The organism is Tannerella forsythia 92A2 (assembly GCF_000238215.1).
GTDB lineage: Bacteria > Bacteroidota > Bacteroidia > Bacteroidales > Tannerellaceae > Tannerella > Tannerella forsythia.
Map to the genome: position 1 here is coordinate 1902135 of NC_016610.1, position 57671 is coordinate 1959805.

The 57671-nt window shown below is 49.7% G+C and carries 51 protein-coding genes (2 of these 51 cut by a window edge); 23 read left to right on the forward strand and 28 right to left on the reverse strand.

What is annotated here, in order from left to right:
* Positions 1–391, reverse strand: partial view of a KamA family radical SAM protein gene (locus tag BFO_RS07785; RefSeq protein WP_014225123.1) — the beginning only. It extends 1700 nt beyond the left edge of the window; 391 of the gene's 2091 nt are visible here — the first part of the coding sequence; its start codon is at positions 389–391; its stop codon lies beyond the left edge, outside the window.
* Positions 392–580: 189 nt separating this feature from the next.
* Here BFO_RS07785 and BFO_RS07790 point away from each other — a divergent pair, with 189 nt between their 5' ends.
* Positions 581–1228, forward strand: coding sequence for a Crp/Fnr family transcriptional regulator (locus tag BFO_RS07790; protein ID WP_014225125.1), 648 nt, complete (start codon positions 581–583; stop codon positions 1226–1228).
* Between the two features lie 97 nt (positions 1229–1325).
* Here BFO_RS07790 and BFO_RS15615 read toward each other — a convergent pair whose 3' ends face one another.
* The 4 genes from BFO_RS15615 to BFO_RS07805 all read right to left on the reverse strand — a co-directional run bounded on the left by BFO_RS15615 (position 1326) and on the right by BFO_RS07805 (position 4896).
* Entirely contained in the window at positions 1326–1466 is a 141-nt protein-coding gene (locus BFO_RS15615) for a hypothetical protein (protein WP_014225126.1), read from the reverse strand.
* Between the two features lie 442 nt (positions 1467–1908).
* On the reverse strand, positions 1909–3063 hold the full coding sequence (locus tag BFO_RS07795; protein ID WP_014225127.1) for a cytochrome d ubiquinol oxidase subunit II: 1155 nt from the start codon (positions 3061–3063) through the stop codon (positions 1909–1911).
* Positions 3064–3089: 26 nt separating this feature from the next.
* Positions 3090–4640: a cytochrome ubiquinol oxidase subunit I gene (locus BFO_RS07800; protein WP_014225128.1), complete on the reverse strand. Its 1551-nt coding sequence runs from the start codon at positions 4638–4640 to the stop codon at positions 3090–3092.
* Positions 4641–4662: 22 nt separating this feature from the next.
* Positions 4663–4896, reverse strand: coding sequence for a DUF4492 domain-containing protein (locus BFO_RS07805; protein WP_041590785.1), 234 nt, complete (start codon positions 4894–4896; stop codon positions 4663–4665).
* 224 nt (positions 4897–5120) lie between these two features.
* Between BFO_RS07805 and BFO_RS07810 the strand changes: the two genes are divergently transcribed.
* The 6 genes from BFO_RS07810 to BFO_RS07835 all read left to right on the forward strand — a co-directional run bounded on the left by BFO_RS07810 (position 5121) and on the right by BFO_RS07835 (position 15015).
* Positions 5121–5618, forward strand: coding sequence for an RNA polymerase sigma-70 factor (locus BFO_RS07810; RefSeq protein ID WP_231964439.1), 498 nt, complete (start codon positions 5121–5123; stop codon positions 5616–5618).
* Between the two features lie 169 nt (positions 5619–5787).
* Complete coding sequence (locus BFO_RS07815) at positions 5788–6912, forward strand: FecR family protein (RefSeq protein WP_014225131.1); 1125 nt, start codon at positions 5788–5790, stop codon at positions 6910–6912.
* 24 nt (positions 6913–6936) lie between these two features.
* A complete protein-coding gene (locus tag BFO_RS07820; RefSeq protein WP_014225132.1) occupies positions 6937–10467 on the forward strand; it encodes a TonB-dependent receptor in 3531 nt (1176 codons plus the stop codon).
* Positions 10468–10484: 17 nt separating this feature from the next.
* On the forward strand, positions 10485–12380 hold the full coding sequence (locus tag BFO_RS07825; RefSeq protein WP_041590787.1) for a RagB/SusD family nutrient uptake outer membrane protein: 1896 nt from the start codon (positions 10485–10487) through the stop codon (positions 12378–12380).
* A 171-nt stretch (positions 12381–12551) separates the two neighbouring features.
* Positions 12552–14033, forward strand: a complete 1482-nt coding sequence (locus BFO_RS07830) for a Gfo/Idh/MocA family protein (protein ID WP_014225134.1) — start codon at positions 12552–12554, stop codon at positions 14031–14033.
* Between the two features lie 103 nt (positions 14034–14136).
* Positions 14137–15015, forward strand: a complete 879-nt coding sequence (locus BFO_RS07835; protein WP_014225135.1) for a 3-keto-disaccharide hydrolase — start codon at positions 14137–14139, stop codon at positions 15013–15015.
* A gap of 99 nt (positions 15016–15114) precedes the next feature.
* On the opposite strand, the gene BFO_RS07840 is transcribed toward BFO_RS07835, so the two are convergent.
* Positions 15115–15864: a NigD1/NigD2 family lipoprotein gene (locus BFO_RS07840; RefSeq protein ID WP_014225136.1), complete on the reverse strand. Its 750-nt coding sequence runs from the start codon at positions 15862–15864 to the stop codon at positions 15115–15117.
* A 128-nt stretch (positions 15865–15992) separates the two neighbouring features.
* Between BFO_RS07840 and BFO_RS07845 the strand changes: the two genes are divergently transcribed.
* Positions 15993–17231 carry a M16 family metallopeptidase gene (locus BFO_RS07845; protein WP_041591217.1) on the forward strand — a complete coding sequence of 413 codons (1239 nt, stop codon included), beginning with the start codon at positions 15993–15995 and terminating at the stop codon, positions 17229–17231.
* Positions 17232–17276: 45 nt separating this feature from the next.
* Here BFO_RS07845 and BFO_RS07850 read toward each other — a convergent pair whose 3' ends face one another.
* The 14 genes from BFO_RS07850 to BFO_RS07915 all read right to left on the reverse strand — a co-directional run bounded on the left by BFO_RS07850 (position 17277) and on the right by BFO_RS07915 (position 32882).
* Positions 17277–19061, reverse strand: a complete 1785-nt coding sequence (locus BFO_RS07850; RefSeq protein WP_041591218.1) for a chloride channel protein — start codon at positions 19059–19061, stop codon at positions 17277–17279.
* A 10-nt stretch (positions 19062–19071) separates the two neighbouring features.
* The gene (locus BFO_RS07855; RefSeq protein ID WP_014225139.1) at positions 19072–20472 is read right to left on the reverse strand and encodes a sugar transferase; all 1401 of its coding nucleotides are present in this window, start codon (positions 20470–20472) and stop codon (positions 19072–19074) included.
* Positions 20472–21035 (reverse strand): L-threonylcarbamoyladenylate synthase, encoded by a 564-nt coding sequence (locus BFO_RS07860; protein ID WP_041591219.1) that lies wholly within the window; start codon positions 21033–21035, stop codon positions 20472–20474. The genes BFO_RS07855 and BFO_RS07860 overlap by 1 nt, the downstream gene beginning before the upstream one ends.
* A 187-nt stretch (positions 21036–21222) precedes the next feature.
* Positions 21223–22461 carry a DUF4421 domain-containing protein gene (locus BFO_RS07865; RefSeq protein ID WP_014225142.1) on the reverse strand — a complete coding sequence of 413 codons (1239 nt, stop codon included), beginning with the start codon at positions 22459–22461 and terminating at the stop codon, positions 21223–21225.
* Between the two features lie 70 nt (positions 22462–22531).
* The gene (nagB, locus tag BFO_RS07870) at positions 22532–23344 is read right to left on the reverse strand and encodes a glucosamine-6-phosphate deaminase (protein ID WP_014225143.1); all 813 of its coding nucleotides are present in this window, start codon (positions 23342–23344) and stop codon (positions 22532–22534) included.
* Between the two features lie 21 nt (positions 23345–23365).
* Positions 23366–23830 (reverse strand): hypothetical protein, encoded by a 465-nt coding sequence (locus BFO_RS07875; RefSeq protein WP_143569612.1) that lies wholly within the window; start codon positions 23828–23830, stop codon positions 23366–23368.
* A gap of 94 nt (positions 23831–23924) precedes the next feature.
* Positions 23925–25103, reverse strand: coding sequence for an FprA family A-type flavoprotein (locus BFO_RS07880; RefSeq protein ID WP_014225145.1), 1179 nt, complete (start codon positions 25101–25103; stop codon positions 23925–23927).
* A 29-nt stretch (positions 25104–25132) separates the two neighbouring features.
* Positions 25133–25987: a prolipoprotein diacylglyceryl transferase gene (gene lgt / locus BFO_RS07885; RefSeq protein WP_014225146.1), complete on the reverse strand. Its 855-nt coding sequence runs from the start codon at positions 25985–25987 to the stop codon at positions 25133–25135.
* An 81-nt stretch (positions 25988–26068) separates the two neighbouring features.
* Positions 26069–26965 carry a diaminopimelate dehydrogenase gene (locus tag BFO_RS07890; RefSeq protein WP_014225147.1) on the reverse strand — a complete coding sequence of 299 codons (897 nt, stop codon included), beginning with the start codon at positions 26963–26965 and terminating at the stop codon, positions 26069–26071.
* Positions 26966–28378: 1413 nt separating this feature from the next.
* Positions 28379–29512, reverse strand: coding sequence for an aspartate aminotransferase family protein (locus BFO_RS07895; RefSeq protein ID WP_014225148.1), 1134 nt, complete (start codon positions 29510–29512; stop codon positions 28379–28381).
* A 32-nt stretch (positions 29513–29544) separates the two neighbouring features.
* Entirely contained in the window at positions 29545–30519 is a 975-nt protein-coding gene (argC, locus tag BFO_RS07900) for an N-acetyl-gamma-glutamyl-phosphate reductase (RefSeq protein WP_014225149.1), read from the reverse strand.
* On the reverse strand, positions 30516–31763 hold the full coding sequence (locus BFO_RS07905) for an argininosuccinate synthase (RefSeq protein ID WP_014225150.1): 1248 nt from the start codon (positions 31761–31763) through the stop codon (positions 30516–30518). The genes argC and BFO_RS07905 overlap by 4 nt, the downstream gene beginning before the upstream one ends.
* A gap of 22 nt (positions 31764–31785) precedes the next feature.
* Entirely contained in the window at positions 31786–32436 is a 651-nt protein-coding gene (locus BFO_RS14070) for a GNAT family N-acetyltransferase (protein ID WP_014225151.1), read from the reverse strand.
* Entirely contained in the window at positions 32433–32882 is a 450-nt protein-coding gene (locus BFO_RS07915; RefSeq protein WP_041590788.1) for an arginine repressor, read from the reverse strand. The genes BFO_RS14070 and BFO_RS07915 overlap by 4 nt, the downstream gene beginning before the upstream one ends.
* 299 nt (positions 32883–33181) lie before the next feature.
* Here BFO_RS07915 and BFO_RS07920 point away from each other — a divergent pair, with 299 nt between their 5' ends.
* Entirely contained in the window at positions 33182–34903 is a 1722-nt protein-coding gene (locus tag BFO_RS07920; RefSeq protein ID WP_041590789.1) for a tetratricopeptide repeat protein, read from the forward strand.
* Positions 34904–35340: 437 nt separating this feature from the next.
* Here BFO_RS07920 and BFO_RS07930 read toward each other — a convergent pair whose 3' ends face one another.
* Together BFO_RS07930 and BFO_RS07935 are read right to left on the reverse strand one after the other, a co-directional pair.
* The gene (locus BFO_RS07930; RefSeq protein ID WP_014225155.1) at positions 35341–36645 is read right to left on the reverse strand and encodes an MFS transporter; all 1305 of its coding nucleotides are present in this window, start codon (positions 36643–36645) and stop codon (positions 35341–35343) included.
* A 384-nt stretch (positions 36646–37029) separates the two neighbouring features.
* Positions 37030–38232 (reverse strand): IS110 family RNA-guided transposase, encoded by a 1203-nt coding sequence (locus tag BFO_RS07935; RefSeq protein ID WP_014225157.1) that lies wholly within the window; start codon positions 38230–38232, stop codon positions 37030–37032.
* Between the two features lie 226 nt (positions 38233–38458).
* Here BFO_RS07935 and BFO_RS07940 point away from each other — a divergent pair, with 226 nt between their 5' ends.
* The 6 genes from BFO_RS07940 to BFO_RS07965 all read left to right on the forward strand — a co-directional run bounded on the left by BFO_RS07940 (position 38459) and on the right by BFO_RS07965 (position 44505).
* Positions 38459–39736, forward strand: a complete 1278-nt coding sequence (locus BFO_RS07940) for a B12-binding domain-containing radical SAM protein (protein ID WP_014225159.1) — start codon at positions 38459–38461, stop codon at positions 39734–39736.
* A gap of 73 nt (positions 39737–39809) precedes the next feature.
* Positions 39810–40208, forward strand: coding sequence for a hypothetical protein (locus BFO_RS07945; protein WP_014225160.1), 399 nt, complete (start codon positions 39810–39812; stop codon positions 40206–40208).
* Positions 40205–41227, forward strand: coding sequence for a BtrH N-terminal domain-containing protein (locus BFO_RS07950; RefSeq protein WP_014225161.1), 1023 nt, complete (start codon positions 40205–40207; stop codon positions 41225–41227). Before BFO_RS07945 ends, BFO_RS07950 begins: the two co-directional genes overlap by 4 nt.
* Entirely contained in the window at positions 41224–41985 is a 762-nt protein-coding gene (locus BFO_RS07955) for an ABC transporter ATP-binding protein (RefSeq protein ID WP_014225162.1), read from the forward strand. Before BFO_RS07950 ends, BFO_RS07955 begins: the two co-directional genes overlap by 4 nt.
* Positions 41960–43237 carry an ABC transporter permease gene (locus BFO_RS07960; protein WP_014225163.1) on the forward strand — a complete coding sequence of 426 codons (1278 nt, stop codon included), beginning with the start codon at positions 41960–41962 and terminating at the stop codon, positions 43235–43237. The genes BFO_RS07955 and BFO_RS07960 overlap by 26 nt, the downstream gene beginning before the upstream one ends.
* 65 nt (positions 43238–43302) lie before the next feature.
* Positions 43303–44505 (forward strand): dicarboxylate/amino acid:cation symporter, encoded by a 1203-nt coding sequence (locus BFO_RS07965; protein WP_014225164.1) that lies wholly within the window; start codon positions 43303–43305, stop codon positions 44503–44505.
* Between the two features lie 107 nt (positions 44506–44612).
* Here the strand turns inward: BFO_RS07965 and lpxB are convergent, their stop codons facing one another.
* Positions 44613–45746, reverse strand: coding sequence for a lipid-A-disaccharide synthase (lpxB, locus tag BFO_RS07970; protein WP_014225165.1), 1134 nt, complete (start codon positions 45744–45746; stop codon positions 44613–44615).
* 6 nt (positions 45747–45752) lie between these two features.
* The gene (gene surE / locus BFO_RS07975) at positions 45753–46523 is read right to left on the reverse strand and encodes a 5'/3'-nucleotidase SurE (RefSeq protein WP_014225166.1); all 771 of its coding nucleotides are present in this window, start codon (positions 46521–46523) and stop codon (positions 45753–45755) included.
* 105 nt (positions 46524–46628) lie between these two features.
* On the opposite strand from surE, the gene cls reads away from it, so the two are divergent.
* The gene (gene cls, locus BFO_RS07980) at positions 46629–48062 is read left to right on the forward strand and encodes a cardiolipin synthase (RefSeq protein ID WP_014225167.1); all 1434 of its coding nucleotides are present in this window, start codon (positions 46629–46631) and stop codon (positions 48060–48062) included.
* On the opposite strand, the gene BFO_RS07985 is transcribed toward cls, so the two are convergent.
* From BFO_RS07985 to BFO_RS07995, 3 genes are read right to left on the reverse strand one after another with little or no spacing between them, the layout of a single operon-like run.
* Entirely contained in the window at positions 48034–48591 is a 558-nt protein-coding gene (locus BFO_RS07985) for an RsmD family RNA methyltransferase (RefSeq protein ID WP_014225168.1), read from the reverse strand. The two genes, cls and BFO_RS07985, sit on opposite strands and share 29 nt — an antisense overlap.
* Positions 48579–49337: a DUF3822 family protein gene (locus BFO_RS07990; protein WP_014225169.1), complete on the reverse strand. Its 759-nt coding sequence runs from the start codon at positions 49335–49337 to the stop codon at positions 48579–48581. Before BFO_RS07990 ends, BFO_RS07985 begins: the two co-directional genes overlap by 13 nt.
* 60 nt (positions 49338–49397) lie before the next feature.
* Positions 49398–50084 (reverse strand): hypothetical protein, encoded by a 687-nt coding sequence (locus BFO_RS07995; protein ID WP_014225170.1) that lies wholly within the window; start codon positions 50082–50084, stop codon positions 49398–49400.
* 92 nt (positions 50085–50176) lie between these two features.
* On the opposite strand from BFO_RS07995, the gene BFO_RS08000 reads away from it, so the two are divergent.
* From BFO_RS08000 to BFO_RS08025, 7 genes are all read left to right on the forward strand, one after another.
* Positions 50177–51601 carry an ATP-dependent DNA helicase gene (locus BFO_RS08000; RefSeq protein WP_014225171.1) on the forward strand — a complete coding sequence of 475 codons (1425 nt, stop codon included), beginning with the start codon at positions 50177–50179 and terminating at the stop codon, positions 51599–51601.
* Positions 51602–52083: 482 nt separating this feature from the next.
* Positions 52084–52722, forward strand: a complete 639-nt coding sequence (locus BFO_RS08005) for a hypothetical protein (protein WP_014225173.1) — start codon at positions 52084–52086, stop codon at positions 52720–52722.
* A 14-nt stretch (positions 52723–52736) separates the two neighbouring features.
* Positions 52737–53438, forward strand: a complete 702-nt coding sequence (gene rsmI, locus BFO_RS08010) for a 16S rRNA (cytidine(1402)-2'-O)-methyltransferase (protein WP_014225174.1) — start codon at positions 52737–52739, stop codon at positions 53436–53438.
* An 18-nt stretch (positions 53439–53456) separates the two neighbouring features.
* Positions 53457–54326 carry a Cbp1 family collagen-binding glycoprotein adhesin gene (locus BFO_RS08015; protein ID WP_014225175.1) on the forward strand — a complete coding sequence of 290 codons (870 nt, stop codon included), beginning with the start codon at positions 53457–53459 and terminating at the stop codon, positions 54324–54326.
* Positions 54323–55021 carry a YjjG family noncanonical pyrimidine nucleotidase gene (locus BFO_RS08020; RefSeq protein ID WP_014225176.1) on the forward strand — a complete coding sequence of 233 codons (699 nt, stop codon included), beginning with the start codon at positions 54323–54325 and terminating at the stop codon, positions 55019–55021. Before BFO_RS08015 ends, BFO_RS08020 begins: the two co-directional genes overlap by 4 nt.
* Positions 55022–55161: 140 nt before the next feature.
* Positions 55162–55323: a hypothetical protein gene (locus tag BFO_RS15620; RefSeq protein ID WP_155642431.1), complete on the forward strand. Its 162-nt coding sequence runs from the start codon at positions 55162–55164 to the stop codon at positions 55321–55323.
* A 215-nt stretch (positions 55324–55538) separates the two neighbouring features.
* Positions 55539–57035 carry a cobyric acid synthase gene (locus tag BFO_RS08025; protein ID WP_014225179.1) on the forward strand — a complete coding sequence of 499 codons (1497 nt, stop codon included), beginning with the start codon at positions 55539–55541 and terminating at the stop codon, positions 57033–57035.
* Here BFO_RS08025 and cbiB read toward each other — a convergent pair.
* Positions 57008–57671: the 3' portion of an adenosylcobinamide-phosphate synthase CbiB gene (cbiB, locus tag BFO_RS08030; RefSeq protein ID WP_014225180.1), read on the reverse strand. 281 nt of this gene lie beyond the right edge of the window; the window shows 664 of its 945 coding nt (coding positions 282–945); its start codon lies beyond the right edge, outside the window; the stop codon is at positions 57008–57010. The two genes, BFO_RS08025 and cbiB, sit on opposite strands and share 28 nt — an antisense overlap.

Sequence of the window (57671 nt, forward strand, 5' to 3'; positions counted from 1 at the left end):
ATTGCAATACCTGAGTCGGCGACGGGGTGGAGCGCTCCGGTGCATGGAGTCGCATGAACTGGTGATAGAGATCGGTCAGGAAGTCGACGGAGACGTCATGATCGTCATGCAGCCGTCCGGCCAGGAATTGCCGGAGGAGCGAGAGAGTCTTTAGCTTGATCTCGGACTCGGTCGAGAGTTCGAAAATGGTTTTGCCGTCGTATGCGATTAATCGCGCGATATTTCGCACGCCATCGGGATGGAAGTTTCCGGAGAGTAGCAGTTTGTTCAGCCGCTGTTTGAACTCGGTCTCGTCGCGGCTCGACGAAGCGAGTGCAACAATGTGCGGAAGATCGTGCTCGAATCGACTTCGTATATCCTGGTGAGGGGAAAGGCAGTATTTGTGTTTCATCTGCGTCGTGTTTTGGAGTGTTATGTTTGCAAATATAACGAAACGGACGCGGATAAGCAAAATTTTTGATCGGTATCAGGCGTTGGGATGCAAGTTTCCCTCTCCCCCGATTTTTTGTTTGCCGGGTACGGACGCATATTTCCCAATATTCGGCAGAGCAGACAATGAAAAAAACAGTATCTTTGTCGTATGATGCTTATTCAAGAATTAACAACATACTGTACGTTATTTCAAGGCATGCAACCGGAAACGGTCAAGGACTTGCTTGATCGCTACGGCTATGCGCTCCGCTCGTATCCCGAACAGTCGTTTCTGGCGATGCAAGGCGAGATGTGTCGTTCGTTGTTTATTCTCTGCCACGGCCATATCAATGCTTTGATGATTAATCACGAAGGGCGTCAGATTATTGTCGAGCAATTTACGGACTGGTCGGTGCTTGCGCCTGCTTTTCTGTTGGCTACGCACAACGTCTTCCCAGTCAATATTGAAACCACGTCGCCCTGCGAAGTGCTTGTGCTGAACAAGGACACGCTGCTCAAGATGCTGCATGCCGACTTGCGTATGATGGAAAATTTCTTGCGCGAAATTTCGGACAAGTGTGCCGTACTGACCGGACGACTCCATAGCTTCGCCCTGAAATCGCTTCGCGAACAATTGTTGCAATATCTTCACACGCGAGAGCACTACGGAAAACAGCAGGAAATCGCCGATCGGTTAGGCGTGGCGCGTCCTTCACTCAACCGCGTGTTGCAGGAACTGTGTCACGAAGGAATCGTTAAACTCGAACACGGAAAAATCACCCTGCTGAAACGCTCGCTTCCGAAATCCGATTCATAAAAAGAAAGGGCGTGCCGTGTTGACACTCCCCTCTGCACTTCTCTCAACTTTCGAAGAGCTGAGACTGCTAACCACTGTAAAAATTACGAATGACAAATTACGAATGACGAACGCCTCCTCCTGTCATTCCGAACGTAGTGAGGAATCTTGCCTCGAACGCTTCGGCGTTCGTCCATGGGCCTCGGGCGGTGAGCCGTCGGGAGCAGTGAGCAGGACGAAAGAAAATCAGGTTGTCCAAAGTGGATAGAGCTATCTAATTTTTAGGAATTTAAGTGTAGTAACGACGTGTGAAGCGCACGTAGCCTTGACCTTTGGGTTACTTTGGGGTCAAGCCAAAAGTGACAGAAAAAGATTCATCGCTGACGCTCTGAATGACAAAAGACAATGCAACACCTCAACAATTAAACACCTTAACAAAAAACAATCACTAATTCAGGCTTGCAGCCCTCTTATCGGGGGTGCATCCTTTTTCCCAACACTTTGCTTCTTTTACAGCGTTCAGTAGTCAGCCAACGATCAAACAACTCAATATTTCAGCCCTATCCCGTAAGGGTGGGGTATCCATGCCTATACCTTGTTTAAGGGGCTGTAAGCCTGAATTAAATAAATGGTTAATGGTTGTGCGTGGTACACACGAATCATGTACCCGGCATGACAATCAACAACAGACAACTATACATTTAATATGTATGTTCTCCCTCGCGTATCTCCTGATCGTTGATCTTATGCAAATCTAACGCCCGCCATGCATAGAAGATATACGCCAGCACGAACGGAATCAGGAACGAAACGTACATCATCGTCTGAAGGGTAAAATGGCTCGACGAACTGTTTTGAATCGTTAAGGAGCTTTGCAGATCGACCGTCGACGGATAGTACGCCGTATGATTCCAACCTGCACAAAGCAACAACGCCAGCACTGTCAGTACCGTCCCTGCCCCGGCGAACCAGATCCCTTTGACGTGATATTTCGAGAGTATCGTGTTGATGATACCGTAAAGCACCAGTACGACTCCTGCGAGGAAAAGTACCAGTACGACCGGCATCTCCAGCAGATTGTTCAGATATTTGTACGGTTGCATGAAGATTTCTTCTGTCTCCGGCTGTACCGCATACCCTTCCATCGTCATCAGACGACCGACAAACAGGAGGAAAAAAACGAGAAACCCGCCTACTTCGATTGACAGACGCTTACGGCAGTGCTTATCCACCTCGTCGTCTTCGATGTTATTCACGAAATAAAGGACGGCCAATACCCTCGCCAGAAAGAATACGGCTGCTCCGAGGCACAGATTCCAGACTACCGTCACGGCCTCCAGACCATGCCACGGCGTGGCCCAACGCGAAATCACCGGCATGCTTACCTCGGTGAGCTGTGTCTTATCGATCACGAACTCGGCGCCCGTAAAAAACGTGCCGACCGCCGTGCCGACCAGCAGCGGCCCAAGCACTCCGTTAATGATCAGAAAAATCCGGTAGGTTTTTTTTCCTAAGAGGTTACCTTTTTTAGCCTGAAATTCGTATGAGACGGCTTGCAACACAAAGCAAAGCAGAATCAGCGTCCACACCCAGTAGGCGCCTCCGAAGCTCGTCGAATAAAACAGGGGAAACGACGCGAAGAAAGCCCCTCCGAAGGTGACCAGCGTCGTGAATGTAAACTCCCACTTGCGACCGATCGAGTTGATCAGCAATTTCTGCTGTCTTTCCGTCTTTCCTATCGTAAACAGCAGCGATTGACCGCCCTGCACAAACATCAAAAATACCAGCAGCGCTCCCAGCAACGAGACCAGAAACCACCAATATTCTTGAAGAAACTGATAACTTATTTGATTCATAGTGTTTCGTTTTTAATTGGTTGTCATTATTCGGAAATTTCAGGGCCTTTCTTGATGGCCTTTGTCATGATGCCGATCTCGGCAATAAGCAGGATCGTGAATAGTATGAGGAACAGGAAGAACGTCAACTGCACCGAACCGGTTGACAGTTTCGATACGGCTGCTCCCGTCGGCATCAGGTCCTGGATCACCCACGGCTGCCGCCCTACTTCGGCTACGACCCATCCCGCCTGACTGGCAATGTAAGCCAACGGGATAGACCAGAGAGAAACCTTTTGCAGCCAGCGATGTTTCGTGATTTGTTCTTTCCGTCCGAGTACCAGCACCAGTACGAAAATCAACATAAAGAAAAGTCCTAATCCGACCATCACGCGGAACGAGTAAAACGTCAGCGCCACCGGCGGGATCAGTTCGGCCGGATCTTTGATGTAACCGTAGCCGAAATAGCGGAAGTTTTCTTCCAAAGTAGAACGGCTCGTCTGCATCGCCGCCTCGTCACCGGCCTTGACGGCTTTCCGATAATCGGCCATTGCCTGAATTGCCAGTCTCCCGCGCGCCATCTTCTCCTGTGCCGATATCGTCACACCATCGCCCGAAGGATAACTGCCGTCGATAAGGTCGCCGATACCGGGTACAAACGCGTTGGGATCGCGTTCCGTCAGCAACGATAACAGCTTGGGGATGCCGATCTTTCCGATGAACGGGGCCTCGTTATCGTTGTACGCTTTCTTCGACGGATTTAAGACCCCGACAGCCACCAGCTCTACTCCGTTCGAGCCCTTATACAAACCCTCCATCGCAGCCAGCTTCATCGGTTGATATTGTCCGACGCAGTAAGCCGAACCATCGCCCGTCCACATCAGTAATACGGATGATACGAGACCGAATATCGCACCGATCTTTATGCTTTCCGTCGCAAATTGCCGCTGACGGTTCCGCAGCAGGAACCACGAGCTGACACCCACAACGAACACCGCGCCAAGCACCCAGGCGGAGAGTACGGTGTGGAGGAACTTATTGATCGCTACCGGCGAGAAAGCAACCGCCCAAAAGTCGAACATCTCGTTCCGCACCGTGTCCGGATTAAACTGCATGCCGATCGGATATTGCATCCACGCATTGGCTACCAGAATCCAGAAGGCCGAAAGGGTTGCACCCGTAATCGTCAGCCAGGTAGAAGCCAGATGCGCACCTCTGCTGACCTTGTTCCAGCCAAAGAACATGACGGCGATAAACGTGGCTTCCATAAAGAATGCCAGAATACCTTCGATTGCCAACGGAGCGCCGAAGATATCGCCTACGAACCAACTGTAGTTCGACCAGTTCGTGCCGAACTCGAATTCCAGGATCAGACCGGTAGCGACTCCAATCGCAAAATTGATACCGAAGAGTTTCATCCAGAATTTGGCTGTTTCTTTCCAAAACTCTTTTCCGGTACGGTAGTAGATCGTTTCCATCACGGCCATCACAATTCCCAGCCCGAGGGTGAGCGGAACGAATAGCCAGTGATAGATAGCCGTCAAGGCAAACTGCGCCCGCGACCAATCAACCAAAGAAGAATCTAAATTTTCAATCATCGTGTTTTATTTTAGTCATTTATTAATTTGATGGATTTAACGCTCTCTCAACGAGTTCTTCCGAGACATAATGCTCTTTTTCTGCCGCCGTGTCGAACCGGTTCAGGTATCGTGGGAAAAAGAAAATTTTCAGGATCACAAACATAACGAACAGCTTAATCAAAATCAATATCCAAAGTGTCCTTCCCCAAGTCATTGACCTGAAGCCCTCAACATAGAATCGGAAGATACGCATCGACAGATTGCGATAGTTCATGACATTGTATCGGTTACAAAATTAATACCTATGCAAATGTAGTTTCTTTTTTGGAAACATGCAACACCCGCATCTTTTTTATAAATTTGCACAAAGGAACATAACCCTCTAATAAGATAAATATTATACGCATGGATGTTGATCTCAGACTTCTGAAAGAAGGAAATGAGCATGTTTTCAGACAAATCGTTCAGTCTTGCGAAGGCCGATTGAACCGATTTGCCATGATATACACACAAAACCGTGCAGTATCCGAAGAGATCGTGTCTGACACCTTTCTGTCGTTATGGATAAACCGTCATTCTCTGGATGAAAATACTCGATTAATTCCTTATCTGACGGTTATTCTCCGAAATAAATGCATAAATTATTTGAGGTCCTTCCGGCATAAGTTTGTATCGATCGACGAGATGGATATCGGAGCGATATACATGAAAGCTCATTTGTATACATTAGAGGATGATGCCTCCAGACTTTTGGAAGAGGAGGATTTGCGACTTATAATAAGCAAGGCGATGGAATCGTTGCCGGAAAAAACACGTGCGATTTTTGAGATGAGTCGTATCCAGGGCATAAAAAATAAGGAGATCGCGGATAAATATGGCTTGTCTGTGAAGACAATAGAATTCCATATCACGAAGGCTTTGCAACATCTGAGAAAAAATCTGCCGAAAGAATATTTCTTCTTATTCTTTTTTCTGTTTTCTTCTTACCGGCATTAACCGGAGTTCCACGACGTTTCCCCGGGAATGGAAAAATCACCTGTCGTGTTGTCGGCATAAAGAATGAATTTGAGAAGTGCGTTCATTCATTATTCACATTTAACAGCTATATTTTAGGGTGTGATGAAGGATTTGTTGTTCTTTATTATGAATATGGATACTTTAAAATATGGATGATCTGTTATTGATGAGATTCATTGAACAGGACGTGACGATTGAAGAAGCACGTCAGGTTTTGCGCTGGATGGAACAGTCTGAAGCAAACCGAGCACGTTTTGCCGAGTTGCAAACTTTATGGGCGGCAACCCTGATCGACGCTCCGCATGAAACAAATGACAGGGCGGTAAAAAAGATTGTGGGACGCATACGGAAAAAAGATAAGAAGAAAATGCCACTATTCCTGTATTATGCAGCAGCGGCATGTGTGATTGCTGTGATTGCTGCGGGGATTGCCGTATGGAATACATGGGAGAAGAACTTTGATTATGAGGCGGCCGTAAGACAATTTTCGTGCGGCGATAAGATCATATTGAAAATCGGAGGAAAAGAGGAGATACGATGCGCCGAATCGATGGTGAAAATCTTGCATAATCATCGGCAAACGGTCATTAATGATACAATCGAATTCATTGATCGGGAAAGGCGAGAACCGAATGTCTTATATGTACCCTACGGAAAGCGTGCAGAACTTCTGCTTTCCGACGGCACAATGATCTATTTAAATTCCGGTTCTACGCTTATCTATCCATCCTGTTTTACGACCCGCCGAAGGGAAGTTTATCTTGATGGCGAAGCTTATTTTGATGTTTCCAAGGATGAAAGCCGAGCGTTTGTTGTCAAAACGTTGTATCGCTCGGTAGAGGTCTTAGGCACGAAATTTAATGTATCCGTCGACAGGGAGTTTCAAACGTTTGAGACGATGCTGGTCAACGGCTCGGTGATGATAAAAGGGGATGCAACGGATGAGCTATTGAGACCGGATCAATATTACACCTTTTCGGATCAAACGAAGATCGAGGAGGTCCGGACTGTTGATGCAACTTGCTATACATCATGGATCGAGAACAGACTTCAATTCAAAAAAGAGAAGTTGTATAAAGCGATACGCAAGTTGGAGAAAACATACGACATACGGATCGAACTGATGGATCGTCAATATCTCAATTATCAGGTTTCGGGGCAACTTAATCTCAGAAACTCGGCAGAAGAAACGGTCAGAATGCTCATGGAAACGGTTGCTCCGGAGAAGTTGATCGATGAAAAAGCGTTTTATAAAATCAAACATAATCATTAATCCTATTATAATAACATGAGAAAGATGAGTAATTCACACAAAAGAAAAGGCCTCGGATTTGCTTTCGGCTGCCGAAGAGCGCTTGTTGTTTGCTTATTATCTGTGGTTGGACTGTCGGTACATGCCAATGTCCTAAAATCTTCAGTCAGCCTGACAATGAAAAATGTTACATTGCAACAACTCTTTGATGAGATTCACAGACAAGTAGGTGTAAGCATTATTTATTCCAATGAAATTGTAAATGACGATGAAACGATCTCGATTCAAGTCAAAAATTCGACATTGGAAGAGACGCTGAAAATGGCCTTAAAAGGGAAGAATATCTCCATCAGGGAGAGAAACGGACAAGTCGTATTGTTTCCTTCTTCAGAAAAAAACGGGGAGCGGGTACATGCCCCCGATCAGCGAAAAGTGAACATTACGGGAACCGTAGTCGATCATCTCAATGATCCCTTACCCGGTGTAAATATACAGGTTAAGGGTTTGTCTGTCGGAACTATTACAGATGTGGAGGGCGTTTTCTCGATTGAAGTTCCTTATGCCGATGCGGTGTTGGTTTTTTCGTATGTCGGGTTTCAGCCCGAAGAGGTCGCACTTAATGGCAGAGACCGGATCGCAGTCCGGTTGGTGGAAGACAGCAAGGCGATGGAAGAGGTGGTTGTCATAGGATACACTACGCAAAGGAAGGCGACGATTACAGGCTCGATTGCTACTATCACAACGAAAGATCTGCAACAAAGTCCCACGGCGAATCTTAATAATGCGCTTGCAGGACGTATGCCGGGATTAATGGTCAATCAATTCAGCGGGGGAGAGCCGGGCGTTGATGCAGCCACTCTGAGAGTACGCGGTATAGGTACTTATGGCGATCAGTCTCCGATCATTATTGTCGACGGGGTAGAACGTGACATGAGTTATCTTGCTCCGGAAGAAATAGAAACATTTACGATTCTCAAGGACGCTTCGGCAACAGCGCCTTACGGAGTACGCGGGGCCAACGGAGTCATTATTGTAACAACAAAGCGCGGAAAAGCGCAAGAAAAGGCTACCGTCAACTTCAAGGCGTCTGTTGGCACGAATAACCCTGTGAAATTTCCGAAATACTTAGGTTCTGCCGATTATGCCATGCTTTATAATGAAGCTGTGATTAATAGCAATCCGAACGTTGATCGGTCGAAATTGACCCTTTTTTCGGAGAAAGCGATTGCCGATTATCGGAAAGCGAAAGGGGATAATTCGGACGGCTTGGGATATGATAACGATTATTTCGACTATGCATTTCAAACCGGAATGCAGCAGGATTACAGTCTTTCGGTACGAGGGGGATCCGATCGGGCGCGTTATTATGTAATGGCCAACTATTATGAGCAAAGCGGCAACTACAAACATACCGATCTCACACAATATGAAACGCAGGCTGTATTCAAACGATATAATTTCCGGGCCAATGTTGATGTAAATATCACGAAGAATTTCTACGTAAAAGTTGATTTGGGGGCGCGTATAACGGATCGAAATGCTCCCGGAACGACGGCCTCCCGAATAGTCGCCATCTGTAATACACAGCCTCCTTATTTGCCAATTACGCTGCCTGATAACGGTCATGCGGACAATCAGAAATATGTGCTGAAAAATCCATATGGATTATTGTATGGAGACTACCAGCACCGCTATAACATATTGGGCGAATTGTCACGTACGGGCTATCTGAATGAGAAGAAGACTTATTTAAACGGTTCTTTTGCCATCGGACACCGTCTTGACTTTATCACCAAAGGGCTAAAAATAGAGGGTGTTTTTTCGTATGATGCGGAAGAGGGACGATGGATTCGGCGTCTTCTCGAGACACGCGCCGACGGATACGCCCATTATGGAAGGTATGCCACGTTTCAACCGGAAGAAGGGAATAATGGCTCTTATTACATGAATCACACTTCGTATGATGGTAAATATAAATTGGGCAACCCCTGGTATGACACGGATGAAACGATCAGTAATAATTTGGAGCATAATCCGACGCAAAGTAAAACATATTATCAGTTGAAACTTGATTATTTACGCCGGTTTGGGGCACACGATGTTTCAGGGCTCATACTGTTCAACCGCTCGACACGAACATATGATAATCGTGTAGATTATCGTTATCAGGGAATTAGCGGACGAATTACGTATGGCTATGAGAATAAGTATCTGGCTGAATTTAACATAGGGTATAATGGTTCGGAAAACTTTGCGCCGGGCAAACGCTACGGAACATTTCCGGCTGCTTCTGTAGGATGGGTCATATCGCGCGAATCATTTATGGAAAAAGCGAATTCATGGTTGGATATGTTAAAGATAAGAAGTTCTTTCGGGTTAGTCGGGAGCGACAAGATATCCGATTCGGACGATGATCGCTTCGCCTATCTGCAGTTTTACAGAGGAGGTAACGGCTATAACTTTGGTGTAAATGAGTTCGGCAGTCGTTATGATGGCTTGCACGAAGGGAATTTCGCCAACCCTGATTTGACCTGGGAAAAAGCTCAAAAACTCAATATCGGATTGGATGCATCGCTCTTCAACGAACGTCTTACATTCTCGTTCGATTATTTCAGGGAACATCGCTATGACATTATTACGAGTTTGAACGGTAGTGATAAACGTGGATTCCCGGATATTGTAGGCAAAGACGCACCATTCATCAATTCAGGTATTGTCGATAATTATGGTGTCGATTTCGAAATAGGCTGGAACGGACGTGTGGGGAAAAATCTTCGTTATTACATAAAGCCTAACTTTACATTCGCTCGGAATAAGATCAAATTTATGAACGAGATAGATTATGATAACGACTACCGTAGAAATACCGGCAAACGTATTGGCGAGCATTTTGTTTACATCGCAGACCATTTTGTTCGTGATCAGGAGGAGGCCGATCGTTTAAATGCGATGAACAGTGGCAGTGGCTTTCAGCCATGGGGAAAACTTTATCCCGGTGATGTTGTATATAAAGACCTCAACGGAGACGGTAAGATTGATAACGAAGGAGACCGTATACCTATGGGATATCCGAGAACTCCCGAAATACAATTCGGTATTCCGATCGGAATACAATATAAGGGATTGGATTTTAGCTTGCTCTTCCAGGGTTCAGGCCACAGCAGTGTGTTGCTTAACGGGGCTGCTGTGTGGGATTTTCCTGCATATGAACAGGATCAAATCGGCAAAGTAAAACCGATGCACCTTGAGCGATGGACAGAAGAAAGAAAAGAGGGAGCAAAGTATCCGAGACTGACTTATGGAGCGAATAACAATAATAAAAATAATCACAGCAGTTTGTTCTTATATGACGCTTCATACTTGCGTCTGAAGAACTTGGAAATCGGATATTCGCTTCCCCAAAGTGCGATTCGTTTCGCAGGATTACAAAACTTCAGAATATATGCACAGGGAATGAATCTTTTAACTTTTGATAATCTGGGAGAGGTAGATGTCGATCCGGAAACAAGGAGCGGAGACGGTTCATGGTATCCCGTACAGCGTATTTTTAATTTTGGCATTAATATTACGTATTAACTTTAAAACTCAATGACATGAATAAGATAAAGCTTTTAACAAGCCTTTTGGTGTGTTTATCAATAATCTTTTGCGGATGTGACGACTACTTGGATAAAACGCCTGACGATAAAGTGAATGAAAAAGAGGTGTTTACCTCATATGATAAGGTGGAAAAATTAGTGACGGACCTCTACGAAGGCTGTAAAACGGCCAATAGACCGCTGCTTTATTTTAACCATTTTGGAACCGCCTCTGTTACCGATGAGTGCAGTGCCAGCAGTCATGAGGCAGCGATTCCTCATCAGTTTCATATCGGTAATTATGGCCCGTCGCAAGGGATGCCTTCTCGCAGTAGCTGTGGCCAGTACTGGGAGCATTTATATGAGAAGGTGCGTAAAGCCAATATTATACTTGAAGGAGTAAAAAAATATGATACACCGGATAATCCGCAGATGGGACGTGAAGGAGACATCATAAAACGTGTCGGTGAGACGTATTTCCTGCGAGGCTATCTGCATTTTCTTTTATTGCGCGCTTATGGAGAGGTGCCCTACATCGATCGTGTAATCATGCCCAATGACAAGATGGAGTTCAAGCAATTGTCTGCCCATGAGATTGTCGAGCGGATATGCGCGGATGCTGATTCGGCATATCATAGGGTTTCGGCTTTTAACGGCGGACAAGACTTTGGGCGCGTAGACAAAGGCGCTTGTCTCGGACTGAAAGCCGTGGCGCGATGGATGGCGGCAACTCCGATGTATAATGGTGGTAACATTCCTAACGATACGCGTATATATAAAGATGAATACGGATATGTCGCCAAACGCTGGGAATTGGCGAAGCAGGCGGCCAAAGCTGTGCTGGAATGTAAGGACCATAATGGGAATTTACGCTATGGGCTGTATAAAAAATATGATGAAAAAGACTTTGGAGACATAGACAATAAAAATACAAGCAATGGAAAAGTCTATAAAAGACTGTGGACCATGTTTTATGATATGGATGCCATACAACAGGAGTGGGTCTGGTTTGTAACAAGAGATAAAGATACGGGATGGTCCGGAGATGTATTGCCTCCTTCACAAGGTGGGCATGCACGCCAGCGCCCGCTGCAGGAACAGGTTGATGAATACGAATATATCGCTTCTGATGGATACGGGTATCCGGTGTATGGTTCACGCTCAGTAACAGACGGATATGACGACGCAAATCCATATGAAAGCGTAAAGCGCGATCCGCGTTTCTACCGTGATATTCGTTATCATGGTTCTTCTTATCGCAGCAGTATACTCAATACGGCGGAAAAAAATGATGCCGTAAGCGGAAGCTATCTTGATAATGCTTCTCACACAGGATACTATTTGCGCAAGTTTTATAAAGATGGGTGGAATAAAGGCTCCGGAGGGCATTCGATCAGCGCTCCTGCCATATGGAGGCTTCCTGAAATCATGTATATCTATTGTGAGGCTGTCAATGAAACGACAGGACCCAATGAAGAAATATATGCTCTACTCAACGAAATACGTGCTCGTTCGTTCATGGCGCCGATTCCTCCTGCTGCAAAGACGGACAAGAAGCTGATGAATGAATACATACAGCGGGAACGACGTGTCGAACTCTTTTATGAGAACCATCGTATATGGCATTGCAGATTGTACTTGGAACCGGATGATCCAGAAGTGATTGCTCTTGAAAAAGCATATGCCAATGCCGACCATTGGCCTTATCCTAAAACACAACGCAGTTCGCACGGTATGAGGCCTGTTGAAGACACTAATGGTAAGATCGAAGTCGATGGTAAGAAATACAAGATGCAACGTTTTGAAGTCCGGGATGACCGTGTCTTTGAAACACCCAGACATTACTGGTTTCCTATTATGACTGATGAGTTAAAACGTACTCCCTCATTGAAGCAGAATCCTGGGTGGTAGGGAGACTTCAGTAATAAGATGAAGGTAAGATAAACTGTAGAATGACAGATCGGTATGGAAATACGGTAAAAAAGAATACGAATATTTTTATTTTATTCCTTTTCTGTTTACATTTGCATGGTTTTTTCATGTATTTTACAGTTATAATTACAATATCAAACTTAACTAACTATGTCAAACATTTCAAGAAGAAGTTTTCTCCAACAAGGAGCTGCTGCCGCTGCAGCATTGTCGTTCGTCCCGAGCAGTGTATTAGGTAAAAGTCATGGCTATACCGCCCCGACGGATAAGTTGAATATTGCCGCCGTGGGTATCGGCGGAATGGGAAATGCCAACATCAAGAAGGTGTCGCCGACTGAAAACATCGTCGCTCTTTGCGATGTGGACTGGAAGTATGCCAAAAAAGTATTCGATGCGCATCCCAAAGCCAAGAAGTATTGGGACTATCGGAAGATGTACGACGAAATGGGCAAATCGATCGACGGAGTGATCGTGGCTACGGCCGACCACACGCACGCGATTGTTACGGCCGATGCCATTACGCTGGGCAAACACGTTTACGTACAGAAACCGTTGACTCACTCGGTTTACGAATCGCGTCTGCTTACGAAGCTGGCTGAGAAATATCAGATCGCGAGCCAGATGGGGAATCAGGGGGCATCGGGCGAAGGTGTCAATCAAGTCTGCGAATGGATCTGGAACGGTGAGATCGGTGAGGTGAAACGCGTGGATTGCGCTACCGACCGTCCGATTTGGCCGCAAGGTCTGAATGCCCCGACGAAAGTCGATAAAATACCTTCGACGCTGAATTGGGATTTGTTTACAGGACCGGGTAAACTCAGACCGTTCAACAACATCTATCATCCGTGGAACTGGCGCGGATGGTGGGAATACGGTACAGGTGCTCTCGGAGATATGGCGTGCCATATCATGCATCCGGCTTTCAAGGCGCTGAAACTGGGCTTCCCGATTCATGCCGAAGCTTCTTCGACGTTGTTATTGACTGACTGCGCTCCGCAGGCACAGCATGTGAAACTGATCTTCCCGGCGCGTGAAAATATGCCGAAGTTAGCGCTTCCCGAAGTTGAAATACATTGGTACGATGGCGGCATGATGCCCGACCGTCCGGAAGGATTCCCGCAAGGCAAGCAACTGATGCAGGGCGGAGGCGGATTATGTATTTTCCATGGTACGAAAGATACGCTGATCTGCGGATGCTACGGACGTGACCCATTCTTGCTTTCGGGACGTGTACCGAATGCGCCGAAGGTAGAACGTCGGGTGTCCGACGCAGAGAGCGGCCACGAGCAGGATTGGGTGCGCGCATGTAAGGAAAGCCCGGCAAACCGCGTGAAGCCGAAATCGGACTTCTCCGAAGCCGGACCGTTCAACGAAATGGTCGTGATGGGAGTACTGGCGGTTCGTTTGCAGGGACTGAACAAAGTGCTCGATTGGGACGGACAGAATATGAAGTTTACGAATATCAAGGATGACGAGATGCTCAAAATCCAGATCAGTGACGACTTCAAAGTGGTGGACGGTGATCCCAAGTTCGACAAGAAATTCACTGAGCCGATGAATGCGAAACAGTTTGCCGAGGAATTGGTGAAACATACGTATCGCGCAGGCTGGAAGTTGCCGGATATGCCGTAAGCGGAAAATAATGAATACATAGACGAAGACGGAGAGCCTTCCGTGAGAGTTGCGGATCGTGCGCTCCGTCTTTTCTTACTTACAAAAATTAAACCGATAAACAATGAAGAAAAGTGTATTAGTTGCAAGCGCTGTCGGTATGATAGCTCTTGCCTCCTGCGGCGGAGGGAAAAAAGCCGAAAGCGCCGATATGGCGGCGACCGATTCTGTTCCTACGGCTCAGGCCGCTCCCGAATACCGGACGTTGAACTTGCCGACTGTCGATCTGGCAAAATTTGCCAAAGATAAAGACGGATGGATTACGCTGTTCGACGGCAAGACGTTCGATGGTTGGCGCGGTTACGGACGCGAAGACATGCCGGCTCGCTGGACGATCGAGAACGGTTGTATCAAGATGACCGGCTCGGGCAAGGGAGAAGCCGGTGCGGAAGATGGCGGAGACATTATCTTCGCTCACAAGTTCAGCAACTTCGAACTTGAGCTGGAATGGAAAGTCGACAAAGGCTCTAATTCCGGTATTTTCTATATGATTCAGGAAGTAGAATCCCCCGATGAACAGGGTAATTGGAAGACCCAGCCTTCGTATATCTCTGCTCCCGAGTATCAGATACTTGACAATGCGAATCATCCGGATGCCAAGTTAGGCAAAGACGGTAACCGTCAGTCAGCATCGTTGTATGACATGATTCCGGCCAATCCCCAGAATTCAAAAGTGTTTGGAGAATGGAACAAGGCAAAAATCATGTGCTACAAGGGTACGGTGGTTCATTATCAGAACGATGAGGCCGTGGTGGAATATCATTTATGGACTCCGCAATGGACAGAAATGCTGCAAAAGAGTAAATTCAGCCAGGAAAAATGGCCATTGGCATTCGAGTTGCTCAACAATTGCGGCGGGGAAAACAGAGAAGGATTCTTCGGATTACAGGATCATGGCGATACGGTATGGTACCGAAACATCCGAATTAAAGTCTTAGAATAAATTTCTCCCTTTAATTCATAATTCTTACGACAAAGAGGGTGTACTCCAACAGGCACACCCTCTTCTTTCAGAACAACAAACAACATTATTAACAGATCGTCATTTCGTCGCTACGAAATCCAGATCGCTTAAATCTTTGTCTTTAATCGAATATGGTGTGGCCTTCGATGTGTGCTTCTTCTTATATTTGATCGTATATTCCTTATCTCCTTTAAACGTTTTTACCAGCACGGTCAGCGTGGGTTCTTTACTTTCCAGTTTCAATTTGGACAAATCAAAAGCCGCCAACCCTTTACGTCCATAGCGCTGCGGATCCCCATATGCATGATGACGGAGCTCGAAAACGTAGGGATTGTCTCCCTTCGGACGATGTATAAGGTTGATATAATGTACTTTCGTGCCACCGTAGTTGAATCCGAACTGTACATTCAGATAACCATCACCCATCCACATATCCATGATTTTCAAAGGATCTTTTCCGTATCTCACATCCAGACTGTCGGGGTTGAACTGATCGACAAAAGGCTTGGTCAGAATGTTACGGATATCGTGTATCTGCACGGCATGGTTATATCCTTGAAACGAATCGGAAAGAATCGTATAATAAACGAATGCCCGTTGATTGGCTTTCGGTTTATAGTAAGGAGCTCGTGTGGCTGCCGGCCATAACGTTTTTCCATCGTCGAGGGTCAGCGAATAAATTCTTCCATTGTCTAAAGGATTTACGGTGGCCAACGAATACCATACATCCCCCAGTGAATAACCGTTATTATCCAGGTTACACGAATTTAAGAACAGGGCGATCATCACTCCGCCTGCACAGTTGAAAAATAATCTCTTTGTCTTCATCTCGTTTTTTTATTACAAAATTCATAAGCATGATGCGTATCACGGCTTCAATGTTGCATTGCTTCCTCTTAAATAATATTAAAAACAAAAAAAGTGCTATTTTTGCAGCCTTATACAATACAATGAGGATGAATCCTACGGATAGATCGCATTATCTTTTACATACGTTGCCCAATGGTCTGCGCGTTGTGCATTTTCCTACGGATGCAGCGATATCTTATTGCGGGGTTGCGGTGCATGCAGGTACGCGTGATGAGGCGTCGAACGAGTCAGGGCTGGCGCACTTCGTTGAGCACATGCTGTTCAAAGGTACGGTGAGGCGCAAGGCGTGGCATATCTTGAACCGCATGGAAGCCGTCGGCGGTGAGTTGAATGCTTATACTACGAAAGAAGAGACATTTATCTATTCCGTTTTTATGGAAGAACATTATCGCAGGGCGATTGAATTGTTGGCCGATATCGTAATCCGTTCGCAGTTTCCGGCACACGAGATTGAAAAGGAGCGAGAGGTGATTCTCGACGAGATCAGTTCGTATGAGGATATGCCTTCCGAATTGATTTTTGACGAATACGAGAATCTTCTTTTCGACGGTCATCCGTTAGGACGTCATATCCTGGGTAATAAGCGATCGATACGCACATTCGACACCAAGGCCGGCCGCTCGTTTTTAGAACGTTTCTACACGGCAGAGAACATGATTTTTTTCTCCATGGGACGTACGGATTTTCGGCGGATTGTACGCATGGCTGAGGTGTACTGGTCGGACCTCCCCGTTCATCCGGCGGTGCACAGGCGTGAACGGCCACGGCCGACTGTACCTCGGGAGTTGCGAAAGAAGAAGAAAACGCACCAGTCGCATGCCATCATCGGAGGGAGGGCATACGATATGTATGACAAACGCCGCACCTCGCTTTTCCTGCTCAATAACATACTCGGCGGCTCCGGGATGAACAGCCGTCTGAATGTGGCTCTGCGCGAAAAAAGAGGATTAGTCTACGAAGTGGAATCGAATCTTACGGGATATACCGACACCGGCGTGTGTGCCATCTATTTCGGGGCCGACCCGAAGAACCGTGAGAAGGTGCTTGAGCTTATCCGGCGTGAACTGAACGTATTATGTCGTACGCAGCTTACGACTACGCAACTGGCCGCCGCCCGAAAACAGGCCATCGGACAACTTGCCGTCGCCGGTGATAACCGAGAAAGTCTGTTTCTCGGATTCGGGAAGTCGTTTCTTCATTCCGGCCGATACGACTCTTTGAGGGAAGTTATCTGCCGTATCGAAGCCGTGACGGCCTCGCAGATTCTCGAAGCGGCCAATGAAATTTTTGCTCCCGAACGACTCTACTCGTTGATTTACGAGTAATACAACGTGCGAAGTACGAATCAGGATCATGGAAGGGCTTGCTGCTCAATCGCCCGAGAAGGTTCCGACGAGCACTTCACGATAGGCATTGAAGATTTTCGACTTCGAGACGAAGCCGATGTATTTCCCTTCTTCGTTGACGACCGGCAGATTCCATGCTTTCGTATCATCGAACATACGCATGATTTGTTCCATAGGCATCCCTTCGACGATTTTAGCCGGAGCCGAAACCATAAAGCGAGACACGTGGAAGCGTTCATACAATTCGGGGCGGAACATGATATTGCGGATATTGTCTACCAAGACGAGACCTAACAGTACGCCGTCTTTATTGACCACCGGGAACATACTTCGCGAGCTCTCCGCAATAGCGTTTTTCACGAGCTCCCCGAGGGTCATCTCCGGGCGCACGGGGATAAAATCCGTTTCGATCACGCTATTCACGGTCATCAGTGTCAGTACGGCCTTATCCTTATGATGTGTCAGGAGTTTTCCTTTTTGCGCCAGACGCATGGAATAAATGCTATGCGGTTCGAAGGCCCTGATCGTTGCGTACGAGCTGATCGATACGATCATCAGCGGAAGGAACAAATCGTACCCCCCCGTCAGCTCGGCGATGAGGAACACGCCCGTCAGCGGGGCATGCATCACGCCGGCCATGGTGCCGGCCATGCCCATCAGTGCAAAATTCTTTTCCGACAGTTCGATGGAAGTGCCGAAATAATTCAGTATATGAGAGAAAAGAAAGCCGGCAATGCATCCGATGTAAAGACTGGGCGCAAAGATGCCGCCGCACCCGCCTCCTCCGTTCGTGGCGGCTGATGCCAATACTTTGGTGAGCAGGATCAAACCCAGAAAGATGATGATACTCCAGTAACCGATATCGATCTGATGAAACGGACTGCGGTCGATCAGGTTCGCAAACCGTCCGTCGAGAAGCGATTCGATCGTGTCGTATCCTTCGCCGTAGAGCGGGGGGAAGAGGAACAGCAGGATGCTCAACATCGCTGCCCCCAGAATGAACTTTTGCCATTGCTGCGGGAGTTTGTGGTACCAGCCTTCGATACGGATCATGCTGCGGGTGAAATACAGGGAAACAATTCCGCAGAAAATGCCCAGCAGCAGCACGTATGGGATACGCCTAACGTAAAACGCCTCGGTCTGTGAAAACTGGAACATGGCCTCAGTGCCGGAAAAGATGTAAGACATGGTGGCAGCCGTTACCGATGCGATCAGTAGCGGCAGTACGGAGGTCATGGTCAGGTCGAGCATCAGCACTTCGATGACAAACACTAACCCGGCAATGGGGGCCTTGAAAATACCGGCTATGGCCCCGGCCGCTCCGCATCCGACGAGTAGCATCAGGGTCTTCTGTTCCATGCGAAAGAGCCGTCCCAAGTTCGAACCGATGGCGGCACCTGTCAATACGATGGGCGCCTCGGCGCCGACGGACCCCCCGAACCCGATGGTAACGGAGCTGGCTACTAACGAGCTCCATATGTTATGCGGTTTGATCCGGCTCTTGCGTTGCGAGATCGCATACAGAATTTTGGTGACGCCGTGGCTGATATCGTCGCGCACGATATAACGCACAAACAAACCGGCCAGCAAAATGCCGATAATCGGATAAACCAGCAACCAGTAGTTCGCTCCTTCCTGAAAATGTCCCATCAGCAGGTGCTGGATGGAATGGATGAGAAACTTGAGAAGCAGTGCGGCCATCGCGGCGGCGATTCCTACCAGAAAACTGATGAGAAGAATAAAGGAACGCTCTTTGATATGCTTTTCGCGCCAGAGCAGAAATTTATAAAATCGTCCTTCGTTTGTCAATGTTGTCAATTTATACTCCTTTCCCCGTAAATACAATCTTTACGGTATAGATTAAAATCGTAATATCGAGAGCCAGCGACATGTTTTCGTAATAGAGGATGTCGTAGGCGAGACGTTCGATCATCTTGTCGACTGTTTCGGCGTATCCGTATTTCACCATTCCCCACGAGGTGATGCCCGGACGGACATTGTGCAAGAGGTAATAATACGGTGCTTTGCGAACAATACGATCGATGTAATAGCGTTGCTCGGGACGAGGTCCGACGAGCGACATATCCCCTCGGAGCACATTCCAGAACTGGGGTAACTCGTCGAGGCGGTACTTGCGCAGGAAACGGCCGAACGGCGTCACACGCGTATCGTTCTGGGCTGTTAGCATCGGTCCCCGTTTTTCCGCATCGGCATACATCGTACGGAATTTATAAATCGTGAATGGCTTGCCCCTGTACCCGATACGTTCTTGCCGGAAAAGAACAGGACCTTTCGAGTCTTTCCGCACGCGCACAGCAATGTAGGCATAGAGCGGCGAGAGTAAAACGAGCGCAAGCAGGGACGCAATCTTGTCGGCCAGCCATTTGATGTTTTTACCGGCTTCGGAGAAGTTGTTACTTGTGACGTCGATCAGCGGAATGCCGTGTATGGTCTTCACCTCCGCACGGGTTAGCGGATTGTTTTTGTCTGCCCAGATTTTGATGGGACATTTGTAATGGTAAAGCGAGTAGAGGATGCGTATGGTCTCTTCGTGGCATTCGGGATCGGGAACGAGGATCAGTTCGTGTACCGGACTTGTGGCCATAAGTTCGGGTAAATCGTCGATGGTGCCGGCTATCTCCTGCGAATCGATAGTCGTATCGTCCGTCGCAGGGCCTTGTACGAAACCGAGCATCCGATAACCTAACCTTGTCAGATCGTCACACACCTGAAGCGCCTGCCGTCCCGTTCCGATGACTAACACATTCGTCGCCCACTTCCGTAGTTTCACCATATGAAGCGCATGACTCGTTATCAGATAACGGCACGTGTAGGTGAGAATGAACTGTAACGCACCGAACGAGAGGAATATCTTGTAATAGATTTCAAAAGAACGAGGCAGGTCGTTGAGGATGACGGAGAAGAAAATCAGAACGACTCCGATGGTAATGCTGACGAATGTCGTAAACCATTCGATAATACGCGACTTCCCGAAAGGACGGTTGTAGTACCCCGAAAGATAGTATAACGCAAGCCAGAAGAGTGGGATAAAGAGCTGCATTATAATGACCTGATGAAAGGTCAGAAACTGGCCTAAGGAATGAAAACCGTCGTACCGGGCTACCTCGTAGTAGCGAAGTATATTCATGAGACACCACACGATGGCTGCCGTGACGAAATCGGAAAGGAGGTATTTCAGTCTCTGCCTGTGCCTGTTCATTATTCCCGTATTACTTGAATCAGTCCGCCCCGGCCGACTTTGACGATGCCTGACGGCCGTGCCTGTATCTGCTCCGTCTGTCGATAGCGGACAATGTAATCTGCTCCGTCACGGATCGATTGCGAGATGTCGCTGTAGGATGAGGGCGCAGGTTCCCCGCTTTTATTGGCCGAAGTGGAAACGACGGGCCTGCGAAACCGTTCGCACAAATTGTGTGAGAAACGCTCGTGTGTGATGCGTATGCCTACGCTGCCGTCTTCACCCACCAAGTTGGGCGCTAAATTTTTGGCATTGGAATAAATGATGGTCAACGGCTTGTCGGATAGTTCGATCAGATCCCACGCCACATCGGGCACTTCGTCTACATAGCCGTTCAGCTTGGCAGGATTATCGACCAGTACCAGCATCGCCTTGTGGTCAGCGCGTTGCTTCAGTTCGTACACTTTACGCACAGCTTCTTCGTTCGTAGCGTCACAACCGATGCCCCAGATCGTATCCGTCGGGTAGAGAATCAGTCCGCCTGCCTGCAATACCCGGCATGCTTCTTTTAAATCGTCTGTTATGTTTTCAGTTATTTCTTCCATGCTTTTTAGAAAAGACAAAAATAGAAAAATATTAAATGAGCGCCAAAATTATACAGGAGAAACGGTGAGAGGCTTTGATGGCGGTTTCCGGTGAAGCGCGGGTAAGCCGATAAGATGAGGAAGTGCATCCGTTAAATTGGGTGGAGAATGCAGCAGTTCGGGAACTTTATTTATCCATATTCAAAAGTTTGGACACCATTTCGTTGAACCGGTCTACTTTGAATTTATAGCCGGCATATAAAATTCCTGTCGTATTGCTTTTTTTGAAGATAAATCGTCCGGTCTGAAGGATATCAAGCTCATTGTGCGCATGCAGTCCGATGAAAAAATTTTTATTGTAGTAACATGCCCCTAACCGTGCATAGTTGCATCCGCCGAACGTGGCTTTCCGGGTTACCCCTTCGTCATGAAGCATTTCGTAGCTGTAATGTTTGGCCGATAGCCCGATCATGTCCGAGACGAAGAGCACCCAATGTCGGCCTGCCACGAAGTTGTAAGAATATCCGGCGGCGACTTCGTACTTGAATAATTTCAGATAATCAATACCGACCATTTCCGCTGTCTGAGCTGCTTCATGTCCATCTTTCGGATTTGTTCCGAAGTTCATATCAAGCCGGTAATCCGAATAGGTAAGCGCAAAGGCGAAGGTGCCTGCACTTTTGATTTGCCGGTAGACGGGATTGATCGTGTTTCCGTATGCCATTTTTCGTCCGTTTGTAAAGATACTTACCTGCGCAGAGCGGGTGCGGAAATAACTTCCGCCCAACCGTGTTTCATCCGGTGCGGAGTCTTCGGAGTTCGAGGCGTGCAACTCTTTCAACCAATAGGCTTCGAGGTTGAGGGCGAAGAAACGTGTGTATGTATTGAAACTGAATCGTTCATTGCTGCTTTTGCGCGTTCTGTTCAAGCTGATACTGTATCCTCCGGAGAAGATGTTCCACCCTAAATCGAATCCGATGTATTCGAGTGGTTGGGAGCGAAACAATATTTCCTTGTTTCGGTTGCTCAGAGGTGAAATCCCGAGCCTTGGTGCCTGAATGGTGTTGATGATACGAACTTTGAGCATATTGCCTTCGTATTTCAGATAAGCTGAGTCTGGCTTGTTCTTTGCTCGCTGTCGGGCATATCTTGCGTACAGTTTGGAGGCGAAAGGGCTGAACGATTTCGTACCGTCGGGTTCTTGTGCATACAGTCTGTACGGGACGGTCAGCAGCATGGCTGCAATCACACAGGCAGAAAGTCGGTAAAAGCAGATATACGGTTTCGAACAACCGTGCTTCGTACCGCTTGCGCGAGTTGCCCGGTGTAAAAAAGAGAACCGGAGGTGAAACTCACCGAAGAAGTTCTTATACCCGAAGGTTACCGGGTAGCCTGTCTCTTTCAAGCGTCGAAGTTTATGGATCATCTCCGAAGATATCAAAAAGGCTGTGCCGAAAATTCATTCCGACACAGCCCGACCTTTGCTTACGGTCTGTTTATTTCAGCAACGATTTCGGATCGAGGTTGTTTTTCTCGATATCCTTGAAATAGTTGTACGTTCCGACCTTGATCTCGGCACATGCGGCCTCGTCGCATACGATGATCCCCTTCGGATGCATCTGCAAGGCCGTGATCGTCCACATCTGGTTCACACTGCCCTCGACGGCCTGCTGCAAGGCGCGTGCTTTGTTATGACCGTTGGCGAGGATAACGACCTCTTTTGCGTCCATCACCGTTCCGACACCGACGGTAAGCGCCGTCTTCGGCACTTTATTCACGTCGTGGTCGAAGAAACGCGAATTGGCGATGATCGTATCGGTTGTCAACGATTTAATACGGGTACGTGATGTCAGCGATGACCCCGGCTCGTTAAAAGCGACGTGTCCGTCCGGCCCGATGCCGCCGAGGAACAAGTCGATTCCGCCTGCTTTACGGATACGTTCTTCGTAACTGGCACATTCGGCTTCGAGGTCTTTGGCATTACCGTCGAGGATGTTCACGTTCTTATCCTGAATATCGACATGGCTGAAGAAGTTCTTCTTCATGAACGTATGGTAGCTCTCCGGATGATCTTCGGGGATACCCACATATTCGTCCATGTTGAACGTAATCACATGTTGAAACGAGATTTTCCCACTCTTATAAAGGTGGATCAACGCTTTATACGTGCCCAGCGGCGACGAGCCTGTCGGCAGTCCGAGTACGAACGGTTTTTCGGCTGTCGGCTTGGCCTGATTCATTCTTGCGGCGATATAATTCGCGGCCCATTGAGATATTAACTCGTAAGTCGGTTCAATAATTACTCTCATGATGAATTATTTTGTATGATTTCAATCTGTTTCTTTTTCTTTGCCTTTTAACCCTACGTTTTTGAAGTACGTCTTTTGCACTTCAAACATACCTGTTTCAATCTCGCATATTTTGTCATAAGCTTCATTTACTTTTTGAGTCAATGCATTTTTTTGCTCTTCATCAAGAGTATCAAGGGTACAATATGCCAATAAAGCATCAGCTAAAGGACCTTTTACTGCATTTAAATAATCAGTGATTGCCTGATGAAAATCTTTAGCCTGTTCAGAAGGTTCGAGAGCATTTAATTTTTCGAAAGCGCTATCGATTTCTTTTTTTAAGTTATCTGAAACAGTCTCCGGTGTTTTGTTACGGAATTCGTTCATCGGATCATTTCTCATTTCGTAGGCTGTTTGTATATAGCCGTTTTTGAAATCGGCATATACACTTTCTACATAATGCTCTGTTAACCAATACACATTATTGCTAACTGTTTCGTTGTACACATACTCCTTATTTCCTCCCGTACAACTGCATAAACTGATTCCGATCCAAAGGGAAAAAGGTATAAAAGAAAATGTTTTCAAGAGGTTAAGCTTTTTATTTAGACAATATTTTTTCCGCCATCGACCGGCCGAGCGAAATGCATTCTGTTTCCGAACTGATGCTTTGTTTTTGCTCGACGGGGGTGCCGATACACTCCCATTTCATGCTCTCTCCGAATGTTCCCAGACGTTTGACGGCCGCACCGGCCCAGGTGAACGAACCGAAATAGCCATATACCCTGTTTTTGAGTTCGCGCAGTTCGATTTTCTGAAGCAATGCGTCGATTTCGGGGAACAGCTGATTGCTATAGGTCGGACTGCCGATAATCACGCCTCTGTAATTGAATAAGTCGCGCAGGATATAGGAGGAATGGCTTTTGCTCACGTTATGCATGGCAATGTTTTTGATGCCCCCTTCGGCTAATGCCGTCGCAATGGTTTCGGCCATCAGTTCGGTGTTTCCGTACATGCTTCCGTAAACGAGTGTCACCCCTTCGATGCCTTCGTAACGACTGAGACGGTCGTAAATCTCAATGACGCGACCGCGTTGTTCCGTCCAGACGGGGCCATGCGTCGAACAGATCATTTGAACATCGACTCCCGAAAGTTTCTGCAACGCTTTTTGCACCGGGCCGCCGTATTTACCAACGATGTTCGAGTAGTAGCGTATCATTTCACTCCAATAACGATCCGTATTCATCTCCGTATCAAGCACTCCTCCGTCGAGAGTGCCGAACGTACCGAAAGCATCGGCCGAGAATAATACGCGTTCCGTTTCTTCGTAGGTAAACATCACTTCCGGCCAGTGTACCATCGGTGCCGTGTAGAATTTCAACTGATGTGTACCCAGATCGAGGCTCTCGCCGTCTTTTACCTCGTGCAGTCCTTCCGTGATGTTGTGATAGCCGGCCAGCATGCCGAACGTCTGTCGGTTTCCGACAATCTTCATGTCCGGATACTGCTGGCGCAGCAGGCGGATGCTGCCCGCATGGTCCGGCTCCATGTGACCGACAATGAGATAATCGAGCGTACGCCCGTTTAAAATCTTGGCGATTTTTTTGAAGAAGGTATCCGAGTAGCATATATCGACGGTATCGACCAGTGCGCTTTTTTCGCCGGCGATCAGGTATGAATTGTACGAAACGCCCCCCGGAAGCGGCCAGATGTTTTCAAACAAATGTTTTTGGCGGTCATTGACACCTACGTAATAAATATTTTTCGCAATAGCTTTCATATCGTGTATATTAGCCTCTATAGAGAGAATTAAACCGTTTGTGCCATGTTGGGTTTTATGATGTTGAGCCTCGAACGTCTCCATGCTCGTACGACGAAATAAATACCCGTCACGATGAACGGGATGCTCAGACATTGCCCCATATTGATCGGCATGGCTGCTTCGAAATCTTCCTGATTATTTTTCAGAAATTCGATAAAGAACCGTGCCGTAAAGATACAAATCATAAAGATGCCGAAGATTAAACCTTCTTTTTTCCATGCATCTTTCTTGAAGTAAAGCCACATGCAGAGTACGAACGTAAGCAGATAGCAGACGGCCTCGTAAATTTGTGTCGGGTGAGACGGCGCCGAGAAGATCGGCTCTGCACCTTGTCTCCATGCGTGCAAATTCTCAATGAACCGGAAGCCCCACGGCCGATCGGTGGGCAAGCCGTACACCTCGTGGTTTATCAAGTTGCCGATGCGTATCAGAGCGGCAACGAGCCCTGTCGGCACGACGAGTTTATCGAACGTCCAAAGCATGCTTTGTCGCGATACGTATTTGGAATAGAAATAGATTGCGACAATAATCCCGAGTACTCCGCCGTGGCTGGCCAAACCGCCTTCCCAGACTTTCAGGATCTCGATAGGATGCGACAGATAGTAGCCCGGATCGTAAAAAAGACAATGTCCGAGGCGTGCGCCGACAACTGTTCCGATCAGCGTATAATAAAGGAGCGGGTCAATCCATTTCGGATTGATGCTTTCACGTCTCCACATCCGTTCCACGATTTTATAACCGATTCCAAACCCGATGATAAACATCAGTGAATACCAGCGTATTTCTTTCGATCCGATGGTAAATATTGCAGGGTCTGCTGTCCAGGTGATATCTGATAACATTTTCTTATAAGCTGATCATTGAAGCCAATAGGCCGTCATTATTCGATAAATTGTTCGTATTTCTGTTGATTTGGATGCGCATTAAACGAGTTTTTTGATCCACTCTTCACAATCGCCCGGGAGCAGGTCGATCACCGGTATTTCGATCATCGTGTAAGCGCCGGGGGTCTGTTTCATCGATGCCCGGGCGGACGCCACGAGAATCTGAGCCGTCAAGGCGGGGTTGTTGATCCTCATATCGAATGTGATCTGTTGATTTTGTGTGTTGCCCGACGCGCCTTTGCGAACGAGATGAACGCCATGTCCCATGTCTTTTAAGTCTTCGACCGAATCGACTTGCATTACGTGCGTCTCGTCGTGCGCGAAATATTCGTCTTTCCTGATGGCCTCGGCCACGGCGGCAAAGTCATGTCCTTTGTCCAGCTCGATGTAAACCATCCGCCGATGAATGCCTGTCCCTAACGGAATAGTCATGCTCAAGGCGGCTTTAACCCCTTCGACGGCTTTGACGGCGACGGTATGCCCCATGCTCATGCCGGGCCCGAAGTTGGTGTACGTAATACCTTTCGGTACGATAGCCTGTAACAAGGCGCGAATGACGGAGTCGCTTCCCGGATCCCAACCGGCCGAGACGATGGATACAACGCCGCACTTTTTAGCTTCTTCGTCCAGAGAGCGACGCAGCGCAGCGATCCCGGTATGAATATCGAAGCTGTCGACGGTATTCATGCCGAGTGCGATTGCCTCTTTGGCGTAGGATTCAACCTGTCGGGTAGGAATGGCCAGAATGGCGACATCGACGCCATTCAGTTTTTTCAGAGCGTCCGTCACGAGATACCCTTTCAATTCTTCCGGAACGTCTTGCGGATGGCGGCGTACGATGCCCGCGATTTCAAAATCGGGAGCAGTCTTCAGCGCCTCCAGTACATATTTCCCAATATTGCCATATCCTACGATGGCTGTTCTTATTCTTTTCATTGTAACGTGAATCCGCACTTCTTCATCGGATGGTTTTTATTTCGGGCTTCAAAAGTATTCTTTTTTTGAACATTCTCCAAGCTTTCGAGCGAAAAATATGTATTTCCATCTTGATGACATTTTTTTGCCGCGAGGTATCCGGTTAGGCAGGCTTATTCGGAAGAAAAGGGCAAATCTTCCGAACGCTTCGGCGTTCGTCCTTGGGCCTCGGGCGGTGAGCCGACGGCCCTCTTATCGGGGTACATCCTGTTTTCCCAACGCTTCGCTTCGCTCCACATTGGGCTGAATTAATGCGCCCTTTCAGGGCTTTTAAAGCAGTCAGCGTTCAGCCCCTGCATTCCCCCTTTTGAAGGGGGGCTGGAGGGATGTCCATATTCAACGCCCCGAAGAGATTAGCCCGCACAGGGCACAAGGGCTGAAAGCCCGATATATTTCAGCCCCATCCCGTAAGGGTGGGATATCGATTCCCAGACCTTGTTCAGAGGGCTGAAAGCCTGACATAATTCAATTGTTAATGGTCAATTGTTAATTGTTATGCAGGGTTATCCGAACGCGAATCTCGCAAATGGACGCGAATACCCCCCTTTGTCATTCCGAACGGAGTGAGGAATCTCGCCATGAAAAGGAAAGAGATTCTTCGCTTCGCTCTGAATGACAAATTAATGGTTAATTGTCAATGGTTAATTGTTATGCCGGGTACACGGTATCCGAACGCAGAGGAACATCCCCCTCCCCCCCTTCAAAGGGGGAAGAAGAGATTGGCCCGCACAGGGCACAAGGGCTGAAAGCCTGACATAATTCAATTGTTAATGGTCAATTGTTAATTGTTATGCAGGGTTATCCGAACGCAAATAACGCAAATAACGCGAATGAAAGCAAATAACCCCCTTTGTCATTCCGAACACAGTGAGGAATCCCGCGAGGAAAAGGAAAGGAGATTCTTCGCTTTGCTCTGAATGACAAATTAATTGTTAATTGTCAATGGTCAATTATTATGCGTGGTACACGCCGAATCATGTATTTAGAAAATAACCATTGACCATTCATTTCGGCGTTCGTCCATGGGCCTCGGGCGGTGAGCCGACGGAGCAGCGAGCAGGGCGAAAGAAAATCAGGCTGTCCAAGCCAAGCGAGTTACCTGATTTTTCGACCTGCGAGCGTCGCGAAGGCATGCGAAGCGCACGAAGCCTTGACCTTTTGGTTACTTTTGGGTCAAGCCAAAAGTGACGGAAAGAGATTCTTCGCTTCGCTCTGAATGACAAATTAATGGTTAATTGTCAATGGTTAATTGTTATGCCGGGTACACGGTATCCGAACGCAGAGGAACATCCGCCCCCCTTCAAAGGGGGGAAGAGCGGAGCGAAGAGGGATGTTATCCCTTCAAAGGGGGGAATTTGCAGGGCTGACCGCTGATTACTGACCGCTGTCAAACGCCCTTCGGAGCTTGTGCAGAAACTCGTCTGCCTCTGTAAACGAGAGTGAGAGGGGAGGGAGCAGGCGCAGGACATGCGTACCTGAGCAGCCGGTAAATACATGCTGTTCGTAGATGAGGCGCTTGCGCAGCTCTTGAATCGGGAAATCAAATTCGAGGCCGATCATCAGCCCTTTGCCGCGCACTTCTTTGATTTGCGGGAGTCGGCCGAGTTCGTCAAGCAGGTATTGCCCGACGGCGGCCGCATTTTCGATGAGCTTCTCCCGTTCGATGACGTCGAGCACGGCCAGAGCACCGGCGCACGCGAGGTGATTCCCTCCGAAGGTGGTGCCTAACTGCCCGTGCACAGCCTCGAAGCGTGGAGAGATAAGCAGAGCGCCCATCGGGAAGCCGTTGGCGATTCCTTTGCCGACGGTAATCAGATCGGGCTTGATGCCGAGATGCTGATGCGCGAAGAACCGACCTGAACGCCCGTAGCCGCATTGTATCTCGTCACAGATAAGCAGGGTGTCGTATGCGTTGCACGCTTCGCGCAGTCCCTGCATAAATTCGCGTGTGGCCGGGCGAATGCCTCCCACGCCCTGAATACATTCGACGATGCACGCGCACACATCGCCCTTGGCCAGTTCGGCATGCCACGCGTCGAGATCGTTCAGCGGCACGAAGGTAGCGTGTCCGTTCGCATTGACGGGCGCTGTGATTTTTGCGTTATCCGTTACTTCGACGGCCAGCGAGGTTCGCCCGTGAAACGAATTTGTTGCGCTGAGCACCCGTCTTCGCCCGTTGTGAAACGAAGCGAGCTTGAGGGCGTTTTCGTTCGCTTCGGCGCCACTGTTGATCAGGAAGAGTGCGTAATCATCGTATCCCGATACGAGTCCCAACCGTGCGGCAAGGGATTGTTGCAACCTGTTCACGACGGAATTTGAATAAAACCCCAACGTTTGCACTTGCCGGGCAATGGCAGCGGTATAAACCGGGTGACTGTGCCCGATGCTGATCACGGCATGGCCGCCGTACAGATCTAAATAGTCGTTGCCCTGTTCGTCCCGGATACGGCAGCCTTCACCTTTCGTTATGGCGATGTCGAAAAGCAGATATACGTCGAAAAGATTCATGCTTTTGTCTTTGTTTTTAGAATGTTTGATGGTTAAAATGCCACGGGTTTCAACCGCAAGCCTGCTGTTTCGTCCAGACCGAACATCAGGTTCATGTTTTGAACGGCCTGTCCGGATGCGCCTTTGAGGAGGTTGTCGATAACTGCTGTGATGAGCCATTTGTCATCGAACGCGTCGGCATGAACCAGCGCCTTGTTCGTGTTAACCGCCTGCTTCAGATCGGGTGCATGCGGAACATAGTGTGTAAAGGCGGCATCGGCATAAAAATCGGCAAACAGCTTGTCCGTTTCTTCCTGCGTAAACGGTTTTTCCGTTCTGACGACGGCGGTACAGAAAATACCTCGTGTAAAATCGCCCCGACAGGGGATGAACTCGATATCGCCGGCAAAAGCGGGTTGCAGTTGCCGCAGCGACTGTTTGATTTCGGGTACATGGCGATGCCGGAACGCCTGATAGATGCTGATGTTGCCGTTTCGCCAGCTGAAATGCGTCGTATCGGAAGGTTTGACGCCTGCGCCCGTCGAGCCGGTGATGGCATTCACTGCCACATAACCGGAAAGCAGGCCGCGGGCTGCCAAAGGAAGCAGCGCGAGCTGGATACACGTGGCGAAGCAGCCGGGATTGGCTACATGGTGCGCATGACGGAGTGCGTCGCGGTTTATTTCCGGCAGGCCGTATACAAAATCGTGATCCGGCGAGGCCAGACGGAAATCCTGTGCCAAATCGATGATCTTGACCCGCGCGGGAATATCGTGCGATCGCAGAAAACGCGTGCTTTCGCCGTGTCCGGAGCAAAGAAACAGCACGTCGACGGTATCGAACGGCATTTGATCGGTAAAGCGCAGGTCTGTTTCGCCATAGAGTCCGGCATGTACGTCGGTCAGCGCATTGCCGGCGTTGCTCGACGAGTGCGCGAAGGCAATCGTTGCCTGCGGATGGTGTAGCAGCAGGCGTATCAGCTCTCCGGCGGTATAGCCTGCTCCGCCGATGATTCCCACACAGATCATATCAGGTTCCGTTCTTCCTGATGGTTCGTATAATAGACCCGCAACGGCGTGGAAAGGACTTTGATGAACCCTTTAGCCTCGTCGGCCGTCCAGCCTTTCTGTGTCTCTCCGTATTCTCCGAACTTCGTCCTCACCAAATCGTCTTTCGACTCGACGCCGACGGTCGAGAAGGAGTAGGGACGCAGTTCGAGCGTAACGGTTCCGTTCACGTTTCGCTGACTTTCGGTCAGCATCGCTTCGATATCGCGCATCACGGGTTCGAGATACTGGCTCTCGTGCAGAAACATCCCGTACCAGTTCGCCACTTGATCTTTCCAGTATTGCTGCCACTTGGAGAGCGTATATTTTTCGAGGAAGCGGTGTGCACCGATAATCAGCATCGGGGCGGCAGCCTCGAAGCCCACGCGTCCTTTGATCCCGATGATGGTATCGCCCACGTGCATGTCGCGCCCAATCCCGTAGGCGGCGCCGATTTTTTCGATCGCCAGAATGGCTTTGATCTTGTCGGTATATTTTTTACCGTTCACTGCAATGATTTCGCCTTTTTTAAATTCGATCTTCAGCAGCTCGCTTCCGGTTTTCTCCACTTGCTTGAGATAAGCCGTTTCGGGCAGTCCCTGAGCCGGGTCGAGGATTTCGCCTCCGCAGATCGAGGTGCCCCAGATGCCTGTGTTATATGAATATTTGAGTTTCTTGAAGTCGGCTTTGAAACCGTTTTTGTTCAGATAATCGATTTCAAACTGCCGGCTCAGATTCATGTCGCGCGTAAGCGTAATGATTTCGACGTCGGGGCAGATGACGAGGAACGTCATGTCGAAGCGCACCTGATCATTGCCTGCGCCGGTCGATCCGTGAGCAATGGCTTGCGCCCCGATCTCGTTGGCGTAGCGCGCAATGGCCATACCTTGAAAGATTCGCTCGGACGAGACGGACACGGGATAGGTGCCGTTACGGAGAACATTGCCGAAGATCATGTATTTTAAACTCTTCTCGTAATATTCTTTTGTGACGTCGAGCGTAACATATGCCTTGGCGCCGAGTTGATAGGCGTTGGCTTCGTTTTTGCGAAGCTGCTCCTTGCTGAAGCCTCCCGTGTCGGCACATGCCGCATAGACTTCGTAGCCTTTCTCACGTGCCAAGTACATAACGGTAAACGAGGTGTCGAGTCCGCCACTGAAGGCGACTACAACTTTCTTCTTCGCACTCTCTGCCGTTGAGGCGGCATTTTTAATTTCCTTTTTCATCTGTTTTGAATGATTGCGTTGTTTATAATTTTGTTTCTTTAGGCTTGGAACGTGAGCTGTTGCGCCGTTTCACCCATGTCTTGTTCAGTTTTTCGAGCATGAGGCATCGCGGGTCTTCGGGATCGAAGAGCATGGCGGTGCAGATGCAGTATTGACGCTGCGTGCGCGTAAGTACATCGTGGTTGACACAGCCGTTGCAGCCGCGCCAGAACGCTTCATCGTCCGTCAGGTCGCTGAATGTGACAGGCACGTAGCCCAATTCGGTATTCATCTTCATGACGGCGCTGCCCGACGTCAGACTGAAGAGTTTCGCCTTCGGCCACCGTAGCCGCGCCAGCTGAAACGCCGCGTGTTTGATGCGTTTGGCCAGCCCGTGGTTCCGGAACTTGTCGGCTACGATCAATCCCGATGTTGCCACGTACTGTTTGTTTCCCCACGACTCGATGTAGCTGAATCCCGCAAATTCATCGCCTGCCAGTGCGATGATAACCTTTCCTTCGCGCATTTTTTGAGCTACGTACTCATGTGTACGCCTTGCGATGCCCGAGCCGCGTTTGCGAGCGGCGATTTCGATCGTATCGAGGATGGTATCAACGTATTTTTCATGACTTTCGTCCGCTACCATCACGTCAAATTCCACTTCGTCCGTCTGTTTTTTGGTTGTTTTCGTCATTTTTTTTCTGTTTCATTGGTCTGACGCCCGGTTAAAAACGGTTCTAATGCTTTTGCCACCTGCTTATTCGAGTATCCATCGCGTGGAATAACGAGGATGGTGTCATCGCCGGCAATCGTGGCAAGGATTTCGCCCGGCGCGATGCGGTCGATATCCGACGCAATGGCCATAGCATAGCCCGGTGGCGTTTTGAGCACAGCCAGATGCCCCGAAAATTCAACGGCAGGCTTGCCGGCCGGTATCGCGTCGGGCAAAACGTAGATATACCGGTTGTCGCCGTCGTGTCTTTTCACGATTTTCAACTTCCGGATATCGCGCGAGAGGGTGCCCTGCGTCACCTCGAAACCTTTGTTGCTCAAGGCTCTCTGTAACTCGTCCTGATTCCGTATCATCTCCGAACGAATGATGTTCTCAATCGCGTTCAAGCGTTTTTGTTTAATGTTCATGATGAATAAATATCCAAAACTCGATGCAAATATACGCATATTATCGAATAAATATTCCAAAATTGTATTTTTTTTGAATTTTTATTCCGTTTGGGGTATTCGGTTCTTATAGGGGATATATAAGTACTTCGAACGTTATTGCGACTTGGAGATCGAGTGTGCGTTCGGTTCGTACCAATTGTTTTTATCCCATAAAAATAAACTTATTTTTGATGCGGTTATCTTGGAAAAGAGACGGGGCTTCTTTTCAAATCCGGATGAAACTGCTACTTTTGCATGGTTTTTTAAATCGACGAGGTATGAAACGATTATTACTATGGATTTGGATCGCTTTTCAGAGTGTGTCTTTGATGGCGCAGAAGCAATCGCTCAAGTGGACGGAGAAAGCTAGGAAGGCCGTTTTTACGATAGAGGCGGTAGATAAGAGCGGAAACCGGACGAAGGGTACGGGATTCTTTATCAGTGAAACGGGAGAGGCGGTGTCGGATTATTCGCTGTTTATCGGCGCGGAAAAAGCGACTGTGACCGATGCGGAAGGGAAGCGTCTGCGCGTGACGCATATTCTCGGTGCCGACGAAATGTATGACGTAGTACGTTTCATGGTAGCCGTGCCCAAGAAAACGGCTTATCTGACGGTGGCAAGCGGTCTGCCGGCAGTCGGATCGGAGGTTTATCTGCTTCCGGCGGGATTGTCGAAAGGCGCTCTTCTTCCGCATGCCGCGCTTTCGGAGGTGTCGAAAGTAAAAGATCGTTACGGATATTACAAAGTCGAGATGCCGCTGAACCGGGAGCAAGTGAGCGCGCCTTTGTTGACCGGGAACGGCGAGGTTTTCGCGATGGCGCAGGCCGATGCGTCGGGGAAAGGGAAAACATACGGTATCTCGGTGCCTTATATTCAAGATATCCGGATCGGACAGATGGATATCCTGAACAAAGCCTATTCGTCGATCGGGATACGGAAAGCGTGGAGCGACAAAGTGGAAGACGCGCAGGTGGCTTTGATACTCTACTCGTCGCAACAGGACGCGCCGACGTATTTAGAGACACTCAACGAGTTTATTGCCAAATTTCCGAACGAGCCGGACGGGTATCTGAGCCGCGCATCGCATTATATCTATCAGCGAAAGCAGTTGACCGACGTCGGGACCGAAGCGGAGCTGCTCGAACGCGCCCGCGCCGATATGGAAACGTCGCTGAAGTATTTCGGAGATAATCGGGGCGAAGGATATTACAATCAGGCCAAGCTGATTTACGGCGTGGCGGCCGGCGATACGACGTTGAAGTTGCCGGAATGGAGCATGGAGCGAGCTGCCGAACTGATCGGCAAAGCACTTGCCGAAACGGATATGCCGCTATTCCGTCAATTGGAGGGCGATATCGCTTTCTTTCAGGAAGATTACCGTAAAGCGGCGGCGGCGTACGCGTTGGTGAATCAAAGTCCGATGGCTTCGGCCACCTCATTCTATATGGCGGCGAAAGCAGAAGAGCAGATCGAAGGAGCAAACCTCGGCAAGGTGATCGCATTGATGGACAGCGCCTGCGCACGCGCCATGACGACGAACCCATCCGATGCGGGAGCTTACCTCCTTGAAACCGTCGATCTGAAAATGCGGATGGGGCAATATGAAGCGGCAGCGAAAGACTACGACCGGTATTACGAACTGGCAGGAGGCAATGTAAACACGTCGTTTTACTATTATCGCGAACAGGCTAAATTCCGCGCGGGCGATATGGACGGGGCACTCGCCGATATTCAGTCGGCATTGGCCAAGGAACCGGAGAACGCGCTGTATTATGCCGAAGAAGGGTCGATTTATCTGCGCAAGCAGGAGCTGGAAAAGGCTCAGGCCAGCCTTGAGAAATCCATCAGCCTGCAACCCGACTTCGCGGCGGGGTATCGTTTGTTAGGGCTTTGCCTTGTTCGTCAGCATAAGAAGGAGGAAGGTTGCCGGGCTTTTCAGAAAGCGAAAGAACTGGGCGATCCCGTCATCGACAAGCTGATGAAAGAGCATTGTTTTTAATGGTTAATTGTCAATTGTTATGCCGGGTTATCCGAACGCAAATTTCGCAAATAACGCGAATCAACGCAAATAACTGTGTTTGTCATTACGAACGCCACCCTTTGTCATTCCGAACGCAGTGAGGAATCTCGCGGGGAAAAGGGAAGAGATTCTTCGCTTCGCTCTGAATGACAAATTAATGGTTAATTGTCAGGTGTTAATTGTTATGCCGGGTACACGGTATCCGAACGCAGAGGGACATCCCCCCTCCCCCCCTTCAAAGGGAGGAAGAGCGAAGCGAAGGGGGGATGTTATCCCTTCAAAAGGGGGAATGCAGGGGGCTGACTGCTGACCGCTGTAACAGCCCTGAAAGGGCTGTGTTAATTCAGCCCAATGCGAAGCGTTGGGGAAAGAGGTAACACCCATGGGAGGGCTGAAAGCCTGAATTAATTCAGCGATCAGCGTTCAGCAGTCGGATTAAACTTGCCATGTTCTGAGTTCTTTACCGGTTCGTGTTTATACCGGAAGAAGATGGCGAAAAGAATCGTGACTGCGAGCGCATAACCCGCGAAGATATACCATGCCGTCTGCCATCCGGCCAATTGCGCGGCCGGGTCGGCGATTTGCGAATAAACCGTGCGATTAACGACCGTTTGCGCAGCCAACATCCCAATCGATGCACCCAAACCGTTTGTCATCATCATAAAAACGCCTTGCGCGCTGCTGCGAATCTCCGGATTTGTTTCCCGATCGACAAACAGCGAGCCGGAAATGTTGAAGAAATCGAATGCAATGCCGTACACGATCATCGAAAGGATAAACATCCACACGCCGTCGCCGGGATTGCCGGCCCCAAACAGACCGAAGCGAAGCACCCACGCGAGCATGGCCATCAACATCACCCGTTTGATGCCGAAACGGTTCAGGCAGAAAGGTATCAGCAGGATAAAACATGTTTCGGACATCTGCGAGATCGAGATCAGGATATTGGCGTGCTGTACGCCGAAAGTCTCTTTATAGAAGGGGATTTCGGCGAAGGTTGCAATGAAAGGATTGGCGTAGCCGTTCGTGATCTGCAACGATACACCGAGCAACATGGAGAAAATAAAGAAGATGGCCATCTTCTTTTCTTTGAAGAGGCTGAAAGCACGCAGGCCGAGCGCACCGACGAGCGAGTTCGTGTTGGCTTTACGGTTGACCGCGCAACGCGGAAGCGTGAACGAGTAGGCCGCGAGCAGAAGTCCCAGTACACCGGAAACGGCGAACTGCTTCGGTCCGGCCTGAAATCCGATCAGATCAATCAAAATCATGGTGCAGATGAACCCGATCGTGCCGAATACGCGAATCGACGGGAACACTTTCACCGCATCCAGCCGGGCTTTGTCTAATGCCGAGTAGGCGACCGAGTTGGCCAAGGCCACCGTCGGCATATAAAAGGCGATGCTGAGGGTGTAAAGCGTAAAAAGCAGCGGGAAGGAGACATCGGCCCCGGCGGAAAGGCCATACATCGAAACGGCGAGCATCAACGATCCGGCCAGAAAATGACAAAGCCCGTACACCCGTTGCGCTTCCATCCATCGGTCGGCCACAATCCCCATGAGGGCCGGCATACACAGCGAGGCAAATCCCTGTACCGAATAAAACCAGCCGATGTGGCTTCCCATACCGACCTGACTCAGGTAGCGCCCCATCGAAGTGAGGTACGCTCCCCATACGGCGAACTCCAAGAAGTTCATAACGATCAGCCGAATCTTCAAATTCATATCGAATTGATATTTTTTATTTGACTTTGTTTGTTTTTCATTCGGGGCAAAGTTAAAAAACTTTCTCAGGACCGCAATAACCGTTTTTTGAGGAGTTATTTTTTTGCCTTACCTTTCCTCTAAAACGTATTTTGTTGGATTCTTTACATTGCTGCTCAATCCCTCCCAAATTCGGTTGTTTGGGTGACTATAACACACGACTGTTGGCTCCGTGACGGTCGGTGTGTCTCGGAGATTGCGAATATAAGTATGTTACTTTCCTCTACAAGCTTGGGTAGCTTATGCCGGTGTCCGACTCCTTCCGGTGTATCTGTAAATTTGCGAAACGGGCTACTCTGTGCACCACAAAGGTAATTACGTGGCACCGAAAGGTATATCAAATGGCTAATCGGCCATATACGATTCAAGCAGTTTGATTTGTCCTTCTGTTCTTTTCAACTCTTCCTGCCTTTTGAGATAAATGTCAATGAAATCCTCTTCTTTGGAGAGCATGTGCCATACGGCAACGAGTATTTTCCGAGCGATGGCCACCTGGATCTTCATTTTGTTCTTTTTCTTGACGGTAGTTTGGAGGTAGCTGAAATGAGAGAAGAAACAGTTTCGGGTTCGTGATGCAGCCCATGCAATTTCGATCAATATTTGTCTGAGGTATCTGTTTCCGTGTGTCACTTTTCTGCTTTTGAAACGCCCGTTGCTTACATCGTTACGCGGTTTCAGACCGCACCATCCCACAAGGCTTGCCGCCGTAGCGAACATCTTCATATCAACACCTGTTTCCGCAATGATTGCCGTGGCTGCGCGTTCCTTGACACCGGGGATGGTTTGCAGGCGTTCGTATGGTTTGGGGTAATGTTCTTTGCAGAGCCGGACGAGTTCTTGCTGACAGTACGCCGTCTGTTTTTCGATCAGGTCGAGTGTTTCCTTCAATTGTCTGAGAACAATCAGGTCAGTTTCTGAGAACGAGCCTGTCAGCGCGGCTTTCACCCTCTCACGTCCATGTTTGTTGAGTATGCGTCCATGCACAAGACTGAGGAGTTCATCAGGATCGGTCTGTCCGTCGATTATCGCTTTGAGTACAGACCGATAGCTTTTACTTTTGGTGGTAGCCACGTAATTGCTGAGCCTAAAACCGCATCTTTGCAAAGCTGCGTCGAGTTTGTTGCTGTTGTAGGTCGTATCTTCGCACAGGTCCATGATACGGCGGTTCAATTTGCGCATATCCTGCACGATGGGCTCGGGAACGAAGCTTCCCTTGATGAGATTTTTCAGAAGACACTCCGCGATCCATCGGGCATCCTTCACGTCACTTTTCCTGCCGGGAAGCTGCTTGATGAAATAGGGATTCACCAATCTGAGTTCCATCGATTCGCAGAGTTCCGTCCATACCGGAACCCAATAGACGGCCGTGCTCTCCATAGCTGCTTCGGTGACACCATGGGCTCTCATGTCATGATGCATCTCACGCAAGTCGGGAGTAAGCACTCCATAAGTATTTTCCCAAATAATGGCCTGGTCATACCCCATAATACAGAGATAAATGCTATCTTTGTGCACATCAAGGCCGGCAACTGTTCGAGTTCTGTTCATAATTATTTTTTTAAATTTTTTCCCTCCAAGATAGTAAAATTGTGGCTAAGAACACGCAAAGGAGGGGACAGAAAACAGAGCGTCGGCCTTGTGTTTTTATCTGCCCGGTGTAAAATCTCGAGGATTTTATCTAAATTTGCGATTATTTATAAAAACAAAGTATTCAAGAGGTTCCTTCGACAGCATGGCAGACTGCGTGACCTCCGAGCATTAACGGACTGATTGTATGAAATTAAAATTGATATATCCTAAGTGGAAGAAGCTCAAAGGGCAGACAACATTTAACCTCCCTCCTCACGGGCCGGTCGTCTTTGCTGCAACCCTTCCGCCTTATGTCGACATATCATTTACGGACGAGAACGTAGAAGCCCTCGACTTCAACGAAGAGTGCGATCTGGTAGCCATCTCGATGATGCTCAGTACGCAGGTGAAGCGCGGATGGGCTATTGCCGACGAATATCGGCGGCGCGGCAAACAGGTGATCTTCGGAGGTATCTCGACCATGCTGCATGCCGAAGAAACGATCGACCATGCCGATGCCGTATTCCTCGGCGAGTCGGAGGGACGGATGGAAGAAGTGCTGAACGACTGGCGCAACGGCCGGTTGAAGAAAGTCTACAACTACATGACGCAGCAACCGCCCATCGGCGATGTCGGGCCTGCGCGGCGCGACCTCTATAAACGCGAACTGTATAATCACAAGGGCGTACAGATGGTCGATCTCTTTCATGCTTCGCGCGGCTGTCGTTTCAGTTGTTATCCGTGTGCCGTTTCGTACCTCGGCGGACGTATTTTCCGCCCGCGCCCGATCGATAAGGTGATCGAAGACCTTGCCTCGATCGAAAACAATCGCCTGTTTATCGTCGACAACTCGTTGGCTCAAAATAAAGAATGGGAGATGGAACTCTTCCGCGAAATGATTCCGTTCAAGAAGAAATGGATCAGTCATACGATCGAAGATGACCCGAAAGTGCTTGATCTGGCGGCACAGGCCGGCGCCTGGTATGTGTATCAGGCCGTCTACGATACGTCGGATTATATCAAGGAGCGTGTGAAACGTTACCATGATCATGGCATCGGAGTAGAGGGAACGATCCTGCTCGGTATCGATAGCCAGTCGGAGGACGATATCAAACGGCTTATCGATTTTCTGCTCGAAATCGACCTTGATCTGGCCGAATTTACTGTCATGACGCCTTTCCCGCATACGAAAGGATATGACGATTACCTGCGTCAGGGACGTATCTTCGATTTCGACTGGGATCATTACAACGCGGGTCAGGTCGTTTTTCATCCGAAGCAGATGTCGGCCGAGCGATTGCAGGAGATGTATGAATATGCGTGGGATACGTTTTATCAGGACGAAAGTCAGGAACAGAAAATGTTCCGTCTGTTTACGCAGGTCGTGATTCGCGAGATGGAAGACGGTACGTTCCGTCCGAGAAATCGCGAACTGGCCAATAAATCGTTCGGTAAAGATGTGATAAGAAATATCCTCTCATGATATCCGGAAGTGCAATGTTTCTCGTATACGTATGGGTTGTATGGCCATTTAAACTGAAAAAACAGACGATGTGATGAAGACAAAAGATGTCCCTCAGGATTTGAAGTATTTTAAAGACAAAGTGGTCCGCGATGTGATGTATGCTGTGGATGAAGACGGGCGCTATACAAAGGTGCTCAGTGACGGCTGGTCGGTCAAGAACGATGTCTTGGCAGTCGTTTGGGAAGATATTCTGGAAGACTGCGAACGGATCCGTCGGCAGGTGTTGAGGAAAGAAGCCAGTCCGTTGGCTTATCATATGAAAAAGAACTTGCAAGATGTCGCGATGCTGGCCGTATATGCCGGTATTCCGAAGCGTAAGGTCAGGAAGCATCTCAAGTATGAAGCCTTTGCCGGACTGGATGATCGTATCCTCGGGCAATATGCCGATGCTTTGCGTATAACGGTCGATGAGTTAAAACGGGTGGAATGATGGAAATCCCTTTTGAACACCTCAGTGCGGCACATTGTGAAAACGGCGTTACCGGCAATCTGCTGCGTTTTTACGGCTACGATTATTCCGAACCGCTCATCTTCGGTTTGTCGGCATCGCTTTATTTCGTCCATCTGCCGTTTGTGCATCTTGCGGGCTTTCCGGTGACTTCGTTCCGTCCGCTGCCGGGCGCTATCTTTGCTCGTGCTACCCGCTTGCTGGGCTTCAAGGTCCGTCGGACAATTTTCCTCTGTCCGAAGCATGCGGAAAAGAAATTAGATCGTTTGCTCGTTCAGGGTATCCCGACGGGCGCGGTGGTAGGCATGTATTTTTTGCCTTATGTGCCGAACGAATACCGGTTTCACTTTAACGCGCACAACATCTGCGTGATCGGAAAAGACGGCGACGATTACCTGGTCAGCGATCCGGTGGCTGTTGAAAAGGTGAAACTCTCGGCGCACGATATGATGCGCGCGCGCTTCTCCAAAGGTACGTATCCGCCGATGGGCAAACTCTACTGGATACGCTCATTGCCCAAAAAACAGCCAGACTTGCCCAAACTCATACGCAAGGCCATCCTCAAAAACTGCTACCGGATGCTTCATGAGCCGGGGCCTGTGCCCTGGGTCGGCATCAATGCGTTCAGGCATCTTGGCAACAAGATTCCGAAGTTCCCACAGAAATACGGTGTGCGTCAGGCGGCATTACATCTGGGGCAGCTTGTGCGAATGATGGAAGAGATCGGGACGGGTGGTGCCGGATTCCGCTTCCTCTATGCCGCGTTCCTTCAGGAGGCGGCCGCAATTACGGGCATCACCGCACTCAACGATTTTTCCGAACGCCTTACCGCTATCGGCGACGAGTGGCGTATGTTTGCGGCAGAGGCCGCACGTGTCTGCAAGCGTCGTTCGGCGGCTAACGTCGATTATCAGACCATTGGCGACCATCTGAAAACCATCGGCGACCGCGAAAAACAATTTTTTACCGATCTGGAAAAACTCATCAAAAAGAGCCGATGACCCCTTCGATGATCGATATCCGGAAGTTACGTAAGACGTATCGTGGAGCTGCTCATCCGTCGGTCGATGGGTTGACGCTGCATGTGTCCGAAGGGGATCTCTTCGGACTACTCGGCCCCAACGGCGCAGGTAAGACGACGATACTCTCCGTGCTTTGCGGCCTGTGCCCGTATGACACCGGCGAGGTGAAGATAGGCGGGCTGGACGTGCGTTGCGAGATGAGGCGAATCAGGCGGATGATCGGCATCGTACCGCAGGAGATCGCACTCTATCCCGAGCTGACACTGCGCGAGAACCTGCATTTCTTCGGTGGTATACAAGGCATACCTTCGGACACGTTGCGCGAGCGCATTGACAACTATATCGAACGGTTCGATCTCATACCGCATCTTTCTAAAAGAACGGCGTACCTCTCGGGGGGTATGAAACGTAAGGTTAACTTGATTGTAGCCATGCTTCATCGTCCCCGAGTCCTTTTTCTCGACGAGCCGACCGTCGGTGTCGATGTGCTGTCGAAGCAGGAAATTGTTGCACATTTACAGGTGCTTCACCGGGAGGGCATGACCATCGTTTACACTTCGCACGACATGGCGGAGGCGGAAAAACTATGCACACAAGTGGTATTGATGGATCGCGGTCGGATTGTATGCGAAGGCTCTCCCGCCGAGTTACAGAACCGGACGGGAAGGGCGTCGCTCGAAGAACTGTTTATGGCCCGTACGGGCTTGATGTATGAATATCCGGGCGCTAATATATAAAGACCTGTTGTTGCTTGTGCGCGATGTATGGGGGATCGTGCTGTTGTTTTTCATGCCGTGGGCGCTTGTGCTGCTGATGGCATACCTGCAGGACGGCACTTTCCGCTCGATCAACGAAAATCGTATCTCGCTCTACCTGCTCAATGCCGATGGCGACTCATTAGGCCGGCGCGTGAGCCGCCAACTCTCGGCAAGCCGTATATTCGACGTCTCGACCGAAGCGGATGGCCGGTCTCTCACGGTCCACGAGGTGGAAGAGGCTGTTATGCGCGGTGATTACCTGATCGGTGTCATCATCCCCGAAGGTACGACGGAGCGTTTGCGCGAACAGGTGCGTCACGGTGTCGAGCGTGCATTTGACGGTGAGCCTTCCGCAGTCTCCGATACAACGCAGTCTTCATTAACGGTCAGAGTATTAGTGGATCCGGCGGCCAAGCCATCGTTCCGCTCTTCGGTGATGTCTGCCGTACGTGAGGAAATGTTGACGATTCGGCACCGGCTGCTTCTTCAGGAGATATCGGCACAGGCCAGCCTTCTCCTCCTCATCCCTGTCGATCTGAATATCGAGACAGACGAATGGTTTACGGTCGACGAAGCGTATGCCCGAAGCGAACACGGGCGGATCATTCCGAACGCTACACAGCACAATGTGCCGGCATGGAGCATGTTCGCCGTCTTTTTTATTGTCGTTTCGCTTGCGGGAAACATGATTCGCGAGCGTGAAACGGGTTGCCTCAACCGGCTGATGACGATGCCTTGTTCCTATGCGGTATATCTGTTCAGTAAAATGTTTGTCTACCTGTGTGTTTGTCTGTTGCAACTCACCCTGATGATGGCAACCGGCATGTACCTGATCCCCTTGCTCGGACTGCCTGCGCTTAAACTCGGACACAGCGCTGGCGCGCTGCTGCTGATGTCGGTCTCAGCATCGCTATCGGCGATCGGTTACGGGCTGGCTATCGGAAGTATTGCACGTACAAACCAGCAGGCAAGCATCTTCGGCGCCGTATCTGTCGTGATGCTGGCTGCTCTCGGAGGGGTCTGGATTCCCACTTTTGTGATGCCTCACTTTATGCGTCTTGCCAGCCGTATCTCACCCCTGAACTGGGGATTGAACGGCTTTAACGAGCTCTTTGTTCGCGATGCGGGCATGGCGGGTATTCTTCCGTATGCCTCCCTGTCATTGCTGTTTTTCGTTGTGATGCTCGGAGGGGCAGTATACGGCAGAACGTCGCGACGTCGGAAAAATTAACCGGTCGGTAGCGCATCATTCACTTTTTTTTACTACGTTTGCCACAGTAACAACCGACTTGAATCATGAAAAAGAAATTTCACATATCCCTGTTAGGCTGGGTGGCTATTGCCATTGCGAGCGGTATCGTGTTGGGGCAGGTGATGCCTGCCGGCATGGTTCGTCTCTTTGTCACGTTCAATGGCCTTTTCGGTAATTTCCTGTCATTTTCTATTCCGCTGATTATTCTCGGGCTTGTAGCGCCGGCTATCGGCGAGATCGGGAAAGGAGCGGGGCGGTTGCTGCTCGTCACCGCACTTATTGCTTACGGGTCGACGATTTTTTCCGGCTTCTTCACCTATTTCAGCGCATCGGCCGTTTTTCCGATGCTCCTGGCTCCCGACACCCAGCTGACGGTTATGGAGAATCCCGAAACCCTGATGCTCACTCCTTATTTTATCGTTGCCATGCCTCCGCTCATGGACATTATGACGGCGCTCCTTCTCTCGTTCGTCATCGGGTTGGGGCTGACCGTGATGTCGGGCGATGCGCTGCACCGCGTCTTCATCAACTTCCGCGACATCATTGCGCGCCTCATCGAATCGGTCATTGTCCCGCTGCTTCCGCTCCATATCTTCGGTATTTTTCTGAATATTACGGTGAGCGGACAGGTGACCGGTATCATGACCATGTTTCTGAAAGTGATTCTTGTCATTTTTGTGCTCCATATCCTTTTGCTTCTGGTGCAGTTTGCGATTGCGGGATGGATTGGCCGTCGTAATCCGTTACGGCTGCTGATGAATATGTTGCCCGCTTATGCCACGGCGCTCGGCACACAGTCGTCGGCCGCGACAATCCCCGTTACGCTCAGGCAGGTGATCAAGAATGGCGTGCGCGAAAATGTGGCTGTATTCACCGTGCCACTTTGTGCAACGATTCATCTGTCGGGCAGTACGATGAAGATTGTCGCCTGCGCCATGGCCATCCTGATGATGTCCGGCGAACCGGTCACCCTCGCTCAGTTTGGCGGTTTTATTCTGATGCTTGGCATCACGATGGTGGCTGCTCCTGGCGTACCCGGCGGAGCCATCATGGCTGCGCTCGGTCCACTTCAGACCATGCTCGGATTCAACGAGACGTTACAGGCGTTGATGATCGCGCTGTATATCGCCATGGACAGCTTCGGCACGGCGTGTAACGTGACCGGCGACGGAGCCATCGCCGTGGTGGTAGACCGTATCGCGCCTGCTGCCGAAGGGCTGGAAATGAACGACCGTGAGCAGGGGTAAATCATTTGTTGAGTTGTTTGATTGTTGAGATGTTCGCCCCTACACGTATCCGATGGCTGAATGCTGACCGCTGACTGCTGAATGACAATTAACCATTGACAATTAAATTAACTCATGCCCTCGACCATCAGGCGGGCGGCCTTCTGTGAGGCGCCGGGTTGACCGAGAGCGGCGATCACGTGGTCGTAGCCTTCCAACATACGGGTGCGATCTTCCGAGTCTTCAACAATGCGCTTCAGTTCGGCATGGATGCGTTCGGGCGAGAACTTTGCCCCAAAAAGTTCAGACACAACTTCGCATCCGGCAATCAGGTTGACGAGTGAGATGTAGGGCACGTGAAAAAAACGTTCGAACACGAAATTGACGAGCCGTCCGCCCGAGACGTGATAGCATACTACTTGCGGTACACGGAACAGGGCGGCTTCGAGGGTTGCCGTACCCGACGTGACCAATGCGACACTTGCGTGCGAGAGCAGGTTGTACGTTTGTCCGTAGAGGATCTTTGGCATCGCTCTCCCGCAGAGGCAATCCCGGTAATCGTCGGCGGTCAGTCCGGGAGCGCCTGCCACAACGGCTTGAAGATCGGGAATTCGTGCAGCCACATCGAGCATCACCGGAAGATTTTGACGGATTTCGTGGCGGCGACTGCCGGCGAGCAGTGCCAGAACGGGTTGATCCGTCAGGCCGTGGTCATGCCGGAACGTATCGGGCTGGTCACGCTGTGCTTCCCGGAATGCGGCAACGGCATCGACCGAAGGATTACCGACATAATCGACCGGATAGTCGAGCGACTTGAAGAAGTCGACCTCGAAAGGCAGGATGCAGAACATACGGTCCACATAGCGACGGAACGATTGAATGCGGTATTTCTTCCATGCCCATATCTTCGGTGAGATATAGTAATAGACAGGGATTCGTAATGTGGTTTTGACAAACCGGGCGATTTTCAGGTTGAACCCCGGATAATCGACGAGCAGTACCACGTCAGGGCGATATGCGCGGATATCGTTTCGGCAAAGGCGCATGTTGCGCAGAATGGTACGGGTGTGCAGCACGACGGGGATCACTCCCATATACGCCATCTCGCGGTAATGCTTGACGAGCGTACCGCCGGCAGCCTGCATCAGGTCGCCTCCGAAAAAACGGAACTCCGCATGCGGATCTTCCGCTTTCAGCGCGGTCATCAGGTTCGAGGCATGCAGATCGCCCGAGGCTTCACCGGCAATAAGATAGTATTTCATCGGAGACTAATCGTCGATTTGCCAATCTTTTAATGTTTCCATAAAAGCGTAATCGGTCACATCGAGTTTGCAGGGAACGAGTGAGGCGTATCCTGCATCGAGCATTCGTGTATCGTTGTCCGGAAAAATCGGTTCGTAGTTCAGAAACTCACCGGTGAGCCAGAATTGGGGTTCCCCGTTCTCATCGTAGGTCTGCCGGTATTCCTTGATCCATCGTCCGTCGGCCTGTCTGCAAATGGCCATGCCTTTGACTTTCGCCCTGTTCGGCACGTTCAGGTTCAGATAGGTACCGTGCGGCAATCCCCGTCGCAGCACCTCTTTCGCAAGTTGCTGTGCCAGACGTACCGACTCGGAGAAATCAGCCTCCGGCTTGTATTGATACAGCGAGACACCCATGGAAGGGATGTCGAGCGCACAACCTTCGACAACAGCCCCCATCGTTCCGGAGTAATGCACGCTGATGGCTTGATTGCCGCCGTGGTTAATCCCTGACACGACGAGGTCGGGCTTACGATCGGCTACCTCGTTCAGATACAGTTTGACACAGTCAGTCGGCGTGCCTGTACAACGGTAAACCGTCAGTCCTTCGGCACGTTCGATACAGGTATAGGATATGGACACGTTTGTCGTGATGGCTGTCGACATGCCCGATCGCGGTCCGTCAGGCGCCATGACGACCACGTCGCCCAGCTCGTGCAAGCCGTCGGCCAGGGCGCGAATGCCCTGCGCTTCGATGCCATCGTCGTTTGTAACTAAAATCAATGCTTGTTTCTTCATGCTCTTCTTTTTTGTCGCCCGCAAAAATACGGAATTGTTAAATCATCCCCAAATTTGCATTTCACGCTCCATAAGCCTATCTTTATGCCCTCAACCGAATGTTCCATGCTCGATATATCGTTACATACCGTCGTCGGCCTGACGCTGTTCGTATTGTACGCCATCTCCGTTTTGGGATTGGTGCTTGTCATTCTGCTGGAAAACCGAAATCCGCTGAAAACGATTTCATGGGTGATCGTCCTGCTGACATTGCCGGGCATCGGGCTTGTCTTTTATTTCTTCTTCGGACAGGATAACCGTCGACAACGCATCATCTCGAGGCGTACTTACAAACGTATCATGAAGCCCCTGCACTCCGGGGTCCCGGAGCAGGATAAATGTCTCGTTTTGACGGCTTACCGGCCTTTGGTGAAATTGCTGAATCGTGACGGTCACAACCCGCTGCTCTATGGCAGTTCCATTACCACCTATACGAACGGAGCCGCTAAGTTCGCCGCGTTTATGGAGGCGTTGCGACAGGCTCGTCATCATATCCATATGCAATATTATATCATTGCCGATGACGAAATCGGGAGGCAGGTGAAGAGCCTGCTTATAACCAAAGCGCGTGAAGGCGTGCAAGTGCGTGTGCTGTATGACGATGTGGGGAGCTGGAATGTGAAGGAGAAGTTCTTTCGGGAGATGAAAGCAGCGGGTATCGAGGTGTATTCGTTCCTGCGGGTCGCTTTCCCTGTGCTTACGAGCAAGGTCAACTACCGGAATCATCGAAAGATTGCCGTGATCGACGGCAAGATCGGTTTTATCGGCGGGATGAATATTGCCGATCGATACATCAAGGGGGTGTCGTGGGGCGTATGGCGCGACACGCATTTCCGGATCGAAGGGAAAGGGGTTCACGGCCTGCAATCGGCGTTTCTGATCGACTGGTATGTGGCCGGCAAGCAACTGATCAAAGGTGAAGACTACTATCCCGGCGAAGCCATCTTCGGCGATAATATCCTGCAGATCATTGCCAGTGGCCCCACCGGCCCATGGCGTACCTTGCTTCAGGCGGTTATCTTCTGCATCACAAATGCCAAAAAGTACCTCTATATCCAGACGCCTTACTTCCTGCCTACCGAAAGCATGAATCAGGCGCTCCAGACAGCTGCGCTGGGAGGCATCGACGTACGGTTGATGCTGCCCGAACGTTCCGATACGCGGAGCGCACATCTGGCGACTCATTCGTTCTTAGACGATATGCTTCGGGCCGGTGTCAAGGTTTATTTTTATAAAGCAGGCTTCCTTCACTCCAAACTGCTTTTGGTCGACGACGAGCTGGCGTGTATCGGCTCAGCCAACTTCGATTTTCGCAGCTTCGAACACAATTTTGAGGTCAATGCTTTCGTCTATCATCATCCTTTTGCGCTGGAGATGAAACAAATGTTTATGGATGATCTGAAAAACTGCGAGACGGTTTATCCCGTTCAATGGCTGAACCGTCCGCTGACCAAACGACTGATCGAATCGTTTATGCGTCTGTTCTCGCCTCTTCTCTGATGAAGAAGGAGAAATGTACGGAGCCGTAAACACGCTGCCGGCTGAAGCAAGGATGTGCTGAAAAATCGAACGTTTTGGGATGCTCCAGCACGAAGATACCGCCTTCGGAAAGGAGATAGCCGTTCGTCACAAGCTCCGGCAACTTTGATAATTCCGGTAAAGCATACGGCGGATCGGCAAAGATGAAGTCAAAGGTCTGTTTCGGCGCCGAAGGCAGATATCGGAACACATCGCCGCGAATCAGTTCGAGGGCGTCGGTCTTGAGTTCACCGGCGATCTTGGCGATAAATGCCGCATGCGCGCGGTTCGCTTCGACGGCCGTCACACGTCCACAACCTCTCGACAACAATTCGAACGAGATGCTCCCCGTGCCGGCAAACAGATCGAGGGCTGTCATCCCTTCCCAGTCGACCAAGTTTTCGAGTACGTTAAACAGATTTTCTTTGGCAAAATCGGTCGTCGGACGGGCGTTGAACGACGAGGGTACCTGAAACCGGCGACGCCCGTAGATGCCTCTTATGATTCGCATCCCATCAACGCAATTACATCGGCCAGCATTGGTGCATCGGAAGGGGCAGCCGGTAGATTCATCGGTTCAACCTGCATCAGGTAATTCCGTAGCGTATCGCGTATGTCGGGAAAAAACGCCGGTGCAGCCGAAAGAAAGAGCTGATCGTCAATCGGATTCAAATCCAACTGCTTCCAGATATAAAGCAAATAGTACAAGATATCCGTACGGTCGTCGATACGAAATCCGTTAACAAATCGTAAGGCCCCCTTATCGAAGCATGCTGCGTCCATCCTGTCTTCCTGCAGCACGGCATACAACTGTTTCGGATAAGCGGTTCGGCTTTGTTTCTGCCAGTGGAGCAGGAGCGGAGCGATACCATGTACGAACGTCGCCCGGGGCTGCAACTGCAGAAAGAGCGTATGTATTTCGGGATCAACTCCGAACAGCAATACGGCTTCGAGCTCTTTCAGAGGCTGAAAGAGTGCCTTCTCGCCGGGTGAGGAGAACGTAAACGCCATCAATTGCTGTGTCCGGTCTTCTGCAAAGACTGCTTCGGGTACGAGCGTGTAGGGATCTCCCGTACTTACGACCGATAGCTCCTTATACGAATAAGAAAAAAACGGATGCTCGGAAGAGACCTCTTGTAACGCATGTGCGTATGGTCGGGAGCGGTCTAACTCGACCGACCGGTAGAAGAAACTCTTCGGTTGCAAAGGGATATGCCCAACAAAAGAAAGTCCACCCGGCGATAGCCGAATAGACATTCTGTATTTTTCCGAATTATGAGCCGTTAACGTGCCAGAAACACGAAAGTTCATACCGCCTTACTCCCAGTTACCGGCGTTGTTGTTGATCTCCGTAATCGAGCCCACCTTGAGCCCTTCATACCGTTTCATCTTGCGCATCCTGTCTTTCAGATTGGCAAGCTGCCGGCTGTTCAAATCGCTCAGGTAACCGTCGTAAGGTACACGACATTCGAACACTTTCACCGTATATCCCGACGACGAAGAGAGCGTTGCCGTATCCATTTCGAACCGGGTATTGACTCCTGCCACCGGAACGAAAGCGAGTGAGTCTACATTATAATTAGGTCCGAACAAGGTATCTTTGGCCAATACCCACATCGTATCGCGTCTGAAGTTCTCCAGCCCGTTTTTAATCACCTCATCGTTCTTCCCGGTTTTGCGAGCTCTCTCAATGATCGCCACGGCTTTCTTTTCCGTTAGCCCTGCCTCCAATTGATCGTCAGACAAAACACCTTCTTTCACGACAAACGGCAATTTTTCTTCTTTCAAGAATTTTCCTAATTCTTCAAAATTTGCAGCATGTACTCCATGTCTGTTCTTGTACTCGATCTGCGCCTTACGGATATCGATCAGCCGATGCTGGATAGCCGTTTCGCGGGCTTTATGTTCAAGATCAAACTCAATCGGGCCCATCACGCTTCTGTAGCACATGTAAACCAGCAGCAAAGCCGCCACAACCAATAATACTTTCAGTGTAATTTTCATGTCGTATATTCGTTTTTTTATGATTTCGTTGCTGCAAATATAAAGAAGATTATTTAAAGCTGTAACTTTATCGCGAAAATAATTTCATATCCATGATTCATCGGTTTATTTTTCAACAGATTCGTAACGTTTTTCCTTACGAACCCACAGATGAGCAGCGTAGGGCGATCGATAGGCTCTCGCATTTCCTCTCTTCTCCGGTATCTGACGATGTGTTTCTGCTGAAGGGATATGCCGGAACCGGAAAGACGTCGCTGCTCGGAGCCACGGTCAAGGCGCTGACGGCGTTGAGGCGGTCAGTCGTTTTGCTGGCACCTACCGGACGGGCGGCGAAGGTGTTTTCGGAATATGCGGGACGCAATGCATTGACAATCCACCGGAAAATCTATCGACAGAAAACGTTCTCGAACGAGTTTACCGGATTCTCATTAGCACCCAACCTGCATCAAGATACATTGTTTATTATCGACGAGGCATCCATGATCTCGAACGATGATGCCGGCATGGCTTCGTTCGGCAGCGGGCGGCTGCTCGATGACCTGATTCGTTATGTCTACAACGGCAAGGGTTGCAAGCTGATTCTGCTCGGCGATGGCGCACAGCTTCCGCCCGTCTTGCAAAGTGAAAGTCCGGCCATGAATCCTGACTGCCTCAAAGGGTATTCGTTGCACGTGCAGGAGTGCTCACTTACGCAGGTCGTACGCCAGGATAAAGATTCCGGTATTCTTTACAATGCGACGCTGATCCGTGACTGCCTGCGCCGGAAGCAGATCGACCGGTATCCCGTTCTTCGAATCGATGGGTTCGAGGATCTTCGCAAGGTGGGCGGCGAAGAGCTGATCGAAGAGATTGCATCGGCTTACAGCCGTGACGGGGCAGATGAGACGATCGTGATCTGTCGATCGAACAAACGGGCGACACTTTATAATAATGGCATAAGAAACCGGATTCTGTACAGGGAAGAGGAAATCTCGTCCGGTGACCGGCTGATGGTGGTACGAAATAATTACTTCTGGACGTCGTCCTGCAAAATGATGGATTTTATTGCCAACGGCGAGATGGTCGAGGTGTTGCGCGTCCGCCGTACGCTCGACATGTACGGCTTCCGCTTTTGCGATGTGTGGGTACGGTTTCAGGACTACGATCTGGAGATCGAACTGCGTATCTTGCTCGACACCCTGCAAACCGACGCGCCGGCACTGCCGAAAGAACAATACGATCGGCTCTTTTACAGTGTACTGGAAGATTATGCCGACGAGCCCACGAAAGCGGCGAAGATGAAGAAGCTGAAAGTCGACCCCTATTATAATGCCGTGCAGGTAAAATATGCGTATGCCGTCACCTGTCATAAGGCGCAGGGAGGACAGTGGCGGAATGTTTTTCTGGATATCGGCTATATGACGAAAGAGATGCTGGGCGAAGATTTCTACCGGTGGCTCTATACCGCCTTCACCCGCGCCACCCATCGGCTGTATATAGTCAACCTCCCTAAAGAATTTGAAGAAGAGGGGGAATAATTGTCAATGGTTATGCCTTTGCGGGCGTTGAGGTGTTTAGTTGTTTAGTTGTTTAGGTGTTTAGTTGTTGGCTGACAGCTGAATACTGACCGCTAACGATTATGTCAGGCTTACAGCCCTCTAACCAAAGTATGGGCATGGATCCCCCACCCTACGGGATGGGGCTGAAATATATCGGGCTTGCAGCCCTTTCGGGTAATGGTTATGCGTGTTATACGCCGAATCATGTACCCGGAATGACAATTAACGATTAAAAAACAGCCCTGAAAGGGTGTGTTAATTCAGCCCGATGGGTAGCGAAGGGAAGCGTAGGGAAAAAAGGTACCCTCTCGGCAGAGGGCTGAAAGCCTGAATTAAATTGTTTTTTGTTTGATGGTTTAAGAATATAGGGGCGAACAAAACGTGAATTAATTTTGTTTTGGGGATGATATAATAAGGATAATATTTACTTTTGCATTTTCTTCCCCAAAGAGGATGGACTTATGACTGATAAAGAACAATTGACTCAACTGACAAGCCATATCCGGAAGTTAGTCGAACTGACCGAACAGATGCACGAGACGGAAATCTATCCGGTTTCTTTTTTTAGCGAGTCTTTTGATTTGATATATAAGATACAGGACCGTCTCCATGCGATGGAGATGGGGCAGATCGAACTGTTTGATCAAAAGATACGGGAACATCAGGCGCAGATCTCATCGGTCGATCGACCGGTAAGACGAACGGCAGCCGGTCTCATGGAGGCGATTCATCCTCCGATACTTGCCACCGACGAACGATCATCTGCCCCGTCTGTCCCACCCGTTCCGGTAAGCCGTAACACAGCCCCTCCGGTAGCGTCTTCTTCTTTCCGCGAAAAGGCGGAAACATCATTGAACGACAAGATGGAAAAGGCTAAACTGACCGATCTGCGCAAGGCTTTTACGCTGAACGACCGGTTCCGTTTCTGTCGCGAACTGTTCGGAGGGGACGAACAGCAGATGAATCGTGTAATCAGCGAGTTGAATGAAACGGCTTCGTACGGACAAGCGCTCGTCCTTTTGAAGAACGTGACCGACTGGGACTTTGAAAACGATTCGGTGATCGACTTTCTCAAACTCGTGGAGCGTCGGTTTCTGTAAAAGCGTCGCACCACATGGCCAAATTGTATATCGTACCTACTCCGGTCGGAAACCTCGAAGATATGACGTTTCGTGCGGTGCGGATTCTCAAAGAGGCCGACCTGATTCTGGCCGAAGATACGCGAACGAGCAGCGTCTTACTCAAACATTACGAGATACGGAACCGGGTACAGTCACATCACAAGTTCAACGAACACCGGACGGTGAAAGAGATTGTCGAACGGGTGATAGCTGGCGAAAACATCGCGTTGATCTCCGATGCGGGCACACCGGGCATCTCCGATCCGGGCTTCCTGCTCGTGCGCGAATGCATTCGTCAAGGTGCGGAGGTGGAATGTCTGCCGGGAGCCACAGCTTTCGTGCCGGCACTTGTGGTATCGGGACTGCCGACCGACCGCTTTTGCTTCGAAGGATTCCTGCCGCCGAAGAAAGGACGACAGACGCGTCTGCGTGCACTGGCCGCCGAAGAACGGAGCATCGTCCTCTACGAATCTCCCTACCGGATTCTTAAAACATTGACGCAATTGGCTGAATTCTTCGGAAAAGAACGGCGGGCTTCCCTTTCGCGCGAACTCTCGAAACGTTTCGAGGAGACATGCCGGGGAACAATCGAAGAACTGATTTCTTACTTTTCCGTGAACGAACCGAAAGGGGAATTTGTTATAATAGTGTCCGGCGCCGGAGCGTCGGACAAAGAAAATGAACATAACGTATAATTATTTATTCAACTCAAAATGAAAAAAGTTATATTATTTATCATTAGTGCAATGATATGGACTTCGTGTGTGGAGAATTCGGCCGAGTACAAGAAGCTGAAAAGTGAAAACGAGATGCTCAAAGCCGAAAAGGCGCAGAGTACGACCGAACTGAACGAAATGCTCTCGACGTTGAACGATATCCAGACCGATATTCAGGCGATTCGGGATGCCGAAAACTATTTGGCCATCGAGCAGTCGGACGGAGAGATGAATCCGAACAAAAAAGAGCAGATCAAGCAAAATATGCGTCTGATTGCCGAGACACTGAAGAACAATAAGACGCAACTGAGCGAATTGCAGGAGAAACTGAAGAAAAGCAACATCCAGTCATCGGCCTTGCAGAAAACAATCGACCGGCTCTCGTCCGAACTGAATCAGAAAGCGACGATGATCGCTGCCTTGCAGGAAGACTTGGCCAAGAAGGATATCCGGATTCAGGAATTGGATGAACTTGTGACGAGCCTGAACGAAAACGTAGAGAACCTGTCTGTAACCACAGCTGCACAATCGCAGAAAATTACCGAACAGGACCAACAGTTGCACAGAGCCTACTACTGCTTCGGCACGAAAAAAGAACTCAAAGAGCAGCAGATCCTCACGGGAGGCGGCCTCTTCTCCAAGAGTAAGGCGTTGCAGGGAAACTTCAATGAAGATTACTTTATCCCGATCGATACGCGCGAAGTAACGTCCATACAATTGTATGCCCGCAAAGCAACCGTGCGTTCCAATCACCCCGACCGCTCCTACAAGTTAGAGAAAGACGGCGATGGCAACTTAGTGCTGAACATCCTCGATCCGCAAGTCTTCTGGAGCCTGAGCAAGCATCTGGTGGTGGAAGTAGGATGAGAACAGGCTACAAATCCCTGTTTTTCGATTTGGACGACACCTTGTGGGATACGTACCACAACAACAAAGAATGTCTCGAAGAAATCTATGTCGATTATCGATTCGACCGGCATTATGATTCCTTCGAGATGTTCTTTGGTCGCTATATGCCTCATAACCTGAAACTCTGGGAGCAATACCGGAATCATGAAATAGACCGCCGGACATTGATCCTCGAACGACTGCTATACATGCTTCGACCGATGGGGATAGACGATGTGGACTTCACGCTCAAACTGAACCGTGACTTTTTAGAACGTACCACCCGAAAAACGAGCCTCATCCCCGGCGCCATCGAACTGCTCGAATACTTGCGCCCTTTTTATCGCATGTTCATCGTGTCCAATGGATTCAGGGAAGTACAACAACTAAAGATGGAGAACTCGGGACTTGCGCCGTACTTCGAACGGCTGATCCTCTCGGAAGACGTGGGAATCCAGAAACCACATCGGGAGATTTTCGATTATGCCCTCCGCTGTACGAACTCGCGACGCCATGAGTCGCTCATGATCGGCGACAGCTGGGAGGCCGATATCGAAGGAAGCTACCAGTCGAAAATCGATCAACTTTGGTTTAACCCCGAACGTTTGCCGGCACATGGGTTCATACCCACATTTAATGTATGTTCACTATCTGAAATACAGGACCTTTTGTAGGTCGACCGTGTTCACTAAAAAGACTTTATCAGACGATGTGTTTATTAAATAATGCTAAATATAGGCCGATTTGTTATGTTGTAAAACATGTTTCCGGAAAATATGCGTATCTTTGCATCGTGATTTTAATAGAAAAAGAAATGATGAAAATGATTGTAAACAAACAAAACTTGCGTGAATTGGCCATGTTACAATATCAGGCCGATAAGTATCGCTTGGCCGGCAACGGATTTATGTGTCAGCATTTGAATTCCCAGATCCGCAAATTGCAGGAAAAACTGATGCCGGTAGAAGGGAATTGATGGGGAACGTCCTCGTCCCGCCCGTCGTACAGAGAGGACAAATTGTTATATATTCAAGTATTACCGCAGCGGAATATCTCCGCTGCCATTCAGCGATGAAGGGTTTGAATTCGGAATGTGCCGGATGACGAATCCTTTTTTATTTTCATCCTTTCGCCCCTCCTTGTATGCGAGAATCGATATTATCATGTACATTTGCTTCCTGAAATAAGGATATGAAACCAACGTCTCCTCTTCTTCGTCCCATGATGTTTGCCGGCACCGGAAGCGATGTCGGGAAAAGTGTGATTGCGGCCGCTTTCTGCCGGATATTCCTGCAGGACGGATATCGTCCGGCTCCTTTTAAAGCACAGAATATGGCACTCAACTCGTTCGTGACGGCCGACGGGCTGGAGCTCGGACGCGCGCAGGCCGTACAGGCCGAAGCCGCCGGCATACCGTGCCATACGGATATGAACCCGCTCCTGCTCAAACCGTCGGGCGACTGCACCTCTCAGGTCGTGTTGCACGGACGCCCCACCGGCAATCAGGATGCACGATCGTACTTCCGCAAAGAAGGACGTGCGGAGCTGGAGCGTGAGGTACACCTGGCCTACGATCGTTTGGCCGCACAGTATAACCCGATCGTGATGGAGGGAGCAGGGAGCATCTCGGAGCTGAACTTGCGACAAGTCGATCTCGTAAACCTCCCGATGGCCCGGTATGCCGATGCGGCCGTCATCCTCGTGGCCGATATTGACCGGGGCGGCGTGTTTGCAAGCGTGTACGGCTCCGTCATGCTGCAGAGCGAGGAAGACCGGCGCCGTATCAAAGGCATCCTGATCAATAAGTTTCGGGGCGATATGAGCCTCTTCGCCGATGGTGCGAAAATGATCGAAGAGTTGTGCGGCATCCCCGTCGTAGGTATTGTGCCTTATTTCAACGATATCCATATCGAAGAGGAAGACAGCGTCGTGCTGCGCACGAAAAAACGCGAATCCGAAGAAGGAAAGATCAATGTGGCCGTCGTCCTGTTGCGGCATCTGAGTAACTTTACCGATTTCGACACGCTCGAACGTGATTCGCGCGTACATTTATTTTATACGAATAATACGGACGAACTCCGCAAGGCCGATATCATCCTGCTTCCCGGCACGAAGAATACGCTTTCCGATCTCTCCGAACTGCGCCGCAACGGCGTGGCGCAGGCCATTGTCCGCGCCCATCGCAACGGCACGACGGTGATGGGCATCTGCGGCGGCTATCAGATGATGGGGCTCGAGGTGTGCGACCCCGATCATGTCGAAGGCGATATCGAACGATTGCCCGGCCTCGGCCTGCTGCCCGTAATGACCCGGCTCACGAAAGAGAAGACGACGAGACAGGTCGTGTTCCGCATGACCGACGATGATCGCGAATGTCGCGGATACGAAGTGCACATGGGAGAGACGACGCCCGAGTCTCAGGCCAAGGTCGAGCCGCTGACCCGTTCCGAGACGGGGGATAACGGATGTCTTTCCGGTCGTCGATGCATGGGGACGTATATCCACGGGATCCTCGACAATGCCGCGGCCATCGATTTTCTGCTCGAGCCGTTTGTCGATAAGGCTGCAGCCCGTACGACGTTCGATCACGCAACGTTCAAGAACGAGCAGTACGACAGGCTTGCCGCTCACGTGCGCCGACACGTCGATATGGAGCGGATTTACGCCATCATGAGGAGAGAGGAGTAAACCGCAGCCATCACCCCGACGGTCACGATCTCTGCACGGCTTGCGATGGCGACCGAGCGGCACATGTCGTCCGTCGTCAGTTCGCGCGGGTTCGCACCGATATACGGTTTCTCGACACGCTTCCCAAAATAATCGTGCGCCCCGCCAAAACGGCAGTCGAGGATTCCCGCCAGCGCCGCCTCGGGATAACCTGCGTTTGGACTTAAGTGTTGTCGGCCGTATTTTTTGACGAAAGAGAAAAGGGAAAACCTTCCGCTGACGAGAATCATCAGTGCGGCCGTCAGTCGTGCGGGAATAAAATTGGCCGCATCGTCGATACGTGCAGCCACACGTCCGAACAAGTCGTACCGTTCGTTTCGGTAACCGATCATCGAATCGAGCGTATTGACCATTTTATAGGCAACCATTCCCGGCACGCCGAGCAGCATGTACCAGAACAACGGAGCGATAACGCCGTCGCTCAGGTTTTCGGCTAACGTTTCCAGCGCCGCGGCACGTACCTCCTGAGCCGAGAGGGAAGAAGTATCGCGTCCGACGATACGGGCGACCTGCCGTCGTCCTTCTTCGACCGAGCCGTCGCAGGCGCGAAACACTTCGCGTACTTCGCGAATCAGCGTCGTGCCTGCCAAACAATAG

Coding starts and splice junctions, on each gene's coding strand:
- BFO_RS07790 (WP_014225125.1), top strand. CDS start 581: ATGATGCTTATTCAAGAATTAACAACATACTGTACGTTATTTCAAGGC.
- BFO_RS07795 (WP_014225127.1), bottom strand. CDS start 3,063: ATGAATCAAATAAGTTATCAGTTTCTTCAAGAATATTGGTGGTTTCTG.
- BFO_RS07800 (WP_014225128.1), bottom strand. CDS start 4,640: ATGATTGAAAATTTAGATTCTTCTTTGGTTGATTGGTCGCGGGCGCAG.
- BFO_RS07805 (WP_041590785.1), bottom strand. CDS start 4,896: ATGAACTATCGCAATCTGTCGATGCGTATCTTCCGATTCTATGTTGAG.
- BFO_RS07810 (WP_231964439.1), top strand. CDS start 5,121: ATGATATACACACAAAACCGTGCAGTATCCGAAGAGATCGTGTCTGAC.
- BFO_RS07815 (WP_014225131.1), top strand. CDS start 5,788: ATGGATGATCTGTTATTGATGAGATTCATTGAACAGGACGTGACGATT.
- BFO_RS07820 (WP_014225132.1), top strand. CDS start 6,937: ATGAGTAATTCACACAAAAGAAAAGGCCTCGGATTTGCTTTCGGCTGC.
- BFO_RS07825 (WP_041590787.1), top strand. CDS start 10,485: ATGAATAAGATAAAGCTTTTAACAAGCCTTTTGGTGTGTTTATCAATA.
- BFO_RS07830 (WP_014225134.1), top strand. CDS start 12,552: ATGTCAAACATTTCAAGAAGAAGTTTTCTCCAACAAGGAGCTGCTGCC.
- BFO_RS07835 (WP_014225135.1), top strand. CDS start 14,137: ATGAAGAAAAGTGTATTAGTTGCAAGCGCTGTCGGTATGATAGCTCTT.
- BFO_RS07840 (WP_014225136.1), bottom strand. CDS start 15,864: ATGAAGACAAAGAGATTATTTTTCAACTGTGCAGGCGGAGTGATGATC.
- BFO_RS07845 (WP_041591217.1), top strand. CDS start 15,993: ATGAATCCTACGGATAGATCGCATTATCTTTTACATACGTTGCCCAAT.
- BFO_RS07855 (WP_014225139.1), bottom strand. CDS start 20,472: ATGAACAGGCACAGGCAGAGACTGAAATACCTCCTTTCCGATTTCGTC.
- BFO_RS07865 (WP_014225142.1), bottom strand. CDS start 22,461: ATGATCCATAAACTTCGACGCTTGAAAGAGACAGGCTACCCGGTAACC.
- nagB (WP_014225143.1), bottom strand. CDS start 23,344: ATGAGAGTAATTATTGAACCGACTTACGAGTTAATATCTCAATGGGCC.
- BFO_RS07880 (WP_014225145.1), bottom strand. CDS start 25,103: ATGAAAGCTATTGCGAAAAATATTTATTACGTAGGTGTCAATGACCGC.
- lgt (WP_014225146.1), bottom strand. CDS start 25,987: ATGTTATCAGATATCACCTGGACAGCAGACCCTGCAATATTTACCATC.
- BFO_RS07890 (WP_014225147.1), bottom strand. CDS start 26,965: ATGAAAAGAATAAGAACAGCCATCGTAGGATATGGCAATATTGGGAAA.
- BFO_RS07895 (WP_014225148.1), bottom strand. CDS start 29,512: ATGAATCTTTTCGACGTATATCTGCTTTTCGACATCGCCATAACGAAA.
- argC (WP_014225149.1), bottom strand. CDS start 30,519: ATGATCTGTGTGGGAATCATCGGCGGAGCAGGCTATACCGCCGGAGAG.
- BFO_RS07905 (WP_014225150.1), bottom strand. CDS start 31,763: ATGAAAAAGGAAATTAAAAATGCCGCCTCAACGGCAGAGAGTGCGAAG.
- BFO_RS14070 (WP_014225151.1), bottom strand. CDS start 32,436: ATGACGAAAACAACCAAAAAACAGACGGACGAAGTGGAATTTGACGTG.
- BFO_RS07915 (WP_041590788.1), bottom strand. CDS start 32,882: ATGAACATTAAACAAAAACGCTTGAACGCGATTGAGAACATCATTCGT.
- BFO_RS07920 (WP_041590789.1), top strand. CDS start 33,182: ATGAAACGATTATTACTATGGATTTGGATCGCTTTTCAGAGTGTGTCT.
- BFO_RS07930 (WP_014225155.1), bottom strand. CDS start 36,645: ATGAATTTGAAGATTCGGCTGATCGTTATGAACTTCTTGGAGTTCGCC.
- BFO_RS07935 (WP_014225157.1), bottom strand. CDS start 38,232: ATGAACAGAACTCGAACAGTTGCCGGCCTTGATGTGCACAAAGATAGC.
- BFO_RS07940 (WP_014225159.1), top strand. CDS start 38,459: ATGAAATTAAAATTGATATATCCTAAGTGGAAGAAGCTCAAAGGGCAG.
- BFO_RS07945 (WP_014225160.1), top strand. CDS start 39,810: ATGAAGACAAAAGATGTCCCTCAGGATTTGAAGTATTTTAAAGACAAA.
- BFO_RS07950 (WP_014225161.1), top strand. CDS start 40,205: ATGATGGAAATCCCTTTTGAACACCTCAGTGCGGCACATTGTGAAAAC.
- BFO_RS07955 (WP_014225162.1), top strand. CDS start 41,224: ATGACCCCTTCGATGATCGATATCCGGAAGTTACGTAAGACGTATCGT.
- BFO_RS07960 (WP_014225163.1), top strand. CDS start 41,960: ATGAATATCCGGGCGCTAATATATAAAGACCTGTTGTTGCTTGTGCGC.
- BFO_RS07965 (WP_014225164.1), top strand. CDS start 43,303: ATGAAAAAGAAATTTCACATATCCCTGTTAGGCTGGGTGGCTATTGCC.
- lpxB (WP_014225165.1), bottom strand. CDS start 45,746: ATGAAATACTATCTTATTGCCGGTGAAGCCTCGGGCGATCTGCATGCC.
- surE (WP_014225166.1), bottom strand. CDS start 46,523: ATGAAGAAACAAGCATTGATTTTAGTTACAAACGACGATGGCATCGAA.
- cls (WP_014225167.1), top strand. CDS start 46,629: ATGCTCGATATATCGTTACATACCGTCGTCGGCCTGACGCTGTTCGTA.
- BFO_RS07985 (WP_014225168.1), bottom strand. CDS start 48,591: ATGCGAATCATAAGAGGCATCTACGGGCGTCGCCGGTTTCAGGTACCC.
- BFO_RS07990 (WP_014225169.1), bottom strand. CDS start 49,337: ATGTCTATTCGGCTATCGCCGGGTGGACTTTCTTTTGTTGGGCATATC.
- BFO_RS07995 (WP_014225170.1), bottom strand. CDS start 50,084: ATGAAAATTACACTGAAAGTATTATTGGTTGTGGCGGCTTTGCTGCTG.
- BFO_RS08000 (WP_014225171.1), top strand. CDS start 50,177: ATGATTCATCGGTTTATTTTTCAACAGATTCGTAACGTTTTTCCTTAC.
- BFO_RS08005 (WP_014225173.1), top strand. CDS start 52,084: ATGACTGATAAAGAACAATTGACTCAACTGACAAGCCATATCCGGAAG.
- rsmI (WP_014225174.1), top strand. CDS start 52,737: ATGGCCAAATTGTATATCGTACCTACTCCGGTCGGAAACCTCGAAGAT.
- BFO_RS08015 (WP_014225175.1), top strand. CDS start 53,457: ATGAAAAAAGTTATATTATTTATCATTAGTGCAATGATATGGACTTCG.
- BFO_RS08020 (WP_014225176.1), top strand. CDS start 54,323: ATGAGAACAGGCTACAAATCCCTGTTTTTCGATTTGGACGACACCTTG.
- BFO_RS15620 (WP_155642431.1), top strand. CDS start 55,162: ATGATGAAAATGATTGTAAACAAACAAAACTTGCGTGAATTGGCCATG.
- BFO_RS08025 (WP_014225179.1), top strand. CDS start 55,539: ATGAAACCAACGTCTCCTCTTCTTCGTCCCATGATGTTTGCCGGCACC.